Origin of the sequence: Pseudomonas sp. Irchel 3E13, assembly GCF_900187455.1 — a bacterium.
Lineage (GTDB): Bacteria > Pseudomonadota > Gammaproteobacteria > Pseudomonadales > Pseudomonadaceae > Aquipseudomonas.
Genome location: NZ_FYDX01000004.1, coordinates 400410 through 458080 on the forward strand (window position 1 = coordinate 400410; position 57671 = coordinate 458080).

47 protein-coding genes and 4 pseudogenes (2 of these 51 cut by a window edge) are annotated in these 57671 nt (G+C 62.6%); 35 read left to right on the forward strand and 16 right to left on the reverse strand.

Going from position 1 to position 57671, the window contains the following annotated elements:
• The 9 genes from CKW37_RS08655 to CKW37_RS08695 all read left to right on the forward strand — a co-directional run.
• Positions 1–4817, forward strand: partial view of a GH36-type glycosyl hydrolase domain-containing protein gene (locus CKW37_RS08655; RefSeq protein WP_095155357.1) — the 3' portion only. The gene continues 3811 nt to the left of window position 1, outside the view; 4817 of the gene's 8628 nt are visible here — the last part of the coding sequence; the start codon falls outside the window, past its left edge; its stop codon occupies positions 4815–4817.
• 56 nt (positions 4818–4873) lie between these two features.
• Positions 4874–5593: a Crp/Fnr family transcriptional regulator gene (locus CKW37_RS08660; protein WP_095155271.1), complete on the forward strand. Its 720-nt coding sequence runs from the start codon at positions 4874–4876 to the stop codon at positions 5591–5593.
• 148 nt (positions 5594–5741) lie between these two features.
• The gene (locus CKW37_RS08665; RefSeq protein ID WP_095155272.1) at positions 5742–6422 is read left to right on the forward strand and encodes a phytanoyl-CoA dioxygenase family protein; all 681 of its coding nucleotides are present in this window, start codon (positions 5742–5744) and stop codon (positions 6420–6422) included.
• A gap of 152 nt (positions 6423–6574) precedes the next feature.
• Entirely contained in the window at positions 6575–7057 is a 483-nt protein-coding gene (locus tag CKW37_RS08670; protein WP_095155273.1) for a cupin domain-containing protein, read from the forward strand.
• Between the two features lie 7 nt (positions 7058–7064).
• The gene (locus CKW37_RS08675) at positions 7065–7901 is read left to right on the forward strand and encodes an SDR family oxidoreductase (protein WP_095155358.1); all 837 of its coding nucleotides are present in this window, start codon (positions 7065–7067) and stop codon (positions 7899–7901) included.
• A gap of 80 nt (positions 7902–7981) precedes the next feature.
• Positions 7982–8803 (forward strand): hypothetical protein, encoded by an 822-nt coding sequence (locus tag CKW37_RS08680; RefSeq protein WP_095155274.1) that lies wholly within the window; start codon positions 7982–7984, stop codon positions 8801–8803.
• Between the two features lie 113 nt (positions 8804–8916).
• On the forward strand, positions 8917–9420 hold the full coding sequence (locus CKW37_RS08685; RefSeq protein ID WP_095155275.1) for a sigma-70 family RNA polymerase sigma factor: 504 nt from the start codon (positions 8917–8919) through the stop codon (positions 9418–9420).
• Positions 9420–10361: a FecR domain-containing protein gene (locus tag CKW37_RS08690; RefSeq protein ID WP_095155276.1), complete on the forward strand. Its 942-nt coding sequence runs from the start codon at positions 9420–9422 to the stop codon at positions 10359–10361. Before CKW37_RS08685 ends, CKW37_RS08690 begins: the two co-directional genes overlap by 1 nt.
• A 75-nt stretch (positions 10362–10436) precedes the next feature.
• A complete protein-coding gene (locus CKW37_RS08695; RefSeq protein WP_095155277.1) occupies positions 10437–12950 on the forward strand; it encodes a TonB-dependent receptor in 2514 nt (837 codons plus the stop codon).
• A 72-nt stretch (positions 12951–13022) separates the two neighbouring features.
• On the opposite strand, the gene guaD is transcribed toward CKW37_RS08695, so the two are convergent.
• The 3 genes from guaD to CKW37_RS08710 form a co-directional block, all read right to left on the reverse strand.
• On the reverse strand, positions 13023–14369 hold the full coding sequence (guaD, locus tag CKW37_RS08700) for a guanine deaminase (protein WP_095155278.1): 1347 nt from the start codon (positions 14367–14369) through the stop codon (positions 13023–13025).
• Between the two features lie 34 nt (positions 14370–14403).
• Positions 14404–15687, reverse strand: a complete 1284-nt coding sequence (locus tag CKW37_RS08705) for an MFS transporter (protein WP_159985248.1) — start codon at positions 15685–15687, stop codon at positions 14404–14406.
• Positions 15688–16007: 320 nt separating this feature from the next.
• The gene (locus tag CKW37_RS08710; RefSeq protein WP_095155280.1) at positions 16008–16508 is read right to left on the reverse strand and encodes a hypothetical protein; all 501 of its coding nucleotides are present in this window, start codon (positions 16506–16508) and stop codon (positions 16008–16010) included.
• A 149-nt stretch (positions 16509–16657) separates the two neighbouring features.
• Between CKW37_RS08710 and CKW37_RS08715 the strand changes: the two genes are divergently transcribed.
• The 4 genes from CKW37_RS08715 (at position 16658) to CKW37_RS08730 (ending at position 21012) form a co-directional block, all read left to right on the forward strand.
• Complete coding sequence (locus CKW37_RS08715; protein WP_095155281.1) at positions 16658–16819, forward strand: DUF2986 domain-containing protein; 162 nt, start codon at positions 16658–16660, stop codon at positions 16817–16819.
• 179 nt (positions 16820–16998) lie between these two features.
• Positions 16999–17511 (forward strand): RNA polymerase sigma factor, encoded by a 513-nt coding sequence (locus CKW37_RS08720; RefSeq protein WP_095155282.1) that lies wholly within the window; start codon positions 16999–17001, stop codon positions 17509–17511.
• Between the two features lie 3 nt (positions 17512–17514).
• Positions 17515–18468: a FecR family protein gene (locus CKW37_RS08725; RefSeq protein WP_095155283.1), complete on the forward strand. Its 954-nt coding sequence runs from the start codon at positions 17515–17517 to the stop codon at positions 18466–18468.
• Positions 18469–18567: 99 nt separating this feature from the next.
• Positions 18568–21012, forward strand: a complete 2445-nt coding sequence (locus CKW37_RS08730; RefSeq protein ID WP_095155284.1) for a TonB-dependent receptor — start codon at positions 18568–18570, stop codon at positions 21010–21012.
• Between the two features lie 51 nt (positions 21013–21063).
• On the opposite strand, the gene CKW37_RS08735 is transcribed toward CKW37_RS08730, so the two are convergent.
• Entirely contained in the window at positions 21064–22158 is a 1095-nt protein-coding gene (locus CKW37_RS08735; RefSeq protein WP_095155285.1) for an NAD(P)-dependent alcohol dehydrogenase, read from the reverse strand.
• A gap of 197 nt (positions 22159–22355) precedes the next feature.
• On the opposite strand from CKW37_RS08735, the gene CKW37_RS08740 reads away from it, so the two are divergent.
• The 5 genes and pseudogenes from CKW37_RS08740 (at position 22356) to CKW37_RS08760 (ending at position 26930) form a co-directional block, all read left to right on the forward strand.
• Positions 22356–23549 carry a GAF domain-containing sensor histidine kinase gene (locus CKW37_RS08740; RefSeq protein WP_095155286.1) on the forward strand — a complete coding sequence of 398 codons (1194 nt, stop codon included), beginning with the start codon at positions 22356–22358 and terminating at the stop codon, positions 23547–23549.
• A 200-nt stretch (positions 23550–23749) separates the two neighbouring features.
• The gene (locus tag CKW37_RS08745) at positions 23750–24739 is read left to right on the forward strand and encodes an aldo/keto reductase (protein WP_095155287.1); all 990 of its coding nucleotides are present in this window, start codon (positions 23750–23752) and stop codon (positions 24737–24739) included.
• A pseudogene (locus CKW37_RS33170) lies at positions 24740–24898 on the forward strand (carboxymuconolactone decarboxylase); the annotation flags it as partial.
• The gene (locus CKW37_RS08755) at positions 24895–25962 is read left to right on the forward strand and encodes an alpha/beta hydrolase (RefSeq protein ID WP_095155288.1); all 1068 of its coding nucleotides are present in this window, start codon (positions 24895–24897) and stop codon (positions 25960–25962) included. The pseudogene CKW37_RS33170 and the gene CKW37_RS08755, both read left to right, overlap by 4 nt.
• A 74-nt stretch (positions 25963–26036) precedes the next feature.
• The gene (locus CKW37_RS08760; protein ID WP_095155289.1) at positions 26037–26930 is read left to right on the forward strand and encodes a LysR family transcriptional regulator; all 894 of its coding nucleotides are present in this window, start codon (positions 26037–26039) and stop codon (positions 26928–26930) included.
• Here CKW37_RS08760 and CKW37_RS08765 read toward each other — a convergent pair.
• Positions 26918–27898, reverse strand: coding sequence for a D-2-hydroxyacid dehydrogenase family protein (locus CKW37_RS08765; protein ID WP_095155290.1), 981 nt, complete (start codon positions 27896–27898; stop codon positions 26918–26920). The two genes, CKW37_RS08760 and CKW37_RS08765, sit on opposite strands and share 13 nt — an antisense overlap.
• A gap of 206 nt (positions 27899–28104) precedes the next feature.
• Here CKW37_RS08765 and CKW37_RS08770 point away from each other — a divergent pair, with 206 nt between their 5' ends.
• Entirely contained in the window at positions 28105–28413 is a 309-nt protein-coding gene (locus tag CKW37_RS08770; protein ID WP_095155291.1) for a hypothetical protein, read from the forward strand.
• A gap of 1 nt (position 28414) precedes the next feature.
• On the opposite strand, the gene CKW37_RS08775 is transcribed toward CKW37_RS08770, so the two are convergent.
• Positions 28415–29320, reverse strand: coding sequence for a LysR family transcriptional regulator (locus CKW37_RS08775; protein ID WP_095155292.1), 906 nt, complete (start codon positions 29318–29320; stop codon positions 28415–28417).
• Between the two features lie 182 nt (positions 29321–29502).
• Here CKW37_RS08775 and CKW37_RS08780 point away from each other — a divergent pair, with 182 nt between their 5' ends.
• The gene (locus CKW37_RS08780) at positions 29503–29904 is read left to right on the forward strand and encodes a hypothetical protein (protein ID WP_143501946.1); all 402 of its coding nucleotides are present in this window, start codon (positions 29503–29505) and stop codon (positions 29902–29904) included.
• Positions 29905–30269: 365 nt separating this feature from the next.
• Here CKW37_RS08780 and CKW37_RS08785 read toward each other — a convergent pair whose 3' ends face one another.
• From CKW37_RS08785 to CKW37_RS08795, 3 genes are all read right to left on the reverse strand, one after another.
• Positions 30270–33356 (reverse strand): efflux RND transporter permease subunit, encoded by a 3087-nt coding sequence (locus CKW37_RS08785; RefSeq protein ID WP_095155294.1) that lies wholly within the window; start codon positions 33354–33356, stop codon positions 30270–30272.
• A complete protein-coding gene (locus CKW37_RS08790; RefSeq protein ID WP_095155295.1) occupies positions 33353–34471 on the reverse strand; it encodes an efflux RND transporter periplasmic adaptor subunit in 1119 nt (372 codons plus the stop codon). The genes CKW37_RS08785 and CKW37_RS08790 overlap by 4 nt, the downstream gene beginning before the upstream one ends.
• 81 nt (positions 34472–34552) lie before the next feature.
• Positions 34553–35170, reverse strand: coding sequence for a TetR/AcrR family transcriptional regulator (locus CKW37_RS08795; protein WP_095155296.1), 618 nt, complete (start codon positions 35168–35170; stop codon positions 34553–34555).
• Between the two features lie 287 nt (positions 35171–35457).
• On the opposite strand from CKW37_RS08795, the gene CKW37_RS08800 reads away from it, so the two are divergent.
• Together CKW37_RS08800 and CKW37_RS08805 are read left to right on the forward strand one after the other, a co-directional pair.
• Positions 35458–35859 carry a hypothetical protein gene (locus CKW37_RS08800; RefSeq protein ID WP_095155297.1) on the forward strand — a complete coding sequence of 134 codons (402 nt, stop codon included), beginning with the start codon at positions 35458–35460 and terminating at the stop codon, positions 35857–35859.
• A 36-nt stretch (positions 35860–35895) separates the two neighbouring features.
• Positions 35896–36048, forward strand: a pseudogene (locus tag CKW37_RS08805) (glutathione S-transferase); the annotation flags it as partial.
• A 173-nt stretch (positions 36049–36221) separates the two neighbouring features.
• On the opposite strand, the gene CKW37_RS08810 reads toward CKW37_RS08805, so the two are convergent.
• From CKW37_RS08810 to CKW37_RS08820, 3 genes are all read right to left on the reverse strand, one after another.
• Positions 36222–38639: a TonB-dependent siderophore receptor gene (locus CKW37_RS08810; RefSeq protein ID WP_095155298.1), complete on the reverse strand. Its 2418-nt coding sequence runs from the start codon at positions 38637–38639 to the stop codon at positions 36222–36224.
• An 80-nt stretch (positions 38640–38719) separates the two neighbouring features.
• Positions 38720–39667 (reverse strand): FecR domain-containing protein, encoded by a 948-nt coding sequence (locus tag CKW37_RS08815; protein WP_095155299.1) that lies wholly within the window; start codon positions 39665–39667, stop codon positions 38720–38722.
• Complete coding sequence (locus CKW37_RS08820) at positions 39664–40200, reverse strand: sigma-70 family RNA polymerase sigma factor (RefSeq protein WP_095155300.1); 537 nt, start codon at positions 40198–40200, stop codon at positions 39664–39666. The genes CKW37_RS08815 and CKW37_RS08820 overlap by 4 nt, the downstream gene beginning before the upstream one ends.
• A 197-nt stretch (positions 40201–40397) precedes the next feature.
• Between CKW37_RS08820 and CKW37_RS08825 the strand changes: the two genes are divergently transcribed.
• The 8 genes and pseudogenes from CKW37_RS08825 to CKW37_RS08850 all read left to right on the forward strand — a co-directional run bounded on the left by CKW37_RS08825 (position 40398) and on the right by CKW37_RS08850 (position 47702).
• Positions 40398–40913, forward strand: a complete 516-nt coding sequence (locus CKW37_RS08825) for a sigma-70 family RNA polymerase sigma factor (protein ID WP_095155359.1) — start codon at positions 40398–40400, stop codon at positions 40911–40913.
• Complete coding sequence (locus CKW37_RS08830) at positions 40900–41889, forward strand: FecR domain-containing protein (protein ID WP_095155301.1); 990 nt, start codon at positions 40900–40902, stop codon at positions 41887–41889. Before CKW37_RS08825 ends, CKW37_RS08830 begins: the two co-directional genes overlap by 14 nt.
• Positions 41890–42010: 121 nt before the next feature.
• A complete protein-coding gene (locus CKW37_RS08835; protein WP_095155302.1) occupies positions 42011–44422 on the forward strand; it encodes a TonB-dependent siderophore receptor in 2412 nt (803 codons plus the stop codon).
• A 514-nt stretch (positions 44423–44936) separates the two neighbouring features.
• Positions 44937–45150 (forward strand): annotated as a pseudogene (locus CKW37_RS33175) (hypothetical protein).
• Between the two features lie 209 nt (positions 45151–45359).
• Positions 45360–45989 (forward strand): hypothetical protein, encoded by a 630-nt coding sequence (locus tag CKW37_RS32370; protein WP_143501948.1) that lies wholly within the window; start codon positions 45360–45362, stop codon positions 45987–45989.
• A 152-nt stretch (positions 45990–46141) separates the two neighbouring features.
• Entirely contained in the window at positions 46142–46795 is a 654-nt protein-coding gene (locus CKW37_RS08840; protein ID WP_095155303.1) for a hypothetical protein, read from the forward strand.
• 164 nt (positions 46796–46959) lie between these two features.
• A pseudogene (locus CKW37_RS08845) lies at positions 46960–47137 on the forward strand (integrase); the annotation flags it as partial.
• Between the two features lie 193 nt (positions 47138–47330).
• On the forward strand, positions 47331–47702 hold the full coding sequence (locus tag CKW37_RS08850; protein WP_095155360.1) for a hypothetical protein: 372 nt from the start codon (positions 47331–47333) through the stop codon (positions 47700–47702).
• Between the two features lie 83 nt (positions 47703–47785).
• On the opposite strand, the gene CKW37_RS08855 is transcribed toward CKW37_RS08850, so the two are convergent.
• Positions 47786–48154: a hypothetical protein gene (locus CKW37_RS08855; protein ID WP_095155304.1), complete on the reverse strand. Its 369-nt coding sequence runs from the start codon at positions 48152–48154 to the stop codon at positions 47786–47788.
• Between the two features lie 327 nt (positions 48155–48481).
• Here CKW37_RS08855 and CKW37_RS33580 point away from each other — a divergent pair, with 327 nt between their 5' ends.
• Positions 48482–48640, forward strand: a complete 159-nt coding sequence (locus CKW37_RS33580) for a cellular communication/signal transduction (protein WP_371864276.1) — start codon at positions 48482–48484, stop codon at positions 48638–48640.
• A gap of 277 nt (positions 48641–48917) precedes the next feature.
• On the opposite strand, the gene CKW37_RS08865 is transcribed toward CKW37_RS33580, so the two are convergent.
• The gene (locus CKW37_RS08865) at positions 48918–49151 is read right to left on the reverse strand and encodes a hypothetical protein (RefSeq protein WP_143501950.1); all 234 of its coding nucleotides are present in this window, start codon (positions 49149–49151) and stop codon (positions 48918–48920) included.
• A 145-nt stretch (positions 49152–49296) separates the two neighbouring features.
• Between CKW37_RS08865 and glsB the strand changes: the two genes are divergently transcribed.
• Positions 49297–50217 carry a glutaminase B gene (gene glsB, locus CKW37_RS08870; protein WP_095155306.1) on the forward strand — a complete coding sequence of 307 codons (921 nt, stop codon included), beginning with the start codon at positions 49297–49299 and terminating at the stop codon, positions 50215–50217.
• A 59-nt stretch (positions 50218–50276) separates the two neighbouring features.
• Here glsB and CKW37_RS08875 read toward each other — a convergent pair whose 3' ends face one another.
• Together CKW37_RS08875 and CKW37_RS08880 are read right to left on the reverse strand one after the other, a co-directional pair.
• The gene (locus tag CKW37_RS08875; RefSeq protein WP_095155307.1) at positions 50277–53261 is read right to left on the reverse strand and encodes an autotransporter domain-containing protein; all 2985 of its coding nucleotides are present in this window, start codon (positions 53259–53261) and stop codon (positions 50277–50279) included.
• Between the two features lie 93 nt (positions 53262–53354).
• Positions 53355–54266 (reverse strand): LysR substrate-binding domain-containing protein, encoded by a 912-nt coding sequence (locus CKW37_RS08880; RefSeq protein WP_095155308.1) that lies wholly within the window; start codon positions 54264–54266, stop codon positions 53355–53357.
• Between the two features lie 135 nt (positions 54267–54401).
• Between CKW37_RS08880 and CKW37_RS08885 the strand changes: the two genes are divergently transcribed.
• From CKW37_RS08885 to CKW37_RS08895, 3 genes are all read left to right on the forward strand, one after another.
• Entirely contained in the window at positions 54402–55700 is a 1299-nt protein-coding gene (locus CKW37_RS08885; RefSeq protein ID WP_095155361.1) for an FAD-binding oxidoreductase, read from the forward strand.
• A 46-nt stretch (positions 55701–55746) separates the two neighbouring features.
• The gene (locus tag CKW37_RS08890; protein WP_095155309.1) at positions 55747–56835 is read left to right on the forward strand and encodes a polyamine ABC transporter substrate-binding protein; all 1089 of its coding nucleotides are present in this window, start codon (positions 55747–55749) and stop codon (positions 56833–56835) included.
• 152 nt (positions 56836–56987) lie between these two features.
• Positions 56988–57671, forward strand: the 5' portion of a protein-coding gene (locus tag CKW37_RS08895) for a hypothetical protein (protein ID WP_095155310.1). The gene runs 540 nt beyond the window's last position; the window shows 684 of its 1224 coding nt (coding positions 1–684); the start codon lies at positions 56988–56990; its stop codon lies beyond the right edge, outside the window.

The following is a 57671-nucleotide window of genomic DNA, read 5'->3' on the forward strand; positions in this document are numbered from 1 at the left end:
CCGAGCAGCCGGCGGTGGCCCGGGTGCAGGCCATCGCCCGCCAGCGCATCGCCCAGGCCGAGCACCTGGCCGGGCGCATCACCGCCCTCGCCGAGATGGATTTCAGTTTTCTTTACGACAGCCAGCGTGACCTCTTCGCCATCGGCTACAACGCCGATGAGCACCGCCTCGACAGCGCGTTCTACGACCTGCTCGCCTCGGAAATGCGCCTGACCCATTTCGTGGTCATCGCCCAGGGCCAGGTGCCGCAAGCCTGCTGGTTCGCCCTCGGCCGGCTGCTCACCAGCAATGCCGGGGTGCCGGTGTTGTTGTCCTGGTCCGGCTCGATGTTCGAGTACCTGATGCCGCTGCTGGTGATGCCCAGCTACGAAGGCACCCTGCTCGACCAGACCTGCCACGCCGCCGTCACCCGGCAGATCGACCACGGCAACCTGTCGGGCCTGCCCTGGGGGGTGTCGGAGTCGGCGTACAACGCGCTGGACATCCATTTCAACTACCAATACCGCGCCTTTGGCGTACCGGGGCTGGGCCTCAAGCGCGGCCTCGGCGAAGAGCGTGTGGTGGCGCCCTACGCCAGCGCGCTGGCGCTGATGGTCGCGCCGGCGGCGGCCTGCCGCAACCTGCAGCGGCTGCACGCGCAGGGGCTGGGCGGACGCTTCGGGCTGTACGAGGCCGTGGACTTCACCGAGACACGCCTGCCGCCCGGGCAGGACGCAGTGGTGATCCGTTCATTCATGGCCCACCACCAGGGCATGAGTTTCCTCGCCCTGACCTCGCTGTTGCTGGACCAGCCGATGCAGCGGCGCTTCGCGTCCGACCCGCAGTTCCAGGCGAGCATGTTGCTGTTGCAGGAACGCGTGCCGAAAACCGCCGCGCAGTACCTGCACAGCGTTCAGGCGCCGAGCCTGGATGTCACCGGCCACAGCGCCGAAACCCGCCTGCGGGTGTTCAGCGAGCCGAACCGTCGTCACCCGGCGGTGCAGTTGCTCTCCAACGGCCGCTACCACGTCATGCTCAGCAACACCGGCAGCGGCTACAGCCGCTGCAACGAGCTGGCCGTCACCCGCTGGCGCGAAGACGCCACTTGCGACAGCCTGGGCAGCTTCTGCTACCTGCGCGACGTCGACAGCGGCGCGTACTGGTCCACCACCTACCAGCCAACGCGGCACACCAGCGCACACCAGGAGGCGATCTTCAGCGACGGCCGCGCCGAGTTCCGCATCCGCGCGCACGATTTCGACTGCCACACCGAAATCGCCGTGTCCCCCGAGGACAATATCGAACTGCGCCGCCTGCACCTGACCAACCACGCCGAGGCACCGCGCACCCTGGAGCTGACCAGCTACGCCGAAGTGGTGCTGGCGCCGGCCATCAGCGACGCGCTGCACCCGGCCTTCAGCAAGCTGTTCGTGCAGACCGAACTGATCCGTCCGCTGCAAGCCATCGTCTGCAACCGGCGGCCGCGTTCGCAACAGGAAGCGGTGCCGTGGATGTGCCATGTGCTGGCGGTGCACGGCGTCGATATCGATGCCATCTCCTATGAAACCGACCGCGCCCGCTTCATCGGCCGTGGCCGCAACCTGTCGGCCCCGGCGGCACTGGACGCCGAGGTCGACGCGCTGTCCGACAGCGCCGGCGCGGTGCTCGACCCGATTGTCGCGATCCGCTGCCGCATCACCCTGGCGCCCGGCCAGACCGCGACGCTGGATCTGGTCACTGGCGTTGCCAACAGCCGCGACGCCTGCCTGCAACAGATCACCCAGTACCGCGACCGCCACCTCGCCGACCGTGTCTTCGACCTCGCCTGGCCACACAGCCAGGTGCTGCTGCGCCAGCTCAACGGCTCGCTGGCCGATGCCCGGTTGTTCGAGCAGATGGCCGCGTCGGTGATCTACCCCAACGCCAGCCACCGCGCCAGCAGCGCCCTGATCGCCAGCAACCGGCGCAGCCAGTCGGCGTTGTGGGGCCAGGGGCTGTCGGGGGATCTGCCGATCGTGCTGGTGCAGATCGCCGACCCGGCGAATATCCAGTTGGTCAAGCAACTGGTGCTGGCCCATGCCTATTGGCGGCAGAAGGGCCTGATCCTGGACCTGGTGATCTGGAACGAGGACGAGGCCGGCTACCGCCAGCAATTGCAGGACCTGATCATGGGCGTGGTCACCTCCGGCAGCGAGGCGGCGCTGCTCGATCGACCGGGCGGCATCTTCGTGCGCCCGGCGCAGCAACTGGGCGACGAGGACCGGACCCTGACCCTGGCGGTGGCGCGTCTTGTCCTCAACGACAACCTGGGCAGCCTGGCCGAGCAACTGCATCGCCGCCGCTCCGCACCGGCGCCAGCGGCTTTCCAGCCGAATCCGGCGTACGCCAAGCCCGCACCTGTCGCCCATGCGCTGGCGATCGGGCCGGCGCTGCTGCTGGAAAACCCCTATGGCGGCTTCAGTGCCGACGGGCGCGAATACATCATCCCTCTGGTGCCGGGCCGGCCGACGCCGGCGCCGTGGGTCAACGTCCTCGCCAACCCCACTTTCGGCAGCGTGCTATCGGAAGCGGGCAGCGCCTACACCTGGCATGAAAACGCCCACGAATACCGGCTCACGCCCTGGCACAACGACCCGGTCAGCGACCCCGGCGGCGAGGCCATCTACCTGCGTGACGAGGACAGCGGCCACTGCTGGTCGCCAACCCCGCTGCCGTGCCCGGGCCCCGGCCGCTACCGCACGCGCCACGGCTTCGGCTACAGCGTCTTCGAGTACGCCGAGGACGGCTTGCGCAGCGAGCTGTGGGTGCATGTCGCGCTGGAGGCGCCGGTCAAGTTCAGCCGGCTCAAACTGCACAATGATTCGCGCCGGACACGGCGGCTGACGGTGACCTGTTTCGTCGAGTGGGTGCTGGGGGATCTGCGCAGCAAGTCGGCGCTGCATGTGGTCAGCGAAACCGACCCGGTCAGCGGCGCGCTGTTTGCCCGCAACGCCCACGCCATCGAGTTTTCCGGGCATGTCGCCTTTCTCGATTGCGACCTGCCGTTCCACGGCATCACCTGCGACCGCAGCGAATTCCTCGGCCGCAACGGCGACTGCCAGTCACCCGCGGGGCTGCGCCAGGCGCGCTTGTCGGGGCGCACCGGCGGCGGCCTCGACCCGTGCGCGGCGTTGCAGGTCAGCCTGTTGCTTGAAGCGGGCGAAAGCCGCGACGTGGTGTTCCGCCTCGGCGCGGAACGCGACGCCAGGGCCGCCAGTCGCTGCGTGGCGCAGTTCCGCGGCCTGCGCGTGGCCATGGACGAGTTCGACAAGGTGCAGGCGTATTGGCGGCGCACCCTGGAGACGGTGCGGGTCGAAACCCCCGAGCCGGCGCTGGATGTGCTGGTCAACGGCTGGTTGATGTACCAGGTGATCGCGTGCCGCTTCTGGGCGCGCAGCGGTTTTTACCAGTCCGGTGGTGCCATCGGTTTTCGCGACCAGTTGCAGGACAGCATGGCGATGGTCCACGCCGCTCCGGCCGCAGCACGCCAGCACCTGCTGACCTGCGCCGCGCACCAGTACGCCGAAGGCGATGTGCAGCACTGGTGGCATCCGCCGCTGCAACGCGGCGTGCGCACCCGCTGCTCGGACGACTTGCTGTGGCTGCCGCTGGCGACCTGCCGCTATGTGCAGATCAGCGGTGACAGCAGCGTGCTGGACGAGCCGGTCGGCTATATCGAGGGCCGGGCGCTGCATGCCGGCGAAGAGTCCTATTACGACCTGCCCGCCCGTTCACCGCTGGTGGAGAGCCTGTACCAGCATTGCCGGCGCGCCCTCGGCCACGCCTTGCAATGTGGCGTCCATGGCCTGCCGCTGATGGGCAGCGGCGATTGGAACGACGGCATGAACCGCGTCGGCGAGCAGGGGCTGGGCGAAAGTGTCTGGCTGGGCTTCTTCGGCCATGAAGTGCTGCGGGCGTTCGGCCGTCTTGCCCAGCGTAAGGGCGACAGCGAATTCGCCCTGGATTGCGCGCGGCAGGCCACGGCGCTGGTGGAGAATCTGGAAAAACACGCCTGGGACGGCCAGTGGTACCGCCGCGCCTGGTTCGACGACGGCCAGGTGTTGGGCTCGGCGGGCAACCAGGAGTGCCGGATCGACTCGCTGGCGCAAAGCTGGGCGGTGCTCTCCGGCGTCGCCCCGGCCGAGCGCGCCCGTACGGCCATGGCGGCGCTGGACCGCCATCTGGTGCGCCGCGACATCGGCATCGTGCAACTGCTCGATCCGCCGTTCGACCAGGGCAACCTGGATCCCGGCTACATCAAAGGCTACGTCCCCGGCGTGCGCGAGAACGGCGGGCAATACACCCACGCGGCAATCTGGGCGAGCATGGCCTACGCCCGATTGCGCGACAGCGACAAAGCCTGGGAACTGATGCGCCTGATCAACCCGGTGCGCCAGGGCTGCGCGGCCCTGATCGATACCTACAAGGTCGAGCCCTATGTGATGGCCGCCGATGTCTACGCGGTCACGCCCCATGCCGGACGCGGTGGCTGGAGCTGGTACAGCGGCTCGGCGGGCTGGATGTACCGCCTGATCGTGGAAAGCCTGCTGGGCCTGCACCGTTGCGGCGACACCCTGCGCATCCGCCCGCTGCTGCCCGCTGACTGGCCCGGCTACACCCTGCATTACCGCTTTGGCGACACACCGTACCGGATCGAAGTCCGTAACAGCCTTGATGCCGAACTGAGCCTCAGCCTGGACGGCCAGGCCGTTGCCGGGCCGACCCTGCGCCTGGTCGACGACGGCGTCGCGCATCAGGTGATCGCCCGCTGCCAGCCGTGCCCGGCGCCGGTGCCTTGAGCAAGCCACGATGAGCTAGGCTTGTTGACTCGATCCGCTGCCCAAAGGTACCGAACATGCGCCCCGTACCTGAACCCCGGCACAATCACCTGCTGGCCGCGCTGTCCGATCCGACGTTAGAGCGCCTGCAGCCGCACCTGGAGCACGTCAAACTGCCGCTGGGCAAGGCGATCTACGAGTCCGGCGACACCCTGCGGCATGTCTACTTCCCCACCGACTCGATCGTGTCGCTGCTGTATGTCATGGAGAACGGCGCCTCGGCGGAAATCTCGGTGGTGGGCAATGAAGGGCTGGTCGGCATTGCCCTGTTCATGGGCGGCGAAAGCACCCCCAGCCGCGCCATCGTGCAAAGCGCCGGGCACGCCTATCGCCTGCCGGGACAGCGGCTCAAGGATGAATTCAACCGCCATGGCGAACTGCTGATGCTGATGCTGCGCTATACCCAGGCGCTGATCACCCAGATGGCGCAGACGGCGGTGTGCAACCGCCACCACTCGATCGACCAGCAACTGTGCCGCTGGCTGTTGCTGTCGCTGGATCGCCTGCCGGGCAATCAGTTGTGCATGACCCAGGAGTTGATCGCCAACATGCTCGGCGTCCGCCGCGAGGGTGTGACCGACGCGGCCGGCAAGCTGCAGCGCCTGGGCGTCATCGAGTACAGCCGGGGCAATATCACCGTGCTCGACCGGGCCCGCCTGGAACAGCTCAGTTGCGAGTGCTACGCCGTGGTGAAAAAGGAAACCGAGCGCCTGCTGCCCTACTCGCCGCCGCCCTGAAGCGACTTTTCACACGCACCGGCACGCCCCGCGCCGCCGGGAGGCGCCGCAACACTGCGTTCGATCAATGGCTGACGCCTGCCCGATGCTTTAGTCTGGCTGCCGCCGTTCGCCAGGGACGCATTGCCGAAAAGGGAATCGAAAAACCATGACTGACCGCGAGCACCTTCATCGCCAAGGTTTTCTGCTGCTGCGCCAGGCGGTCCCGGCCGACTGGCTGGAGCACCTGCGTGCCGTGTTCGACGCCGGGGTGAAACCCTCGGACCAGTGGCCCGTGCCACGCGGCGCGGACTGGCACCATTCGCAACTGGACGCTGACGCGCAGGTTCAGGCGGTGTGCCGCCTGCCGGCGTTGCTGGCGGTGGTGGGCGAGTTGATCGGCGAGCGGTTCTTCCTCGCCCAGGTCGAAGGCCGCGCCCCGCTCGCCGGTGGTGGTCAGCAGAAGCTGCACCGCGACCTCTCGGCCCAGCGCCCGGGCGACACCGTGGGGGCGATGGTCTATCTCGACGACTACAGCCCCGCCAACGGCGCAACCCGTATCGTCCCCGGCAGCCATCGCCCGGCGCCGGAAGAAGCGCCCTTCGATTTCGCTGACGAATCCGGGGCCGTGCAGCTTTCAGGCAGCGCGGGGGACATTCTGGTGTTCGATGTCGACCTGGTGCATGCCGGCAGCCTGAACGTAAGCGGTGCCAATCGCCGTTCGCTGCTGATCAACTATTTCGCCGAGCCGCTGTACCCGTCGCACCTGGAGACCGCGGCACTGCGCGGTATCACGATGGATGCGAGCGAGCGTTTTGAGCCTGGGGATTTTGGATTTTTTGGGGTGTGAGATCGGGCGCTCAGTTTGAAGAGCCCCACCCCACTCATGAACAACCCTCATCACTCCTATCTGATTCCTCCAGCTAATCACGCCAATTCCCCGCTGATAGATTGACGAAGTGCACACCGCACCCATCAATCCAGATGCCCAGGGGGATCGTCATGAAACGCCTCGCCGCCACGGCGTTATCGCTGTCATTGCTCGCCCTCGACGCCACCGCCGAGGAAAAACCCGTGCTCACCGTCACACCCAACGGCTCGCAGCCGTCGGCCAAGGGGCCCGCCGATTACTTCACCGGCACCGTTCGCGTCGACGCGCCGTTCAAGGGCACAAACAACGCCCGGGTCAGCGGCGCCACCGTGACCTTCGAACCCGGCGCCCGCACCGCCTGGCACACCCATCCGTTGGGCCAGACCTTGATCGTGACCGCAGGCACCGGCCTGGTCCAGCAACTGGGCCAACCCGTACGCGCCATCAGGCCCGGCGACACGGTGTGGATTCCGCCGAACGTCAAGCACTGGCACGGCGCGACCGCGACCACCGCCATGACCCATATCGCCATTGCCGAAGTGCTCGACGGCAAGGTGGTCGAGTGGATGGAACAGGTCAGCGATGACCATTACGGCCAACGCCCGGAGCAGTGAGGTGTCCATGAAAAAGCCCAACACCGTCACAGTCGTTATCGGCGCCGGCTCGATCGGTCTGGCAATTGCCCGCCGCGTCAGCGCCGGCAGGCACGTCGTGCTGGCCGACCTGCGCCAGGAAAACGCCGACGCCGCAGCCAGGGTGTTGCTCAATGGCGGATTCGAGGTGACCACCGCCGTGGTCGATGTGGCCTCGCGGGAGTCGGTGCAGGCGCTGGTTCAACTGGCGTGCGCCCTCGGTGAAATCACCGGCGTGATCCACGCTGCCGGCGTTTCACCGTCGCAAGCACCGGTGGCAACCATCCTGCGCGTCGACCTGTACGGCACCGCGCTGGTGCTGGAACTGTTCGGCGATGTGATCGCCGAGGGCGGCGCGGGAATCGTGATCGCCTCGCAATCCGGCCATCGCCTGCCCGCCCTGACGCCCGAACAGAACACCGCGCTGGCGACCACACCGGTCGAGGAACTGCTGGCACTGCCGATGCTGCAGGCCGACACGGTGACCGACCCGTTGCACGCCTATCAGCTCTCCAAACGCGGCAACTCGCTGCGGGTGATGGCCGAAGCCGTGCGCTGGGGCAAGCGCGGGGCACGGGTCAACACTATCAGCCCCGGTATCATCTTCACCCCGCTGGCCCGGGACGAACTGAACGGCCCGCGCGGCGAAGGCTACCGGCGCATGATCGCCCTCAGCGCCGCCGGGCGCGGCGGCACAGCGGATGAAGTGGCGGCTGTAGCGGCACTGCTGATGGGGCCTGAGGGGACATTCATCACCGGCAGCGATTTCCTCATGGATGGCGGCGTCACCGCGGCTTACTGGTACGGCGATCTGGCGGCGGGTTGATCCGGCTGTTGCCGACGCCTGTTAAAGGCTAGTGCCCCCTGGCCGATATCAAGCCGTCGTCCCTCCAGGAATCACCTGCAATGAAGCAAAAACTGATGCTGCTGAGCGTGCTCGCAGCACTCTCGATGAACGCCGCAGCCGCCAAAGTGACAACGATCGACGCGATCGAACAGGTCGAAGGCATCATGAACTGTCTGGACGAAACATCGGCCAAGGCCCTCGCCCAGGCGTGGGCGCAGGGTGGTTACGAAGGCGCGGACGATTACATCGTCGAGCACCGGGATAACTGCTCGTCGATTCCGCCACGGGAATCCCTCACGTATTCGCTCGACCTGTCCACCGCCCATGACGGCATCGTCAAACTGGATGCCGAGACACTGGAAACCTCTCTGTGGGTGCCGATCAAGGCCATCATGGGCGACCTGTACGCAAAATTCGGCCAGGAACCCGGCGCCGCTACCGACCTGCTGGAAATCGAGCTGTTCACGCCCGTGGACGGCCTGTACCTGAGCCGTGGCGTCGTGGACCGCGAGACCGATGCCGTGCAATTCGTTTACCTGCACGGCGGGCAAGTCCATCTGATGTGGTACAACCCGAAAACCAACAAGATCCTGCTGACCCACGAGGCGGGCAACGCCAGCTATGACGCGGCCACCAGGACGCTGGTCATGGACCAGGCCGGGACGGCGAAGCGCTTGACCTACACCCTGCCCGACGCCCACGAGCCGCTGCGATTCCGCACCAACGACCATCCGGAAATGGGCAAGTACATCCCCACCACCAGCCTCGACCGCTTCAACAACGCGATGCTGCTCCAGACCTTCCCGGCCTCGATCGAGAACCCGATGGCGAGGAACCTGCGGCTGTTCACGTTGATGGCGAACTCGGCGCTGCACCCGTAACTGACGCCCGACGCGGGGCCCGCTGAGGTGCCGCGTCAGGCCTTGCGCCTCGAATTGATCTGATAATCGTTATCATTTATGGTGCGCGCATCGCACCGGAGGGTTTACCCGTGATGAACGATGATCTGAGTCAGGTCTATACCGAGCACAATGGCTGGCTCAAGCAGTGGTTGTACCGTCGATTGGGCTGCTCGGCGCAGGCTGCCGATCTGGCACAGGACACCTTCCTGCGGATTCTCCAGGCGCAACAAAAGGCCGGCGCCAGCCTGAGCCTGCAACGGCCCCGGGCCTACCTGACCACTGTGGGCCGGCGTCTGGTGTATGACCATTTTCGTCGGCAATCGCTGGAACGGGCCTACCTGGAATTGCTCGCGCAACTGCCCGAGGCCTTCGACCTTTCCGAAGAAGAACGTTTTTCGCTGCAGGAAACCCTGCAGCAACTGGATGCCCTGCTCGATACCCTCAAACCGATCGTGCGTTCGGTGTTTCTGCTGGTTCAACTGGAGGGTCTGACCTACGTGCAGGTCGCCCAGCGCCTGGGCATCGGCGAGCGCACGGTCAAGCGCCACATGGCTAGCGCAGTCGAAGCCTGCATCCTCTTCGAAGACGATTTCTGATGCACGCCAACCGGTCACGCATCAGCCCGGAAGTGGCCCGGCAGGCTGCCCGTTGGTACATGTTGATGCTCGACGAGCAGGTCAGCCCCGCAGAACGCGACGCCTGCGCGCGCTGGCGCGCCGCTGCCCCCGAGCACGAACGGGCCTGGCTGAAAGCGCAGCGTGTGCAAGCCCAATTGGGGCTGCTGCCACAACGCCTGGCGATGGGCACGCTCAACCGCGAGCGGCGGCAAACGCTCAAACAACTGCTGGTGTTGGCCATCGTCGCGCCGCTGGGTTATGCGGGCTATCGACAGGTCGTACCAGCCGCTTCCCACACCACCGCCGTCGGCGAGCACCGGCGGGTGGAACTGGCGGACGGCACCGTTCTGAACCTGAACACCAACAGCGCCGTGGACGTGAACTTCGATCCGGAGCAACGACTGATCCGCCTGCTGCGCGGCGAAATCCTCGTCGACAGCGGTGCCGATGCCCACAGTGTTCGCCATCGACCATTACGCGTTGCCAGCAACGAGGGCCTGATGGAGGCCCTGGGTACGCGCTTTCTGGTCCGCCAGCGTGACGGCAGTACGCAATTGACCGTGTTCGAAGGCGCGGTGCGGGTGACGCCGGCCCATGGACAGCAGCAGGTCATCGAGGCGGGCCAGCAGGTCGATTTCAGTCGTCAGGGGTCGGGGGCGGTAGCGGCGGCTCGCGAGCAGGACAGCCTGTGGACCCGTGGCCGGTTGATCGCAGAAGAGATGCCCTTGAGTGAGTTCCTCAATGAGCTGGGGCGTTACCGCCACGGTTGGCTGCGGTGCGCCCCAGAGGTTGCGCGGCTGCCGATCAGCGGGGCATTCCAGCTTGAAAAGACCGACCAGATCCTCGCCGCGCTACCCGCCACGCTCCCGGTGCATGTCGAGTACCGGACGCGCTACTGGGTCACCGTCACCGCCCGTTGAAAATGTTTGGCCCGTTTCCCACCGCTCATCAGTCCTTAGATATGACACTGCCACATACATAGGGACACCTTATCCATGATTCACGCTTCCACCCCGGTCAGCCCGACCGTGCCAGCCCTCGATAAACCCTGCGCGCCCCGCTATCGGCGGATGCTGGCCTTGAGCGCTCTGACACTCGCCTTGCAGGGGCTGGGGGTCTGCGCCTGGGCGGCGCCGATTCAGGCGCCGCAAACCTACAGCATCGGTTCCGGCAGCCTGGCTCAGGTGCTGGCGCGATTCGCGAGTGAAGGCGGGATCACCTTGCAGTACACCCCTGAACTGGCCCGTGGCCTGTCCAGCCCGGGCCTGGAAGGACGCTACGGTATCGAAGAGGGATTCCTGCGGGTGCTTGCCGGCACCGGTTTGCAGGTCATACGCCGTGGGGACGGCGTCTATGGCCTGGAACCTGCGCCGCTGAACACACCGGCCGGGGCCTTGAACCTCGAGCCGTTGAGCATCACCGGTCGGCAAATCGATGCGACCACCGAGAACTCCGGTAGCTATACGTCCAGCGCGGTGACCATCGGCAAGTCGGCGCACCGCCTGAAGGACATCCCGCAGTCGGTCAGCGTGGTGACGCGCAAGGCCATGGACGACCAACGCCTCGACACCCTGGATGAAGTGCTGGAGAAAACCACTGGCGTCACCACGTTCCAGAGCCCGTCTGGCGGCAAGTACATCTACTCGCGCGGCTTCGAGGTGGAGACCATCCAGTACGACGGCGTCCCGCTCGATCGCCGCTACTACGCCATCGGCAGCAGCTTCACCTCCGACACCCTGCTGTACGACCGCGTCGAAGTCCTGCGTGGCGCCAACGGCCTGCTGCAAGGCAGCGGCAACCCCGGCGCAGCCATCAACCTGGTGCGCAAACGCCCGAAAGCCGAAGCCGCGCTCTCCGTGACCGCCAGCGCCGGCTCCTGGGACACCTATCGCCAGACCCTCGACGCCAGCGCCCCGCTCAGCGCCGACGGTGCGTTGCGCGGCCGCTTTGTGGCCGCCCACGAAGACCAGAACTACTTCTACGACACGGCTGAAAGCCGCAAGAACGTTCTCTACGGCATCCTCGAATACGACCTCAGCGACGCCACCACCCTCGCCGCCGGTGTGAGCGTGGAAGACCTGCATGCCGTGCCGTTTTTCAGCGGCCTGCCGCGCAACAAGGACGGCAGTGCCGTGAACGCGGGGCGCTCCACCTTCACCGGCGCCGACTGGAACAAGTGGGACAACAAACAGACCACCTACTTCGCCGATATCACCCATGACTTCAACGAAGACTGGCGGCTGAAAGCCTCCGGCAGCTACATCCGCGAAACCAACTACATCCTCTACAGTTTCGGCCGCGGCTCCGTCGACCCGGCCACCGGCGACGGCATGCGCTCGCGCGCCTACCTCTACGACTTCGAAAACGTCAACAAAGGCGCTGACATCAACCTCACCGGCAAATGGCGCGCCTTCGACCTCGAACACGAAGTGGTGATGGGCGCCAACGCCAGCGACCTGAAGACCGATGACCTGCAGGGCGGCCTGCTCAACCTCGGCGCGATCAACCTCTACGATCCGGTGTCGCCACAAAAACCGACCATGGAGCAATTGCTGGGCACCACGTATGCCGGCACGTCCAGGGGCAAGATCAGCCAGAACGGCGTTTATGGCGTGGTGCGCTACAAGCTGACGGAGCCCTTGACCCTGGTCCTGGGCGGTCGAGCCAGCAACTACAAATACGACTACGAACTGCACCGCTTCAATACCGGCTCACCCACACCGGCCCATGCCAGGGAAAGCGGCGAGTTCACGCCGTATGGCGGCCTGATCTACGCCCTGAACGATCAGTGGTCGACCTATGTGAGCTACGCCGACATCTTCAAACCGCAAACGGAACTGAGCGAAGACAGCGCCGCGCTGAAACCGCTTGAAGGCTCCAACTACGAGATAGGTTTGAAAGGCGAACTGTTCGACGGTCGCGTCAACACCAGCTTCGCGGTGTTCCGCGTCGATCAGAAAAACCGCGCCCAGTACGACTACAACTCCGTGTGCGGGCAGAACGGCGAAGACAACTGCTATGTGTCCGGCGGCAAGGTTCGCGCCGAAGGCTTCGATGCGGAAATCAGCGGTGAAGTGCTGGCCGGCCTGCAACTTTTCGCGGGTTATACCTACACCACCACCGAGTACCTCAACGACCCGGGCGATGGCACCTCCGCGTCGGGTGCGACCTTCAACAGCTACACCCCGCGCCATATGCTGCGGTTCTGGGCTGACTACACGTTGCCGGATGATCTGGACCAGTGGACCGTCGGAGGTGGCGCCAGCATCCAGAGCCGCAACTACCACTCCAACTTCGGCGGGACTGACGGCGTCGGCGACATCGAACAGGCGGGCTACGCCATCTGGAACGCCCGCCTCGCCTACCAGATCAACAAGAACTTCAGCGTCGCCCTGAACGGCAACAACCTGTTCGACAAGAAGTACTACTCCACCATCGGCTGGCTGTACGCGGCCAACCACTACGGTGATCCGCGCAACTACACGGTAACGCTCAAGGCCGACTTCTGAGGCTGGCATTCAGGCGGCAAACCCTCTGACGCGGTGTCAGAGGGTTTGCGAGGGGTTGGGGACTCGGCAACCCTACTCGGCCACCGCATAGCGGAACTGTTCCCCGCTCTCGTCCCGGTCGTACACCTTCTGCCCCGCCACGTAGGTGGCCCGTACGGCGCGGTCGTCGCCCAGGATCAGGAGGAGGAACAACGTTTCGTTGATGTCCTTGCTGAACTGGCTGCGAAACGCCATGAGCGGTGTCGCTTTCTTGTCGAGTATCACCAGGTCGGCTTCAAATCCTATGCCAACGGTGCCTATCTGCTGGTCCAGGTACAGCGCCTCGGCGCTGCCGCGGGTGGCCAGGTAAAAAGCCTGAATGGCGTTGAGGCGAGTCTGGTTGAGTTGCGCAACCTTGTAGGCCTCGTTCAGGGTTTGGAGCTGGCTGAAGCTGGTCCCCGCCCCCACGTCGGTGCCCAGCCCGACGCGAACCGGCCGGGCCGGATTCTTCGCATCGAACAACTTGAACAGGCCGCTGCCCAGGAACAGGTTTGACGTAGGACAATGGGCAAGCGCCGCCCCGGTCTCGTGGCAGGTACAAAAATCCTCTTCGGTCAGGTGTACGCCATGCCCGTACACCGAGCGCTCGCGCACGATGCCCGCGTTCTGGTAGACGTCCAGGTAACTCTTGCGCTCTGGAAACAGCTCCAGCACCCATTTGATCTCATCGAGGTTTTCGCACAGGTGGGTCTGGATGTAGGCATCGGGATGTTCCCTCGCCAGCGTGCCGCATACATCCAGTTGCGCCTGCGTACTGGTGGGTGCGAAACGCGGCGTGATGCAGTAGTGCTGGCGGCCCTTCTTGTGCCAGCGCTTGATCAGTTGCGTGCTTTCATCGTAGCCCTGCTGGGCAGTGTCGAGCAGGGCTGGCGGGGCGTTGCGGTCCATCAGCACCTTGCCGGCGATCATGCGGGTGTTGAAGCGCTGGGATTCACCGAAAAACGCATCCACCGATTGCGGGTGCACCGTGCAGTAGACCACCGCCGTGGTCGTGCCGCAGCGCAGCAGCTCGCGCAGGAACACCCCGGCCACGTGCTCGGCGTGCGCTTGCGCGGCGAAGTTCTGTTCGGCCACGAACGTGTATTTGTTCAACCACTCCAGCAACTGCTCGCCGAAGGCGCCGATCATTTCCGTTTGCGGGTAATGGATGTGCGTGTCGATGAAACCCGCCGAAATGATCGCGTCAGGGTAATGCACCGGGGTTACGCCCTGCGGCAACCGGGCGAGCACCTCGCTGGCCGGCCCCAGGTCAGTGATCTTGCCGGCTTCGATCACGACCACGGCGTCGGGTATGTACACCATGCAGTCTTCAGGCGAGTTCAGAAACGGGTCTGCCTTGAACGTGACAACGTCACCTCGCAATGCTGAAACGGTAGCCATGCGTGTGCCCTCCATGTAGTGGTGCGCCGATGTCTCAGGCCTTGGGATAGGATTCGCGAAGAACGAACGACAGGACCAGGGCGATACCGAGCGCAATGAGGATCGGCTCGCCCGCATACTGGGCCAACGCAGTGGTCTGCGGCAGCAGCCCCGAGGCTTCGCCGGACACCACCCGCGAGCCGGGTGAGGAAATCATGAAACCGCCCGCAATGAAGGCCAGGCCATTGACGAAGGCCGCCGAGGTGCCGATCAGTTGCGGCGGCACCACATCGCTGGCCGAGCTGAAGGTAATCATGTGCGCCGCGTTTGCGACGCCGAAAATGAAGTTCAAGCCCATCGCGATTGGCACGGGGATACCGGGCACGTACAGCAGCGCCAGTGCGCACAGCAGTTGCACCAGGGTGCCGCCAATAATGAGCGGTTTACGCTTTTTCATTTTGTCGGACATGGCCGGCAATATCAGGCAGCCGACAGCCAGGCCCAGCCACAGCAACGATGAACTGAACGCAGCCGTAGCCGGACTGGCGCCCAGGGTCACCATCAGTTTGGGCGCCCACACCACGCCGGCCGCCAGCAAACTGCCAAACAGCGCCGAACAGATAAGCGCGCTGACCCACACGTGAGGGATTCTCGCGACGTCCACCAGTGCCGCTACAACCGAGCCCACGAACTTTCCGGCGCCACCGGAAGCCTCACTGTGCACGGGCTGAGGGTTGCGCAAATAAATGAAGGCCAGCACCGTCAGTACAATGCCCCCCGCCCCGATATAGTTGAATAACGCGCGCCATTGCATGGCACTTAATGCGTACTCCAGAGCATTAACTGAAAACGCCGACGACAGCGACGCGCAGAATTGCACCAGGCCGAACATAAGGCCGAACTTCGCCATGCCGAACCACTGCCCACCAATGTAGCCAGCCCCGACAAAACCCGTGCAGGCACCTAATGCCATGACGAACTGCGACAACAGCAGCATTGAATAGGACGATGCGTTGGCAAAGATGAAAACACCCACGGTCACCAACGCGACCGACACCGGTAAAACCTTGTGCGCGCCCAGACGATCGAGCAACGCCCCGCCGAAAAACTGGCAAATGGCGAACACCCATGTATAGGTCGCGGCAATGGCGGTGATCTGGGTAACGGTAAGTGTCAGACTTTGCTGGATCTCCGGGTTAACGATTGAATAACCCGTTTGTACGCTGAACAAGTAGATAACGAACGCAACGGCGATACACCACACCCACCATGCCCGCGCCCCGCCAAGCGTTGTTGTGCCATGCGTATCAGAGGCTGAGCTTCCTGTTATTTCTGCCATCTCCGTTCCCCTTCTTATGTAGCTCGATATGCCACGCGGTGGACGGGCGCCTGTTTCAGATGCCCCTGTTGCCGAAGAACCTTGAGCATAGTCATATCCAGGCGGGACGCTAGGAATCAGGTAAGGGAAAAAGATGGCCGGCCACGACGTCATTATTTCTGTGTCCGAACGCTATTATCAAAACACTATGGACAAAGAAGTCGAGTGTGCAAACAGCGGGGTCAACTGTGAACCTGGTCACACTACGGAAATGGATTTTTATCTCGCCATACGACAATTCAAGCAACTTCCGCGCACAACAGAGCACGGTACTCCAACGTTCAAAGTGGCTGCATTTTCCAGTTCCAGCCAAACGTTTCCGCGCAAGGGGCCAACCAATGGCGCAGGTGTGGGTTATTCGCCAACGTCGAGGATTCAACACCGCGGGCACCGATATTGGCGTGGCGCAAAAAGCGCACATCCAGGCTCTGTTCCAGCCGTTCGACCCACTGCGGAAAATCCATGATGCTCGCCAGGCGCGGCCACTTTATGAGTTTTCGATAACGCAATTGGGCTGAATCAATGCGCATATCGTCGTTTGAGCGCCACTGGGCCAGATAGAGGTTGTCATTACGCTCAAGTTGCACACGCCAGTGTCCCCAGGAAGGAACGGTCAGCTCAAGCTTCACACTTTCAGGCCGCAAACTGTTGCGCTTGTAGAACCAGTACTCGATAGGCTCGTTGCTCAGCACAACGGAGAACGTGCTGTCGTGCGGAATATTTCCCAACTCGAACAAGGCAAACCATTGGGCGGCCTCTGACTGGCTGAGATCATTCGGCATACCTACTCCTTAATTGCGGAACTGAAAAAACCGTGAATACATCCATCTCTTTTCTCTTTTCGGGCCGCTGTGTGTTTGCCAAAACCACGGCGCAGTCCTTGTCAGGTAGCATGGCGGGCATGCCTTGCCAGGAATGAAGTGGAAAAAACATGAACCGTCGTAAAAAGATCAAACAGCTTTTAAAAGCGCATGCAAAAAAAGCCAGCGCCAAACTGGCGCCCAAGAGCAAACCTCAATACATCAGCAAGGCTGACCGACTGAAACTGGCCGCGCAATCCCCGCAGGACGACACGCCCCCTCCCGAAAGCTGAGCACACCGCCCCGCCAGTCTTCCTGCAATCCAGGATATGACCCTCCCGAACCCCGTATTGCACCAAACGGCGGGGGCGGCAGTTCGCGGCGCAGGTAGATTTGCGAACGATTCTTAATCACTATATTCTTCGCGCTTTCCCGCCGGGCCCTGCCGGCTTCTGAACACGTGAGGTTCGCCTTGGCTGACGATCTGGACCGGTTGTTTCGCCTTTATCACCGCGACTTGCAGAACATCGCCTATCGCCGTCTGGGCGATCGCGAGTTGGCGGCCGACCTCACCCAGGACACCTTCGTGCGCTACGCCGGCCTCGGCCAGCAGCAACAAACCGACGGCATCCTGAACCCGCGCTTCTTCCTGATCCGGGTGCTCGGCAACCTGATCATCGACCTGGCCCGCGGGCGTAAACGCCAGGGCTCGCCCGTTGAACTCTCGGAGGTGCAGGACGAGTTGCTCGACCCGCGTCCCGGCCCCGAACGGCTGTTCGAGTTGCGCCAGCAATTGCAGTGCCTGCACCTGGCCCTGAGCGAACTGCCGGAGAATTGCCGCACCGCGCTGCTGCTCAACCGCATCGAGGGCCTGAGCCACCAGGCGATTGCCGAACGCCTGGAGGTTTCCCCGAGCATGGTCAGCAAATACATCATGCGTGCGTTGCGGCATTGCGTCCGCAGTCTTGAGCTGCTGGAGGACTGAGCGATGGCCGCGATCCGCGCGAAAGACCTCGACTGTCCCCTGCCCGGCCTGACCGATGAAGCGCTGCAATGGCTGGTGGACCTGCACAGCGGCACGGCCGACGACGGCGATTGGGCAAACTACCAGCGCTGGTGCGAACGCTCCGAGCAGCATCAGGCCGCGTCGCTTGCCGCCGAACGGCTGTGGGAACGCCTGGGCAGTGCGCTGCAACGCCCGGCGCCTCGGCGCCGCGCCGGTCCCGTCCTGGGCCTGGTGCTGGCGCTCGGCCTGGCCAGCGGCGCTGCATGGCAGGTGCGCGAAGACGGCTGGCTGGCCGACCAGCGCACCGGCGCGGGCGAGCGCCGCGAGTTGCAGTTGAGCGATGGCTCGCAGCTGCACCTGGCCCCGCAAACCCGTGTCGACATCCAGATCGAAGGCAACCGCCGCACGCTGCGCCTGTACGCCGGCGAGCTGTTCGTGCAGGTTGCGGCCGACGCCTCGCGCCCCTTCGAAGTACAGGCCGCGGACGGCACGCTGCGCGCCCTCGGCACCGGCTTCGACGTACGCCGCGACGGTTCGCGGGTGCGCCTTGTGGTCACCGAACACAGCGTGGGCGTCACCCGCCAGGGCGCCGGCACGCAGACCGTGGTGCAGGCCGGACAGGCCCTCAGTTATGACGCACATGGCGTGTCGAAACCGCTCGACGTCGACGCCGACAGCCTGACCGCCTGGCGTCGCGACCGGCTGATCTTCGACGGCGAGCCGTTGGGCGAGGTGCTCGACGAACTGTCGCGGTATCACAAAGGGCTGCTGTGGATCCGCGATCCGGCGCTGCGCCAGTTGCCGGTCACCGGCCTGTTCGAAACCCGTGACCTCGACGCGCAACTGGCCTTGCTGCAACAGTCGCTGCCGATCCGCATCCGCAAATTGCCGTGGCTGACGGTGGTGGAGGCGGACGAGCAGCGCAAAACGCGATAACCCGAAAAATTTTTCACGCGGCACTGTCAGGTTTGAAATGTTCAGCGTCTTTCCCATTTGAGAGTGATTTTTAATTAGCTGATTTCAGCGGGGAGAGACATGCAACAATCCTTCAAACGTGCCGCGCTCGGCCTGGCGATGAGTACGGCCTGCGGCCTGGCGTTTGCCGTGAGCACCCAGACACTGGCGGCCGATGCCGCACAAAGCGCGACCCGCGCCTTTGCGATTCCGGCCGGCCCTCTCGGCCAGGCACTGACGCGCTTCAGCGATCAGAGCGGCCTGCGCCTGATCGTCAACAGCGAATTGCTGGCCGGGCGCAACAGCCCGGGCCTGAACGGCCATTACAGCGTCGCCCAGGGCGTGCAACGCCTGCTCGCCGGCAGCGGCCTGAGCGCGGCGCTGAGCGGTGACACCCTGCTGATCACCGAAGCCACGCAAGAGGGCTCGGCCATGGAACTGGGCGTGACCCGCATCAACTCCGAGCAACTGGGCGCCACCACCGAAGGCAGTGGTTCCTACACCACCGGCGCGGTCACCCTGGGCAAGAGCGCGCAGAAGTTGAAGGACATCCCGCAGTCGGTCAGCGTGCTGACGCGCAAGCGCATGGACGACCAGAACATCGTCAACCTCAAGCAGGCGCTGGAAAACACCACCGGCGTGAGCGCGATCAAGTCGCCCGGCTCCGGCCTGTTCATTTTCTCCCGCGGCTTCGACATCGAGAGCATCCAGTACGACGGCGTGCCGGTGCCGCGTAACGTCTATTCGCTGGGCAGCTACATCAGCGAGAACATGTCGATCTACGACCGCATGGAAGTCATGCGCGGTGCCGCCAGCCTGCTGCAAGGCGCGAATAACCCGGGCGGCGCGATCAACATGGTGCGCAAGCGCCCGCAGGCCGAGCCGACCGTGACCCTGACCACCAAGGCCGGGAGCTGGGACCGCTACGGCATGCAGGTCGACGCCGGCAGCGCGCTCAACGATGAAGGGACGGTCCGCGGCCGCGCGGTGGTCGACTACCAGAAGGGCAACTCCTTCACCGACTCGCTGTGGAACTGGGAACAGACCGTCTACGCCGCGCTGGACTTCGACCTCAGCAGCGACACCACGCTAGGCGTCGGCGCGAGCAACAAGAAGACCCACTACCAGCCGTACATGATCGGCCTGCCGCGCAACCGCGACGGCAGCCGCCTGGACGTCGGCCGTTCGACCTATGTCGGCGCCAACTGGAACCGCGCCAGCAGCGACCAGACCGCCATCTACCTCGACCTCGAGCACCGCTTCAACGACGCCTGGCGCTTCAAGGCCTCGGCCTTGGGCATGTTCGAGTCCAACGAAGCGGTGTACCAGTTCATCACCGGCGCCGCAGGGCCAGGCCCGAAACCGATCTATGCCGACTACGGCACCGACTTCAGCAACCACAACCTGGGCCTGGACATGTACGTCGATGGCCAGTTCGAAGGGCTGGGCTTCAAGCAGAGCCTGGTGCTGGGTGCCAACTATTCGAAATACACCACCGACGATGGCTACGCCCGCGCCTTCACCCCCGGCGTGGACATCACCAACGTCGACCATGACCGCCCGTACCAGACCTACAACGGCATCGCCGACCGCGCCAACCTGACCACCAGCCAATACGACGTGCGCCAGAAAGGCATCTACGCCAGCTACCGGATCAACCTGCTGGAGCCGCTGACCCTGGTGCTGGGCAGCCGGGCGAGCTGGTATGAAATGAGCTACGACGCGGACAACTACTTCCAGCGCGAAATCGACGGCGATCCGGTGCACTCCACCGCCCAGAGCACCGGCAAGGTCACTCCGTTCGCCGGCCTGGTCTACGCCCTCAACGAGCAGTGGTCGGCCTATGCCAGCTACGCCGACGTGTTCATTCCGCAAAGCGAACGCGGCCTCAACCAGGCGCCGCTGAAACCGATCACCGGCACCAACTATGAAATCGGTATCAAGGGCGAGTTGATGGACGGCCGCCTGAACACCTCGCTGACGGTATTCCGCTACCTGCATGAAAACCGTGCGGTCGCCGACCTGGACAGTGGTTTCGAGTGCGATGGCTGGTACTGCTCGATGGCCAGCGGCAAGGTGCGCAGCCAGGGGATCGAACTGGAAGTGAACGGCGAGGTGCTGCCGGGCCTGCAACTGTCCAGCGGCTACACCTACAACACCACCCGCTTCATGGACGACCCGGAACTCAAGGGCAAGACGTTCAGCACCTTCACCCCCAAGCACATGCTGCGGGTGTGGGCCGACTACCAGTTGCCGGGTGACCTGGAGCGCGTCAGCATCGGCGGCGGCGTCAACAGCCAGAGCCGCACCATCGGCTTCGACCGCGCCTATGAAGCCAGCGGCTTCTCCATCTGGAGCGCGCGGGTGGCCTACAAGGTCAGCGATCAGGTCAGCGTGGCGGCCAACCTGAACAACCTGTTCGACAAGGACTACGTGATTCCGTCGTACGGGACGCTGGCCGGCAACAACTACTTCGGCGACCCGCGCAACGTGATGTTCACCCTGACCTACACGCCGACCTTCTGAGGCGCGGCGTCAACACACGGGACGCCCGCCGCCGGGCGCCCCGCTCCCTTGCTACGGCTTGATCGCGATCTTGAGCACGCCGTCGCGCTGATGGGCGAACAGGTCATAGGCCGCGACGATGTCGCCCAGCGGGTAATGGTGGGTCACCAGTGAGCCGAAATCCGCCCGGTTCGACGCGATCACGCTCATCAGCCGGCGCATGCGCTCCTTGCCGCCAGGACACAGCGCGGTATTGATCCGGTGGTCTCCCAGGCCGGCAGCAAAAGCCGCGAGCGGGATCTTCACATCGCTGGAGTACACGCCCAGGCTGGAAAGCGTGCCGCCCGGCTTGAGCACCTTCATGGCCTGCTCGAACGTCGACGGCAGCCCCAGGCATTCGATGGAAGAATCGGCGCCGCGCCCACGGGTCAGCTTCATCACCTCCTCCACCACATCGCACTGGTTGAAGTTCAGCGTGATGTCGGCGCCCATGGTCCGGGAAATGCCCAGGCGATGGTCGTTGCCATCGACCGCGATGATGGTCGACGCGCCCAGCAGCCGCGCCCCGGCGGTTGCGCACAGGCCGATCGGCCCCTGCGCGAAGATGACCACGGTGTCGCCGATGCGGATATTGGCGTTCTCCGCACCCTTGAAGCCGGTCGACATGATGTCGGGGCACATCAACACCTGTTCATCGGTCAGGCCATCGGGAATCGGCGCCAGATTGCCCTCGGCATCCGGCACCAGCACGTATTCGGCCTGGGTGCCGTCGATCAGGTTGCCGAAGCGCCAGCCGGCCGTGGCCTTGTAGCCGTGGCATTCGCAAGCGCCGCGGTCCAGCAGGTAACTGCCGTCCTGCGAGGCAACCCCGTCCTGAGCGGCGTAGGAATTGAAGTTGGGGCAGATCGCCCCGGCGATCACCCGCTGGCCTTCCTTGTAGCCCTTGACCGCGCTGCCGAGCTTCTCGATCACCCCCACCGGCTCATGGCCAACGGTCAGCCCCCGGGCGATCGGGTACTCGCCCTTGAGAATATGCACATCGGTGCCGCAGATGGTCGTCGTGGTGATGCGAATCAGCGCATCGGTGGGGCCAACGTCCGGGATCGGCTTATCCGCCAGTTCGATTCGCCCGGGCGCTACGAAAACGGCTGCTCTCATCGTGGCCATCTCTCATCCTCCTGACTGCTGAAATGTGCTGAGCCATCAAGCAAAGCCCAGCCAGCGCCGTCTGGCAAACATCAGGGGGAATGTTGTTGGCTATTGATCGCGTTCAGAACAGCCGTTTGAACTTCCGAGCGCCGGTTATTGGCCCGCCTGCCGATTAACGATTACTCTCTCGAAGCACTCACTCGAACGCCCCGAACATGACCAGCCCAGAGTTTTCGCAAGACATCAATGCCGTTCAAGCTATCCAAGCGGTGCCGGTCATCCTGAGCATGGTCAAGCACTACACCGGGATGCGCTTCGCCGCCGTGGCCCGGGTGACCGAAAAGAACTGGGTGACCTGCGCCGTCGATGATTCCATTGAGTTCGGCTTGAAGCCCGGTGACGAACTGGTGCTTGAATCAACCATCTGCCACGAAATCCGCCAGCACCGAAAGCCGGTGATCTTTGGCCATGCCAGCCAGCACCCGGTTTTTTCCCTGCACCACACCCCCAAAACCTACGGACTCGAGAGCTACATCTCGATTCCCATCGTCAAGGCCAATGGCGACTTCTTCGGCACCCTGTGCGCCATCGACTCGGTACCCGCCCACCTTGATGAACCGTCAATAGCCCAGACGCTGACCCTCTTCGCCCAATTGATCGCGATGAGCCTCGACACTCACGACACCCTTCACACCACTCAGGCCGCATTGGCGAGCGCCCATGAACAAGGCCGGCTGCGCGAGCAGTTCGTCGCGGTGCTCGGTCACGACTTGCGCACCCCGCTCAGTGCCGTCCGGATGAGCGCCGACCTGCTGGAAACCAAGACCACCGATAAACGATCACTCAAACTGGTGTCGGCGATCCGCAACAGCGCCCTCCGCATGGGCGTGCTGATCGAAAACGTGCTGGACCTGGCGCGCGGCCGGATGGGCGGCGGGATTCCGATCAAGCGGCAACTGGTCGATGACCTCGGCCACACGCTTGGCCTGACCCTGGCTGAGCATCAAAGCTCACACCCGAACGTCACCTTCCTGCCTGCGCTGGACCTGCCGAGCGGCGTCTATTGCGACCCGGTGCGGATCAGCCAGGTGCTCTCGAACCTGTTGGGCAATGCCGTGACTCACGGCTCGACCACCACGCCGGTCACCGTCCAGGCCCACGCGCTGAACGATGAAATCGTCATCTCCGTGACCAACCAGGGCCCACCCATCCCCGCGCAACTGATGCCGTTGCTGTTTGAACCCTTTACCCGCTCGGAGGCAGGGCAACACGGTGAAGGCCTGGGCTTGGGGCTGTATATCGCCTCGCAGATTGTGACGGCCCACAACGGCACCCTGAACGTTGTCTCCACGCCCGAAGCGGGCACCTGTTTCGTCGCGAGATTCCCCGCGAAGCTGCAATGGGCCTGACCTGAAACAGGGCGGTCAACCACGACCGCCGCCTGTTTGGCGCCGAGCGTTACCCCACTAATGAATCATCTTCATAAGTGCTTGCCGATTTATCCATCTAGTCCCCATCCCCCTCCTCGCTTAGTGTTTTCCCAACGAATGTGCGTCAGGCCAAAAGCTCGCGCGCACGCCTGCCAACGGTTTGAACAGGGAAACGGGACATGCAAAAGCGCCAACTCGGCAACAGCGCTCTGGAAGTATCGGCCCTGGGACTGGGCTGCATGGGCCTCAGCCACGGCTACGGCCCGGCCACCGACACTCGACAGGCCATCGCGCTGATCCGGGCAGCGGTCGAGCGCGGCGTCACCTTCTTCGACACCGCGGAGGTCTACGGCCCTTACCTGAATGAGCAAGTGGTGGGTCAGGCGCTGGCGCCGGTGCGTGACAAGGTAGTGATCGCCACCAAGTTCGGCTTCACCTTCGGCTCGGACAACAAGGAGCAGATTCTCAACAGCCGCCCGGAGCACATCCGCATAGCGGTCGAGGGTTCCTTGCGCAGGTTGAAGACCGATGTCATCGACCTGCTCTACCAGCACCGGGTCGATCCTGACGTTCCCATAGAGGATGTCGCGGGCGCGGTGAAAGAGCTGATCTGGGAAGGCAAGGTCAAACACTTCGGCCTCTCGGAAGCGGGCGCGCAAACCATTCGCCGCGCCCACGCGGTCCAGCCCGTCACCGCCTTGCAGAGCGAGTATTCGCTGTGGTGGCGCGAGCCGGAGCAGGAGATTCTCCCGACCCTCGCCGAGCTGGGTATCGGTTTCGTACCATTCAGCCCGCTGGGCAAGGGCTTTCTCACTGGTGCGGTCGCGGCGGACGCCTCGTTTGGCAGCGACGACTTCCGCAGCATCGTGCCGCGCTTCAGCCCGCAAGCCCTGCAGGCCAATCAGGCGCTGGTGGTCGTGGTCCGCGAACTGGCGGCGCAGAAAGCCGTGACTCCCGCACAGATCGCCCTCGCCTGGCTGCTCGCCCAAGCGCCCTGGATCGTGCCCATTCCCGGAACGACCAAGTTGCACCGCCTGGAAGAAAACCTCGGCGGCGCGGACATCACGCTCACTGAAAGTGACCTGCGGGCCATCGACTCGGCACTGTCGCAGGTACGCATCCTCGGCGACCGCTATCCCGAGGCGCTCAAGGCCCGCGTCGGGCGCTAGTTGCGCTCGCACATGAGCGCGAGCCTTCGGGTCGGGCTGAGTGCGGAACAGTTGCATCACGTCTACCAAGTGTTAGCCGAACGGGGCGATGAACAGTCAGGCAGGCGAGCGAGTACCGCATTGGCACAAGCACTTGCGTTATCAGGAGAAAAATCATGAGAAATACCTTTTTGAAAGCCTCGCTCATGGCCGCAATGGTCGGCCTCTCCACAGGCGAAGCCAGCGCCGCGGACTACAAGGCCAACCCGTTTACCCTGGTCTACGACGGCGCGCTTGCGAAAAATGAGCCCGGCAAGGTCAACCTCCATCCCGTTACCTACAAATTGAATGGCCTGGATATCGCCGCCAACGTCTACACCCCGGCCGACTACGACCCGAAGAAGGCGTACCCGACGGTCGTCGTCGCCCACCCGAATGGCGGGGTGAAAGAGCAAGTCGCCGGCCTCTACGCGCAGCGCCTGGCTGAGCAGGGCTACATCACCATCACCGCAGATGCCGCCTACCAGGGCGGCAGCGCAGGACAGCCGCGCAGTGTCGACAAGCCGGCAAACCGGATCGAGGATATCCACGGCATGGCGGACTTCATCACCCGCTATGCCGGGGTCGATGGTGAGCGCGTGGGGCTGCTGGGTATCTGTGGCGGCGGGGGCTATTCGTTGGCGGCTGCCGAGACCGACAAGCGCTTCAAGTCGGTGGCCACCGTCAGCATGTTCAATTCCGGGCGGGTTCGTCGCAATGGCTACAACGACTCGCAACTGGATACCGTCCAGCAACGCCTGCGCCAGGCTTCCGCGGCCCGCGCCCAGGAAGCGGCCGGCGGCGCGGTGCTCTACTCGGGCGATGCCAACCTGACGGATGAACAGATCGCCAAACTGCCCTTCGACCTGTACCGCGAGGGTTACGCGTACTACTGGAAGACCCACGCCCACCCCAACTCGACCTTTAAGTACACCACCAGCAGCCTGCTCGACCTGATGCGCTTCGATGCCACCGACCAGATCGAACTGATCGACCAGCCCTTGCTGATGATTGCCGGCAGCAAGGCGGACAGCCTGTACATGACCAGGGACGCATTCGCCAAAGCGACCGGCACCCAGGACAAGGAACTGTTCATGATCGACGGCGCGACCCATATCGAAACCTACTGGGTGCCGCGCTATGTGGACGCGGCGATGGGCAAGTTGACGGCGTTCTACGCTAAAACCCTGTCTGATCCGCGTTGAGCGCACTTCAGCTTCGCCATGCGGGACCGGGCTGCATCGGATAATCTCGGGCGTCTCATAAGAGGTTTTCACCCATGTACCGTCCCAACCTCAACGACCTGCAAGCCTTCGTGGTGATTACCCGCGAGGGCAGCTTCACCCGCGCGGCGGCGCAGCTCGGGGTTTCGCAGTCGGCCCTGAGCCACACCCTTCGCGCCCTCGAAGCGCGGCTCGGGGTGCGGCTGCTGACCCGCACCACCCGCAGCGTCTCGACCACCGAAGCCGGCCAGCGCCTGTACCTGTCCATGGCGCCGTTGTTCGCGGAGATCGATCAGGAACTGGCGGTCGTCAGCGAGTACCGCGACACCCCGGCCGGCACCGTGCGCATTTCAGCGTCCGAACATGCGGCGAACAACATCCTCTGGCCCGCGCTGCTCAAGGTGCTTCCCGACTACCCGGACATCCATGTCGAAATCACCGTCGACTATGCCCTCACCGACATCGTCGCGCAGCGCTATGACGCCGGGGTCCGGCTGGGCGAACAGGTCGCCAGGGACATGATTGCCGTGCCGATCGGCCCGTCGCTGCGCATGGCGGTGGTGGGCTCGCCGAAGTACTTCGAAAACCGCCCGGTACCGTTGGTGCCGGGCGATCTTGCCGGCCACAACTGCATCAATCTGCGCCTGCCCACTCACGGCAGCCTGTTGCAATGGGACTTCGAGCAAGACGGCCGCGAGCTGAAAGTCCGCGTCGAAGGCCAATGGACGTTCAACAGCAGCCTGCCGATCCTGCGCGGCGCGATAGCCGGGTGCGGGCTGGGTTTCCTGCCGGAGGACATGGTGACGAAGGAAGTGGCCGATGGATCGCTGATACGGGTGCTCGAGGACTGGTGCCAGCCGTTCGCCGGCTACCACCTCTATTACCCGAACCGCCGCGAGCATTCCTCGGCGTTCCGGGTGGTGGTGGATGCACTGCGTTACAGCTGCTGAATCGCCAGGGCCTGCGGGTTCGCGACGTTCTTCGGCTGACCCTCGAAGAACGCCCGCACATTGTCGAAGGCGTCACCGAAGTACAGCGCGTAACCATTTTTCTCCACGTAACCCAGGTGCGGCGTGCACAGCGCACGCGGGTGGCGCAGCAGTGGATGGCTCGGGTCGAGCACCGGTTCTTCCTCATACACATCCACGGCGGCAAAGCCCGGCCGCCCGGCATCGAGCGCCTGCAGCAAGGCGCCGGGGGCGATCAGTTCGGCGCGGCTGATGTTCACCAGCAAGGCGTCGGCCTTCATCTTCGACAGGTCGTCGAGGGTCACAATATGGCGCGTACGCTCGGACAGGCGCAGGTTGAGGCTGATGATGTCCGACTCGGCGAAGAACGCCTCGCGCGACGCCGCAGCACGATGTCCATCGGCTTCGGCAGCGGCGCGGCTGCTCTCACTGCCCCACACCAGCACCGGCAGGTCGAACGCCTGGGCATAGCGCGCCAGCCGCTGGCCGATCTTGCCGTAACCCCAGATGCCGAGAACCTGCCCCGCCACCGCCTGGCCCAGATTGACCTGCCATTGACCGCGCCTGAACCCCTCGATGGCCGGCACAAGCTGACGCCGCGCATTGAGGATCAGCGCCCACGCCAGCTCCGCCGGCGCCACCGGCGAGCCGCGCCCTTCGGTCACGACGATGCCACGCGCGGTGCAGGCGTCCAGTTCGAGATGACCGGCAACCTTGCCGGTCTGGCTGATCAAGCGCAGTTTCGGCAACCGGTCCAGCAACGCGGCATCGATACGGGTGCGCTCGCGGGTGAGCACCAGCGCGTCCGCCTCGGCGAAGCGTGCGGCCAGTTCGTCCAGCGAGGCCGGTTGTCGCTCATGAAAGACCGTGACCTCATGCCCGGCCAGCAGGCTGTAGCAGTCGAGCGTGCGGATCACGTTCTGGTAGTCGTCGGGGATGACAATGCGCATGGTGATGGGAGCCTGCCGGTTGTGTGGGGTTAGACGATAGCTGAATGCAGGAAGTTAACGAGAGGTGATGGCTAGACTCAATGGCACAATCCTTGGTACTGATTTAGCCAACACCGTCGACGGTGAAGTAAAGGAGATCGCGACATGACCCAACGGCTGCTGAAACTGCGTCTGACGCCGGGGCCTGTGCTGGCGGAGAAACGCTCATGAGCTTCGCGGATGTGCTGTATCGCGGGCCGGTTGACCTCACGCTGACCTACGGCGAGCCCGGCGGCCTTGGCCGGGAAGCCCAGCGCCTGGGTGCCGATCTGGTGCTGAGCCGCCGCACCAAGGATCGCCCGCTCGCCGTGCTGTTGCCCAAAGCGCTGTACCTCGATGTGCTCAAGGGCCCCAGCCGCGCTCGCCTGACCCTGCCGGACGGACGAGTGTTCGCCGGGCGTGTGACCGAGCGCACCGGCAATGGCGAGTATTTCGAGCTGGTCGAGGACGGTGAGTGCGTGCAGAGCACTGATTGAATCAAGCGCTGGCCTCGCACAGCGCGCGAATCTTGCGCCGCAGCCACTGGTGCGCGGGGTCGTTCTGAAAGCGCGGGTGCCACGCCTGGGTGAACAACACGGTTTCCAGCGGCATCGGCAGGTCAAACAGGCGGATACGCAAGCCAGCCGCCAGCGCGCTGCGGGCCAGATGGTCGGACAATGGCAGCAGCAAGTCGGAATCCTGCAAGGCGAAAAAGGCGGTAAACGGCGTGGACACCACCAGCGCCACATGCCGCCGCAACCCTTGAGCCTCCAGCGCAGTATCGATCGGGCCAACCGTCTTGCCGCGCCGGGAGACGCCGATATGATCCCAGCGCGTGAGCCGTTCAGCCGTGATGTCGTCATCGAAAATCGGATGGTTCTCGCGGGCGATGCCGACGAAGGTCGTGGTGAACAACGACTGCACGCGGATTTCCGGGCCGAGCTTGCGCGACCCACTGATAAACAGATCGATGCGGCCACTGCGCAGTGCCTCGTCGTCCACGTCATCTTCCTCGGGTGAGAAGCGCAGCATGGCGCGCGGCATCTCGGCCGCTATCGCCTCCAGCAGCCGGCCCGAATGAAGGCCGACGAAGACATCATTGGCACGCACATTGAAACGCCGCTCCAGCGTTTTCAGGTCGACATCGGCGGTGGGCTTGAACACCTGCGTCGCCTGTTCGACCGCCGCGCGCACCTGCTCGCGCAACGCCAGCGCCCGCGGCGTCGGCACCAGCTTGCGCCCCGCCTGCACGAACACCGGATCGCCCAGGGTCTCGCGGATACGACCGAGGGTGCGGCTCATCGCCGGCGGGCTCAGGTTCATGCGCCGGGCCGCGCCGACCACGCTGCCCTCCTCCAGCAGGATGTCCAGCGCGAGCAGCAGGTTCAGGTCAGGGTGCTCCATCGCGGGCCTCATCTCAGTTGCGTTAAACGGAATGTCAGGCCAATACCAATGCACCAAACGGCATGCAAATACCAGTGCGGCGTGCGCACGGATGAAGTGCATGGGAGAGCATTTACGGCTCATGGGCGTGAGATGAGGATGCCCCTTCACCCATGCCGCCCCCTTCCGTTCTGGAGTTGATCGTGTCCGACCTCACCTTGTCAGTGCATGCCACCGACACCTATCCCGTCATTCGCTTCCTTGCGCAAGCAGCCGTGCCCGGCTACGCAGCCCAATGGCTGGAGGACATGGGCAAACTGCTTGCCGCCGGCGCGCCATTCGCCGTGATCTACCCGGAAGGCTCACACCAGGAAAGCCATGAGGACCGCAAGGTCAGGGGGCTGTGGCTCAAGCAAAACCGCAATGAATTGGCGGCGCTGTGCAGGGTGCTGGTCAGCGTTGAGCCGGATGCGCAGAAGCGTGAAGACGCCCAGGCGCAATTGGCTGGGCTTAGCAAGGCTTTTGGTGTGCTGCAGGTGGTTGCTGCAACGGAGGTGGAGGCGTTGGAGTTGGCTCGGTCTTATGTGGCGGGTGAAAAGGATTGATACGACCTGGCTGTGCCTAACAAACCCACAAGAAAGTCGTGGCGCAAAATCGAGCGCTGACCACAACTGCTTCGGCCTAACGACAACAGCTCACTCATACGCCAGGCACATCAGCGCTACCGCCGCCGTGATACGCGTCTCGTCGATATGAGCCGCGGTACCGGGGTCCACACTTCCCACCGCCAGTACCAGAAACTGTCTTGCCACTCTCACCGGGTCCTCACAGCGAGCGCATTGCCAGAGTGCTTTTTCGACGTACACCTGGTACTGGCAATAGCGCTGCCGCCAGCGTTTCGGGGGTATCTTTGAACTCCACTTACTGCAATCACACTCAACATTGCGGTTTCTCTCGATGGACTGCGCATTCAAGCGGGCTGTGCGCTCAAGGCTCGGGGGCTATCGGGTTTGATCCTGAACCAGATGGCGTACATGGCTGGCAGAAACACCAGCGTCAACACGGTGCCTGCGAGGGTGCCGCCAATCAGGGTGTACGCGAGCGTTCCCCAGAACACCGAATGAGTCAGCGGAATAAACGCCAGGACCGCCGCGAGCGCAGTCAGGATCACCGGGCGCGCTCGCTGAACAGTGGCTTCGACCACCGCCTGGAACGGCGCCAAACCTGCCTGCTGGTTATGGTGGATTTGTCCGATCAAGATCAGCGTGTTGCGCATCAAGATGCCCGACAACGCGATCAGCCCGACCAGTGCGTTAATGCCAAACGGCTGCTGGAACAACAGCAACGTGGGCACCACACCAATCAAGCCGAGTGGGCTGGTGAGAAAAACCATGACCATCGACGAGATTGAGCGCACCTGCAGAATCAGGATCACCAGGGTGAGCGCGAGCATGATCGGAAACAGCGGCAGCATCGCCACCATCGCTTTGCCGGACTCTTCAATGGCGCCCGCCTCCTGAATGCGATAGCCACTCGGTAGCTGTTTTACGAGGGGTTGCAGTTGCTGAGTGATGGCCCCGGATACATCCGGCGGCTGCAGACCTTCGGCGATGTCACCGCGAACGGTGATGGTTGGCACGCGGTCGCGCCTGCGTAACACCGGCTCCTCCATGCGCACTTCTACCTCGCCCACCTGCGACAGCGGAATACGCTCGCCGTTGGCGCCCGCCAGGGTGAAATCCATAATCCTGGCAGGATCAAAGCGGATAGCTCCGGCGGCGCGGGCCATGACCTGCACCGTACGAATGTCCTCGCGCACGGCCGTGATGGGGACGCCACTCAAGAGGAACTGCAGTTGTTGTGCGACGGCACTGGAGCTCAAGCCCACAGCCTGCAACCGATCCTGCTGCAAGGTGAAATGCAGTGTTGGCGTACGCGAGCCCCAGTCGGTGTTGACCGTGCGCATCAGTGGGCTGGTATCCAGCACTTGCTGCACCTGGCCAGCAATGCGGCGCAGGGTGTCCGGGTCTGGACCGCTCACGCGATAGGCCACCGGAAAGGGCGAGTATGGGCCGAACACCAATTGGGTCACCCGCACACGCGCCTCACCCGCCAACCCCTCGGATATGGCCTGACGGAGCCGGTGCTTGAGTGTCTCTCTCTCAGTCTCGTTGCCGGTGCGAACCACTATCTTGGCGAACGAGGGGTCCGGCAACTCCGGGCTCATTGCCATGTAAAAACGCGGGGCCCCTTGGCCAATGTAAGTGGTAACAATCCTGGCCTCGTCCTGTTTTGCCAGCCACGCTTCCACCTGTTCTGCCGCGGCACTGGTTTGTGCAATCGAGGTTCCATACGGCATCTGCACTTCCACCAATACCTCAGGGCGATCCGAGATGGGGAAGAACTGTTTCTTCACCAACCCCATCCCCACGATGGCCGCTACAAACAGGCCAATCACGGCGCCGGCCACCAGCCATTTGTGCGCGATGACACGCGTCAGTAACTGGCGGAAACGGTTGTAGCGCGGGGTGTCGTAAAGCGTGTCGTGGCCACCTTGCACTTGCTTGATGTCGGGCAGCAACTTGACGCCGAAATACGGCGTAAACACTACGGCAACCAACCAGGAAGCGATCAGGGCAATGCCAACAATCCAGAACATATTGCTGGTGTATTCGCCGGCCGTGGAGCGGGCAAAACCATTGGGCATAAAACCGACCGCCGTGACCAGCGTACCCGACAGCATCGGCGCGGCCGTATGGCTCCAGGCGTAGGCCGACGCGGCGATACGGCTGTAGCCCTCTTCCATTTTCACCACCATCATCTCGATGGCGATAATCGCGTCATCCACCAACAGGCCCAGTGCCAGGATCAGCGAACCCAAGGTGATACGGTCGAAGTTTTTCCCGCTCGCGGCCATCACCACAAACACAATCGCCAAGGTCAGCGGCACCGCGGCTGCAACCACCACGCCGACTCGCCAACCCATGCTGAGAAAACTCACCAGCATGACCACCAGTAGTGCGACGAAGAACTTGACCATGAACTCGTCTACCGCCGAACTGATGTTGACCGCCTGATCGGTCACTTTGGTCAGGCTCATGCCCAGGGGCAGTTCGGCATTGATTGCACCGACCTCGCCGTCCAAGGCCCTCCCCAGGTCCAGCCCGTTCCAGCCATCGCGCATAACGATGCCCAGCAACAGCGCCGGTTCGCCACCGTTGCGGATCAAGAAAGTCGCCGGGTCTTCATAGCCACGGCTGACCGTGGCGACATCCGACAGTTTTAGCGTGTGCCCCTGCGCCACGATGGGGGTTTCTCGGATCTTTTCTAACTGGTCGAACGCGCCATCCAGGCGAAGAAACACCTGTGAACCTCTGGTCTCCACCGAGCCTGCCGGCGTCAGCGCGTTTTGCCCGTTGAGCGCAGCGAACACCTCTTGCGGGCCGATGCCCAGGGTAGCCAGGCGTTCATGGGAAAACTCCACATAAATGCGCTCGGGTTGTTCGCCTACGATGTTGACCTTTTTTACCCCGGGCACATGCAGCAGGCGTTGTCGTAAGGTCTCTGCATCGCGCACCAGTGCGCGCTGCGGCTCACCTTTGGCTTTGAGCGCGAACAAGGCAAAGGTGACATCCGAATACTCGTCGTTGACCATCGGCCCGATCACACCGGCCGGCAGTTCCTTCGCTTCATCGGCCACTTTTTTGCGCGCCTGGTAAAACTCCTCCAGCACTTGCGAAGGCGGCGTGGTGTCGAGCAGCGATAACGTCGTGAAGGCCAGACCAGGCCGCGTGTAGGTTTCGCTGCGGTCGTACCAGCGCAACTCTTGTAGGCGCTTCTCGATTTTCTCCGCGACCTGGTCCTGCATTTCTTGAGGGGTTGCACCAGGCCAGGCGGTGACAATGGTCATCACCTTGACGGTGAACGCCGGGTCTTCGGCACGCCCCAATTTGAAGAAGGCAATTAGCCCGGCCAGCGAAATCAGCAAGACCATAAACAGCGTGACCGAATGTTCGCGAACCGCCAGCGCCGACAGGTTGAAACGGCCGTCGCTCATGGGCGAGCTCCCGCAACGGCTGCAACATCACGTTGAGCGGGGACACGAACCTCCTGGCCCTCACGCAGCAGGTGCGCACCCAGCGCGACGACAACCTCGCCCGCTTTCAGCGGGCCACTCACGCTCGCACCGCTTTCATCCAGGTGCTGCACCACCACCGCTTGCCACCGCACACGGGCGGGTTCGCCGCTTACCACCCAAACCCCCGGCCCGTTGCCCGCGTCGTACAGGGCACCTATGGGGACGTACTGACTGCCCTCTGGCACCCGCGAAAGCGGGTCCGCGATCCGCAAGGTGATGGTGCTGCCCAGAGGCGCCTTCGCCAGCTCCCCTTCCAGCACATAGCGCGCTTCGAACGTGCGGGTTTGCCGGTCGGCCACATCCGAGAGCTGCCGCAACTGAGTGGCCGCGCCAGCGCCCTGTGTACCAAACAGCGTGGCCTGGGCCGCAGACCCGAGTGCCGGCCGCAGGTTTTCTGGCAGTTGGATAACCGCTTCACGCGGCCCGGCATGCGCCACTCGCACCACCACTTGCCCGGCGTTAACCACTTGACCCGGCTCCACTAGCGTGTCCATCACCACGCCATCGGCATCCGCCAGCAACTCGGCATAAGTGGTGGCATTTATCGCGACTTCCGCTTGCGCCTGAGCGGCGCTGAGCTGGGCCTTGGCTGAGTCGGCGTCGGCCTTGTACTGGTCGTAGGTCGATGCAGATACCGCCCCGGTTCCCCGCAGCCGGCGATAGCGCGCTTCATCGTCTGCCGTTTGCAGCGCCCGCGCTCGCACCGCCGCCACCGCTTGGCGTTGTGCATTGGCGGCCAGTTTTAGATCGACAGGATCGAGGCGCATCAGGGGTTGCCCGCGCTTGACGGTTTGACCGGTGTCCACCAAGCGCTCAAGCACCTTGCCCGCTACGCGAAACCCCAAGTCACTTTCGACGCGCGCCGCCACCGTTCCTGTAAACGCACGCCCCACCACCAGCCCCGGCTGAACGGTGACAACCCGTACCAGCGGCGCAGCGGTGCGGGGATCGGCTGGCGTGGGTTCGCCGCAGGCAACCAGCGCAAAGGGAGTTACGCAGATAACGGCAGGTAAAACGAAGCGGCGCAGGAGCATAAGAAGCCCATCACAAAAGGATCAGGGCTCACACCTTGAGTCTAGTGACCAATTTAGTCAATGGTCACAAAAGTGATTTTGTTAAGGCGAAAGGCTGCGCAACACCAACCCGCTGAGGTGCGTCGGCGCGTCATCGATATAGTCGAAGCCGTGCTGCAAGAGCAGCGGATTGAGGAACGGGCGCATAACCAGGTAGATCGCCATCACGGTTTCATCCAGCGGTGTCTTGCGCTCGAAGTCACCGTTTTGTCGCCCGGCTTGCAGGATGGTTTTGATCAACTCACGGATACGCTCTTCATACGCCAGCGTCGCCTGCCAGCGCTCGGTGGCTGCTGAAGAGGCAATTTCGTAAAGCTTGCGATCATCGGAGAACAAGCGAAGGCTGGCGATAACAATGGCCTTGAACAGACGACGCAGCTGCTCTGGCGGTTGATCGACCGCAGCAACAGCCGCCCTGACCTCAGCCTCGATTTGGCTCAGGCAGTTGGCGCAGATCATTTCGCCGATAGCCTGCTTGGACTCAAAGAATTTATAGATATAGGCCTTGGAAAAACCAATGGCCTTGGCCAAGTCCGAGACGGTGGTTTTCTCGTAGCCGTACAGGCTGAAATGCTCGGTAGCGGCGGCCACGATCTGGTCACGCACTTCATGACCGGCAGGGCCGCGAGCGGGAGTAGCGGGGGTCGGTGATTTATTCATGTTGGCAGCTTACTGCCAGTCGGCATTAGGGACAACGTGTGACCAAAATCATTTCAAGTCACGAGAATGCTCGCTAATGGCTGCTAGCTACCCTTCGCCAGGGGCAGCTTTGGGTCGATAGCGGTCAACCGCGAACGACCGCTCTCGACCCAAGAATAGAAATCCGAGCACTGTTTTAACACCCCAAGCCGAACAATCAGCCCACCAACAAAATCAATCCCAAATACCCCCGCCGCCTCCACGCTCTCCGATACCATCCCCAACCCACCTGCCCCACAGACAACCCCATGCCAAAACGCTCCCTCGCCATCAGATCACTGTTCGCCCTCTGCCTTCTCGTAGCAACAGCCAACCACCTGCATGCCGTCATCGAACACGGCTGGCTCTGGGACTACGGCTACGGAGCAACCACCGGTTTGCCAAGCCGCCTGTTCTGGGGCGGGCTCACACTTCTCGATCCGATAGCAGTGGCGCTGCTGTTCATCAGACCAAACACAGGCATTGCACTAACCGCAGCGATCATCGTGGTCGATGTCATTCACAACTCGTTCTACGTAGCCTCGCAACACCAGTGGCTGGAGCCTTTCTATATGTCCCAGGTCGGCTTCCTTGTCGCGGTGTTGTTGCTGGCACCTTTGGCCTGGAATCGGACGGCCGCAAACAGAGTTTTTCGTTCAACGGGTACATGAACCACACACCGTCCTTGACCGCCTCAATCCCGCCACTTTTCCCTGGCGGACATTGCCATCGGACTCTCGGTCAATCGCTGGCTTGAAACGCCCTTCGATCATCCGCACTTGCCGGCGGTGAGCGACTATTACGAGCGGCTGAGCGAACGCGCCGGGTTCCGCCTGTATGGACGGAACGGAACGCCTTAGGTAATGCCAGTCAGTTCCCTTCGCGAGCGAGCTCGCTCCTACAAAAGCGGCGCGCCTGTAGGAGCGAGCTTGCTCGCGAAGAGCCGCAAAGCGGCCCCAATTGATTTAACTGAGTGATCCTTGGACTCAGCGCCCACCACAGAGTGAGCGCCCATTGCTCTCTCGCCCTCCCCTTACCAGTCGTGACTCAACGTCGCGATCACATTACGGCGGTTTCCGTACAACACCGAATCCTCGTAGAAGCCGGGCTCGAAATAGCGCTTGTCGAACAGGTTGGTGCCGGTGATCGAAATCTTGCTGCCGGTGAGCCCGACCTTGCCCAGGTCGTAGCGCAGCGTGGCGTCGGTCAGGGTGTAATGCGCGACTTTCAGGGTGTTCTGGATATTCTGCGAAGACCCCATATACCGCTGGCCAATCCCCGCCCCCACACCGTCGAACATCCCCGCATCAATCGTGTAATCAAGCCAGACGCCAGCCGCGTGGCGAGGAATGGCCCGCGGGGTGTTGCCTTTGTAGCTGGTGTCTTCAGTGATCCGGGCATCGGTGTAAGCGTATGACGCGAGCACATTCAGGTTGTTTGTCAGGCTGGCCTTGCCTTCGACTTCAATGCCGCGAGAACGCACTTCCCCACTCTGCACCGAATAGCCCGAATTGAGCGGATCTGCGGTGGTGACGTTTTTCTGGGTCAGGTCGAACGCCGATACCGTGACCGAGCTGTTGTAGCCAGGCGGCTGGTATTTGATCCCGACTTCGTATTGCTTGCCTTCGGTGGGTTTGAACAGCGTGCCGGAAATATCGGTATTCGGGTTGGGCTGGAACGAGGTGCTGTAACTGGCATAGGGGGTGATGCCGTTATCGAACAGATAGGCCAGCCCGACACGCCCGGTGAATTTATGGTCGCGCTGCCGGACGTCGGTCTTTTCGGTGCCGAAGTACAGGCCCTGTTCATGGCCCTCGGCCCAGTCTTCGCGACCGCCAATGGTCAATGCCCATTTGTCCAGCTTGATCTGGTCCTGCAGGTACAGGCCGGCCTGCTGCATCGTGCTGCGCTCATCCCGCTGCAAAGGGTCGTACCAGATCGCCCCGCCGCCATAAACCGGGCGGTACAGGTCGAGCATTTCGAAGTCGGGATCCGGGTCACCGTTGCGGCGGGTTTCTGCGGCTTTGTAATGGGAATAGTCGAGACCGGCGATCAGCGTGTGTTGTAGCGGTCCGGTGTTGAAGGTGCCCTGGATGTTGTTGTCGACCATGAACGTGTCGCTGTTTTTCGGGCGGTACTGCAGCCCCACATCCTGAGTGCGTCCGTCGTCGTTGAGCACCACATCCGGCCCGCTGGAAAGGTACCCAACCCGGGAGTGCATGTAGCGCAGGTTTTGCTGGAACTTCCAGTCATTGTCGAACAGGTGCTCGTAGATCGAGCCGATCGAGGTGGTCTCGACGTGGTAATAGCTGCCCTTCCAGCCCAGATTGGTATCTGGATCGATGTGCCCGTAGGGGCTCTTGAGCACCGTACCGATTGCCGGAAAACTCTGTTCCGAACCGCCAGTTTTGGTCTTGTTGTAACTGGTGAGCAGGGTCAGGGTGTTGGCGTCGTCGGGTTTCCAGGTCAGCGACGGAGCAATGTAGGTGCGATCGTCAGGTGAATGATCGACCTGGGTGCCACTGTCGCGCTGAAGCATCACGACACGCCCGAACAGTGTGCCGGCACTGTCCAGTTGGTCACCGATATCCAGCCCGAACTGGCGACGCTCGAAGCTGCCCCCTTGCACTTCCACATGGCGGATCGGCGTTTCCTGTGGCCGCTTGCTGGTCATGTTGACCACCCCGCCTGGCGCCATTTGCCCGAACAGCACCGAGGCCGGGCCTTTGATCACGTCGAGGCGCTCAAGGCCGAAGGTCTCGAAATTGGTGTCGTACTGGTTGAAACCTGAACGCAGCCCGTCCTGATAAATACCGAACAGGTTGAACGCGCGAAAGCCGCGCATGAAGATGTCCGGCGCGCCCTGCCCGCCCGCGTAGTCGAGCACCCGGATGCCCGGCGTGTAAGCCACAGCGGAGTTGAAATCCTGCACGCCGCGCTGGTCCATTTCGTCGCGGGTGATCACCGAAATGCTCTGCGGAATTTCATTGATCGGGGTATCGGTCTTGGTGCCGACCGTCGTGCGTTTGGCCACGTAACCGGCCACCGGCCCCGTGCCGTTTTCCTGGGCCTGGCGGCTTGCGTCGATCTCGACCGGCTCGATCTCGATCGAGGCGTCGCTGCGCGGCAAGGGCTCCAGCACATACACGCCATCGCCACGGGACACCGCGTGCAGTCCGCTGCCCGACAACAACCGGGCGAAGCCGGTGGCAAGCGCAACGTCGCCTTCCAGCCCCTGGCTCTGCCGCCCCTGCACAAGTGCAGGATCAATGGCGAGGTTGATGCCCGCCGTCGCCGCGAAGCTCGAAAGTGCTTGCCCAAGCGGGCCCGCCGGGATGGAGAAATGCTGAGAAGACGCCGCCATCAACGCCGGGCTCGCGAGTACGCTCAGCGCCAGCGTGGCGCCGCGCACAGCGCAGGCGAGAGAAGAATAACCAGATGAAAAACGCATGAATGCTCCGTATCGATGAGACCTGTTTGCTGAGAGGACACGCCAGCAATGAAAAACAGGACAGGCGACAGGAATTTTTTTCAGACTGACCGGGGCTGCAGCGTGACCCAGTAGCGCGTCCGGTACACCACACTGACCGGCAGGGCCTGAGCCACGGCGCTGAGGATCAGGTCCGTATCAGCCAATTGAAAGGCGCCGCTGATGAGCAGATCGGCAATGTGCGGATCACACCGCAGCCAGCCGGGCCGGTAACGGTTCAGCTCCCTGGCGAACGTCGAAAGCGGCATGCGCTCGACACGCAGCACGCCCGTGCTCCAGCCATCACTGCCGGGCACGAGCGGCTGCGCGGCCATCACGTATTGGCGGTCGAAACGGGCCTGGTTGCCGGCGCTCACGCGGGTGGCCTCGGTGCGGTCTTTCGGACAAATATCCACCGCGCCGCCGTACACACAGACCAGACTGTCGTCCTCTTCAAGGCGCACGCTGAAACGCGTCCCGACGGGATACACGTCGCCCTGCCCGGTCTGTACCCGCAGCGGCCGGGTGAGCGAATCCCGCCCCGTGGAAACCAGCACTTCTCCCGAGCGCAGGCGGATCAGCCGCTGCTGGGCATCGAAGACGATATCGACGGCGCTGCCGGTGTTCAGGTTCAGACGGGTGCCATCGGGAAGGTCGATCTGTCGCTGCTCGCCGACCAGGGTTCGCTCGTCCGCCGACCAGTCGGCATGACGCCAGACCATCAGCGCGGCAGGCCCCGCAGTCATCAGCAGTATCAGGGCCTTGAGTCCGGCGCGGCGACTCAGTCGGTCGGCGCGATCAAGCGTGCGCACTCCGACACCTTCCGGAATCCCCTTCCACTGCTGGCTGACCCGCTGGGCAAGCTGCCAGGCACGTTCATGATCGGGGTGCTGGCTGCGCCACTGCTCGAAGCGCTTTCGTTGCGCGGCATCAGGCCCGGCCTCGTGCAGGCGGATGAACCAGCGCGCCGCCTCGCGAACCACGCTTTGCTCCAGCGGTGCCTCGCTCATGACGCGTCCGTCATCGCCAGCACCATGCACTGCTCCATCGCCTGGGTCAGATACCGCTGCACGGTCCGCACCGTGACATCCAGCATCTGGGCGATTTCGGCGTAGGTATGGCCATCGAGTTGCGACAACAGGAACGCGCGACGCACCGCCGGCGGCAGACCGTGCAGCAGTGTGTCAACGGCCTGCAGCGCTTCACGGATCAGCCATTGTTCCTCGACTGACAGCCCGGTTTGCTCGGTGTATTCAGCCAGCGTCTGCAACCAGGCCTCTTCGACAGAACGCCGCCGGTGCAGATTGAGCATGAGCCGCCTGGCCACCGTCGCCAGATAGGCTCGCGGCTGCCGCAGGTCCGGCGCCAGAGGCGTGGCTGACGTGCGAAACAGACGCAGAAAGGTGTCCTGCGCCAGATCGGCGGCATCGCTGCGGCAGCGGATACGCCGATACAACCAGGTCTGCAACCAGGAATGGTGATCGACATAGAGAACCGTGAAATCGCGATGCAATTCCGACTCGCGCGACGATGCGCCATCCATTGGAAGACTTCCTGATATTTAGATGCAAGTGCAGACGGTAATGAGTCGCAATGTTAGCAACGTGCCCAAGCACTGACAACGGCCGGTGAGCAGGTCGAGCTAACCTCCGCAAACGCTGGGCACCGCGCATTTGCGTGACGCCCATTGGCGTGAGTAGAATGCGACTAATTATCAATCATGTACTTTTCGGGATGCCGATGCGCAGCGACGACACAGTAGGTACTGCAGAGCTGGGGCTGCTGTATCGCACCCACCACTCGTGGTTACACGGCTGGCTAAGCCGACGCACTGGCTGTCGCGAAAACGCGGCGGACCTGGCGCAAGACACCTTCGTGCGTCTGCTCAAATCCCGTCAATCAAGCCCGTTGCGCGAACCCCGTGCCTATTTGAGCAGCATCGCCCGCGGGCTGATGATCGATCAGTATCGTCGTCGCGAACTCGAACGCGCCTACCTGGAAAGCGTCGCGTTGCTGCCTCAACAAGAGGTGCCCTCGGCAGAAAGCCGGCTGCTGATTCTCGATGCGCTCGAGCGCGTCGACCGCATGCTCGATCAGCTCAAGCCGAGAGTTCGCCAGGCATTTCTGTTGGCCCAGCTCGACGGTTTGAGCTGCACACAAATAGCCGCAAAGCTCGGTGTATCCCGCGCGACGGTGGAACGCGACCTGACCAAGGCCCTGCAACACTGCTACCGCTTGCGCTATGTCGAAGAGTGACCCGCAGGCGCTGGATCCGGCCATTGTCGACCAGGCGATACACTGGCTGGTGAGCCTTCGCTTCAACCAGGCAGATGAGCACACCCGGCGCACGTTCGAGCAGTGGCTGCTCCAGCGCCCGGAGCATCTGTTGGCGTGGCAGCGGGTGGAAACCCTTGGCGATGAATTCGCCGGCATTCCAGCCCAACTGGCCCGACAAACCCTCAATGGCACCCACCGTGGAATGCGTCGACGGCAAAGCCTGAAGCTGCTGGGCCTGCTAGCCACTGTCAGCGGCGCGGCCTGGCTCGGCCGGGATTACACGCCACTGCCGGCCATGCTTGCGCAACAGCACAGCAGCACCGGCGAACAACGGCATGTCCATCTCGATGATGGCAGCCTTATCCAGCTCAATAGCGACAGCGCTGTCGACAGCGATTTCGACGCACAGCGACGCCTGGTCATTCTGCGACGGGGTGAAATCATCGTGAATGTCGGCGCGGATGAGCACTCGCCGCAAACGCGCCCCTTCTGGGTACAAACACGCGACGGGGTCATGCGCGCCCAGAGCACCCGCTTCCTGGCGCGCGAGCGTGACGACGGCACCCTGCTCGCTGTTCAGGGCGGGGCGGTCACGGTGTTTCCTGGCTCCAGCCACACCCTTGCCGGCAGCGGCAGCAGCAGCGTCCAGGCCGGACATCAACTGCTGTTCACCGCCAATGGCGCCCGTGAGTTCAGGGATAACGGCCTCGATGTATGGAGCTGGAGCGACGGGGTGATCAGCGCGCGCGATATGCGCCTCGGTGATTTTATCGGGGAGTTGTCGCGTTATCGCCCAGGCGTTTTGCGCTGCGCCGACGCGGTGGCTGATCGTCGGGTCTCCGGCACCTTTCAGCTCGCCGACAACGATCAGGTCCTGGCATTGGTCGCACAGTCACTGCGTCTGCGCGTTGATTATCGGACCCGTTATTGGGTGACATTGAGCGCTGCCGGCTGAGTCCAACTGCTCCTTTCTCTTGGCTGAAAAAATAAATGAGGGAATTTCTCATTCTCGCTCGACCTGTAAGGAAGGCCGAAACACAGGCCAGTCTGCCAATACCCTTCCATGGAGCGAGATAATGAGTTCGTCCCCGGTTCCACAGCGCCATCCGTTAAATATTGCCTTACGCAGTGCGATCTTGGGTTTGGTCGTCAGCAGCTACGCCCTGCCGTCGCTGGCGCAGTCTTCAACCGCTGAGCCACGCAATCAGGTCCAGCACTGGAACATCGCGGCCGGCCCATTGGCGCCGGCGCTTGACCGCTTTGCCCGCGAGGCTGGCATCAGCCTTTCCTTCGATGCGGCGAGCGTAGCCAACCGCACCACTACGGGCGTGAACGGTACTCTCGACACCGCGGCAGCCCTGTCGTCGCTGTTGCAAGGGAGCGAGTTGCAGATCGAGCAGCAAGGCCCGAATGCCTACCTGCTGACCCCTCAACCAAAGGCCGCCGGCCCGCTCGAACTCGGCGCCACCGACGTCGAGGACTTCCGCCTCGCGCCCCTGATCGTCAATGCCAAGGTCAAGGTCAATGCCGACGACGACACCAACTCGGTGGTCGCCAAGGAACTCTGGGTCGGCGGCAAAGTGGCGACCAGCATTCTCAACACGCCCGCATCCGTGTCGGTGGTGACCCGCAAGGAAATGGAGCAACGCAGCGTCAGCACCACGGAAGAAGCGTTGCTCTACACGCCCGGCGTGGTCAGCGACTTTTATGGCTCGGACGACCGCAACGACTACTTCCAGATCCGCGGCTTCCAGGCCACCACCTACCGCGACGGCTTGACCCTGAGTTCGATGCGCGGTGTACGCGAAGACCCTTTCGCCTATGAGCGCATCGAAATTCTGCGCGGCGCCAACTCCACGCTGTTCGGCCCGGCGGACCCGGGTGGCTCGGTGAACTTCGTGAGCAAACAGCCGCGCTTCGAGCAGTTTGGCCAGGGCTATGTGACCTACGGCTCCTTTGACCATATCGAGACAGGCGTCGATGTGGGCGATGCCCTGAATGACGATAAAACCGTGGCCGGCCGCTTCACCGCCAAAGTGCAAAACAGCGACCGCGAGTACGACCACTCGCAGGACGACAACAGGCTGGTGATGGGTGGCCTGACCTGGGCGCCCACCGATTACACCTCGGCCACCCTGGTCCTGGACTACCTGAAAACCGAAAGCTCGCCCAACAGCGGCGGCTATCCGCTGGACAAGGAATACGACCGCAGCGACTTCTATGGCGAGCCCAGCTACAACTTTCACGATGTCGAGCGCACCAGCCTCAGTGGCAACGTCACCCATGACTTCGACAACGGCTTCGTGCTGCGCAGCAACCTGCGTTACAGCGAGCTGACCGACGACTATGGCTACGTTTACCTGAGCGATAACGCCTCGCGTGTCGGCACGACGATTCCCCGCTACCTGCTGGGAACGGACAGCGACGCCAACCAGTTCAACGGCAACCTGATGCTGCAATACGATGCCCGCTTCGAGCACATCGACAGCAGCACCCTGGTGGGCGTGGAATATCTCGACTCGTCAACCAAGGAGCGCTCCGTCTACGACCTGGCGTCCTCGATCGACATCGCCAACCCGGTGTTCACTGGCGTTTCAAGCGCACTCACGCCGTATACCGCGAAAAAGAGCGAGGCGACCACCAAGGCGGTATTCCTCCAGCAGAACCTGTCGTTCTACGAGCGTTTCATCGTCACCGCCGGTGTGCGCAACGACTCGATGAAACTGTCCAGCAAGGGCTACAACCAGTTCTCCAGCCCTGTGCAATTTGATGATAAGGACAACTTCTCCGAGACCTCCTACCGCGGCGCGTTGACCTATATCGTCAACGATGAGGTTTCCACCTACGTGAGCATGGTGGAATCCGTCTCGCCGCCTCAGGTTGGCGTGACACCGCAAACGGGCAGACAGTACGAAGTGGGCGTGAAGTATTCGCCCATGGGGATGGACGCGCTGTTCTCCGCAGCCATTTACGACCTGACCCAGGAAAACGTCACCATCGCCGTGGTGCTGCCAAGCGGCATCATCGAGCAGCAAACGGTGGGCGAGTCGCGGGTCCGCGGCCTCGACCTGGAAGCCAAGGCGCAGGTCACGCAGAACGTCAGCCTGATCGGCGGCTACTCCTACATGGAGTCCGAAGTCCTGCGCGGCTCGTTGTACGACGGCAGTTCCCTCAAGGGCAATGAGTTCACCACCGCGCCGAAGCATTCCGCCTCGCTGTGGAGCTACTACAGCGTGCCCGGCACTGACGTCAGCGTTGGCCTCGGCGCGCGCTACGTCGGCGCCTATTACCTGAATGCGGCCAACACCAACAAAAGCGATGGCACCACGTTGTTCGACGCTGCCCTCAACTACCGGATTGCCAAAGGCACCGATCTGGCGGTGAATGTCAGCAACCTGCTGGATGAGCAACACGTGGTGGGTGCCGGTACGGCGAACTTCTATAACCCGGGTCGGGAGGTTACGGCCAAGGTGAGTTACAACTGGTAGGGTGTTTTCCCGGAAGGAAGTGGTGCCCGCTGAGTAGCGGGCACTGTCGGGTTGGCCGCCAAACAGCGGAATAAATGTGTTTTTTCCAGCGGGTTGTTGCGCGCCGATAGCGCGAAAAAGCATGAGCTTGGTTTCGAGCGTTTGCTTCCGCAAGGTAGGTAGTGAAGTTAAGCCGGCCACTGGGTCGCTGCGACCGCAGCCCCTCTCCCAAGACCGCAGAAGTCTGCAACGTGCAGGACTAACGGCACCTCACGCCCAGGTACTAGCGACTGACAGATAGCGGAGATAACGTCGAATATAACCGTCCGCCATCGGCCAGAAGCGGTCCTTCGAAATCGTCTACGCAAATAGGGCCTATGCAGGATTGAGCTTATTCGGCAGGCTTAGCCCCAACCAGTCTGGTTCCTCCCTCCAGAACACATTTCTTTGTTGCATTTTCTAGGCATGCAGCGACTATTGCCCATAAGAAGCACCACCGCTACTACTCTTTCCATTTTCGAAAGAAGTCCATGCCATGTCAGGCGAATATTCGTATTGGATGTGCTGGAACGGATGTACGAGAACCAGCTCGGGTTTGAGGCAGCCTTGATGGAGCTTACGCTCATGCAGAGACACAAGGTGTGACTGATGCTGGAAACAATGTTCGGAGGGCCTTGTGGGCGATTGGTGTGAATGCGGGATACATCAAGCAAGGCTTGGCCAAGCTGAAAGGAAAAAGCTCGGGCTAGATTCGATTCGGTACAGCCGAGACCGGATCGGTCTAGGATCTGCCGTCGGCTTTCGGCCAATTGCGATTGTTCAGATATGTTCTGAAATGTCGTAGCAAGTCAGGTCAAGATCGGGGATAAATATCGGGCGAAAGCCAACTGCACGTACGATCATAGTGAAAATAGAATCACGCTCCGTGATAGGGCATCAACTGTGGAGAAAAAGGCTGATGGATCTTGCTAGCTGGATCTCAATATTTATGGCTGTGATTGCTGTGGCTACAGCGATTGTCACATACGCTGTTTTCCGCTCCGCAACAGATCCGACGGTGATTGTATATGCGCAGCCGGATCTTCAAAGGCAATCTATAGTAAACCTCATTATTGAAAATATCGGCAGAGGTGCAGCCCACGGAGTTTTTTTCAAACCCAGCCGCCCCTTGCCACAAAATGCTTTCTCCATATCTGTACCAGAAAAAATGCCCGACCAAATGCAATCCGGGCCAATCGCTAATGGGATACCTTTTTTGGCGCCCGGCCAGCGACTTTCAATCTCATGGGGGCAGTATGGCGGTTTATATAAATACCTAGGGGATGAGCCAATTCGCATTGATACTTTTTGCTACAGAACACGTTCTAATGGACTATTTTCAAAGAGGCTTCAATCAAGCTCAACCCTTGATATAAGAATGTTCCAGACTTCTGAGTCGACTGAACACGGCTATGGTCCAAATCTCGTAAAAGAATTGAAAGCTTTAAATGTCACGTTAAAATCAATTGAGAGACAGCTTAAAAAACCATTGATCGACTTGGCTGCCCAGCCAAATCTGGACGTCTCTCAAAACATTAGCATTAGCTGATAATTATTAAGCGAATTGATAAAGTTGAATGATGTTGATTGGGGGTGAGTACCAGGTTTAAGCACGAACGCCGTGATTTGATAGGGTGTCTCGGCACAGGCGAAAGTCGGCCCCTTTACCAAAATTTAGCCACTCTAATCGAGACTTCGCAGATGACCGAAGAGAGCACTCTGGGAAAACTAATTGCTAGTCTTCAGAAGAAGATTTCTGAGGGTAGCTTGGACAAGTCCGCAATTGAGGAAGCAACGAAAGAACTAGCTAAGCTTGGGTATCAATACGACGAAGATCGTTTCCCCCCGCTCGTAGGAACGGAAGATTTCTCGAACAATAGTTCAGAATCTCCACAAGACCTTGCAGAGGCTCTTTTGTGGAAGCTAGGGAAATGGAAAGCATACAAAAAGTTCTGTGAGAACTATGCCGCAGAGCAGTCAGTGCCAACCAAGACCGACGTGGTGTTCTATGCCTTTGCAATGCATCTGAAAGATAAAAATAATCCGATTTATGACCAGCACGCAATCAGGTCGCTTTGGGCTATCTTCAGAAAATTAACCACCGACGAGAGGCAGAAGTGCAAGTCGCTACTTTTCGATACGAAAAACAAGTGGAAGCAATCTGGCACAGGGAAGAGTGCAATTGATTGCTACTCAATTTTCGTCAAACACGTTAATGACCTAGTTTCGGCTAGCGGGGGAGCAAGCAGGTCTGAACTTGACCGCTTGCTCATGCCTCTAGGTCAGGCAATCAAGGAGTCTACGAAAACGTATATTGAATTTGACGCCCTTTGTGGTTGGCCTGGCAGTGGTTAACAATTCGCTACAGGCGCGACGGCCCTGAAGGGCCGCGGCCTTTGTGCAGACGTTAGTGTGCGCTCCCGGCCGAAAGCTGACGGCCACGATTGACCGCTTTTGGCCGGTTAGCGACCACTGCTTTGGCTAGCCATCCTTGTCCTTCCACACGTGGAGGACTTGCCATGAACATCATCGCTACCTACAGCCGTCAGCCCTGGAACAAAGGAAAAATTGGTCGGGCAGAAAACCCCGCTCCGACTGAGAGATATCTGGGCCATCCGAGTGAGACTTCAAATTGCAGAAAGAACCCGGGATTTGGCCCTCTTCGATCTGGCCATCGACAGCAAGCTTCGAGCCTGCACGGAATAGGGGACCAGGAATAGGGGACAGATTTATTTATTGGGCAACAGTCCGCTTCTGGCCGTTTTCCGCCTGTCGTGACGGGCCGAAATCGACCCAATTGCTGGCTGTCGTAACAGTTGCCTGCCTAGCGTGGATATCTTTGCCAGCGCTATTGTGCGCACCATGTACCCACAAAAAATGGAGCCCAATGATGAGGGCAGAACGCTATCGAGTTCGCTTAATGTTCGAATGGGGCGGCGGTTGCCTTTGGTGTGGAAACAATATTGCCCGGGATAAATTTTCTGTAGGGCCTATTGAAGAGAGGCTACCACTCAGTAACGAAGTCCAGGCAATGCTTAACGAGCTTTCACAGTGGCATGACACCTCGCTGAACTGGGACTACCCACCTGATCCCGGCCCTTGGAGTGCAGATGATTACGCAAGATTTGACGAGGCCGCCGCTAAATTACTGAAATCCATCCAACAGGAATTGGGTGAAGAATTCGAGGTGGTGTACGAAAAACTTTGGCTTATCGGTGTGAGCCTTCGACCTGATTCTGATAACGAAAGGATGCAGCTATAGATCGGTAGCCCACCTTTGCAACAGGCCGCCACAACCCAAAGCAGACATTTCAGCTTCTTGATCAGTAGTAGCCCCCGCCAGTCCTAAAATCGAGACGGCGGTTCATTTCCAGCTTTGATCTGTGAAAAGACATGGTCTGGATCTGCCTGGCACCAATATCTGAACAGAAGGCGAGGTTCGGTATCCCCAAAATACTGACTCAGGAAGCTCTCGGCGGGGATTAGCAATTTAGTTTCTGGCCATTGCTGAGCTAAAACACCTATGTGCTTGCCAGACGAACAAATAATCCACGTCGCCTTGCCTCCACTGATGCCAGGCAGGTAACCCATACCTTGGATCGCTTCGAACAAAGCGCGCAGTGTTACTGCTGGATCAAGCCTGATTGATGTCCTATGACTTTCCAGATCATCCCCTGCATGCACGCTATCCCGATCAATTTGAATGACCAACATGAATGTTCCTTTTTAGCGTTGTGTAGTCACTAGAATGCCAGCGTAGGAATGCCAGCAGCTATCTGTCTACAGTCCGCTTCTGGCCGGTAGCAGCCCTTAAAGAAGGTCTACTTTGGGTCGAAAGCAGCAATCCACAACCGGCTGCTAACAACCCTTAGCGGACTGGCCTTCTGTTCATTTGCAGCCGTATGTCAGTGGCGTAGCCCTACTGCGGAGAACCTGTGGCGCCGCCGCCCTGGTTTTGATGCCCGCTCGGCAGGCACAAGCCCGAACGCACGTAAAACCGTCGGCCCCGCTGACATTTACTGGGCCGAAGTCATATTCGTCATGAAACGTAAACACCTGCAGCGGCTGAAGGCAGGGTATTCACGCTTGCTTGAACACAAACGGCTTCATGTCTTGGATATTCCCGACGATTACCGCTACATGGACCCCGAACTGATCACCATCCTGGAAGACACCTTGACGCCCTGCCTCAAGGGCTAGCCTTCGCGTCTATCTGGTGTCACGCGCATCAGATTGGTGGCTCAGCACCAAAACTGCCACTCACCGATTTAGTGCTTGATCCTGGCGAAGCAGTCGCCATCGGCCTCGAAAAAACTTGGTACATCGAAGCGGTGTTGAAGGCTGTGCACCAGAGGTTGTGCTTGAGCCGACGCCAGGGCGCTGCCATAGAAAATGCCGTAACCCACGCTCAACCAATACGGCCGACGCCATGCCCCAACCCACAAGGCGGTTACTTAACCCCGAGCGCCCTGCCGGCTCAGGCCTCAGATATGCCTGCTTCACCGGGCCGTTGCTGGCAGTGAACGGTGGCCCCGCTGCTCACCAACCGCCACAGCGAAGTCGCTTCATCCCGCTCAATAAACCCCTGCGCTTCAAGCCGCTCAAGCGTGTCCACCGCCCGCTGATAACCAAACAACGCGATCCGCTGAACCATCGAGATGCCAAAAGTCTCGTGCGCTTTCAGGCGCGCCAGAAGTTCCAGGTCGTTCATGGTTTCTGTCCTTTCATGAAGGGTGTAATCGTGCAATTGTCCGAAGCCCTTCAGGGGGTCGATTTGCGTCAGCACCACCAACAATGTGCTCCACCCCCGCCCACCATCGTCTGAACCCACACCTCCGCACCCCAGGCATTTCCCGATGCAAGCACTGCTGCAAGACATCCTCGACCAGGTCCGCCCGCTGCTCAGCCAGGGCCAGGTGGCGCAATACATCCCTGCCCTCGCCCAGGTCGAACCCGACCAGTTGGGCATCGCCGTGCACGGCCTGGACGGTCAGGTGCATTGCGCGGGCGATGCGCACACGCCCTTCTCGATCCAGAGCATTTCCAAGGTGTTCAGCCTGGTCCAGGCGATCGGCCACAGCGGCGAGGCGATCTGGTCGCGGTTGGGCTACGAGCCTTCCGGGCAGGCGTTCAATTCGCTGGTGCAACTGGAAGTGGAAAAAGGTAAACCGCGCAATCCCTTCATCAACGCCGGGGCGCTGGTGATCTGCGATATCAACCAGTCGCGCTATGCCACACCAACGCTGTCGATGCGCGACTTCGTCCGCCGTCTGGCGGGCAATCCGCGCATTGTCAGCGATGCGCTGGTGGCCGAGTCCGAATACCAGCACCGCGCGCGCAACGCGGCCATGGCCTACCTGATGCAGGCGTTCGGCAACTTTCATAACGAGGTCGAGGCGGTGCTGCGCAGCTACTTCCACCACTGCGCGCTGTCCATGAACTGCGTGGATGTGGCCCGCGCTTTTGCCTTTCTGGCCAACAGCGGTTACTGCCCGCACAGCGGCGAACAGGTGCTCAGCCCGCGCCAGGCGCAACAGGTCAACGCGATCATGGCCACCAGCGGGCTGTACGACGAGGCCGGCAATTTCGCCTACCGCGTCGGCTTGCCGGGCAAGAGCGGCGTGGGAGGCGGCATCGTCGCGGTGGTGCCGGGCCGCTACAGCATCTGTGTGTGGTCGCCCGCGCTCAACGCCTCGGGCAACTCGCTGGCGGGATTGCGCGCGCTGGAACTGCTGAGCGAACGCATGACCGGATCGGTGTTTTCGGCGGTGCCTTGAGCGGCCGTGACATCAAGCGATAGTGCCGCGAGGCGGGCCCCCGCGGCACGTTCGCCTGCTTAGAACTTCAGTTCCCACTGCCCCATCAGCGCATGATTGCGGCTGTTGCTGCCCAGTTCGCCGCTGTAGCCCAGGCCGACGGACTGCCGCGCGCTCACGCCCAACGTCAGGCCGGCTTCGACCACTAGGCTGTCGCGGTCCAGCGCGCTGCCTTCGACGCTGAACGCGTCGCCGCCGGCGAGGAAGGCCTGGCGGGTGCGGGTGTCGAGGCTGCCGTAGGTGTGGCGCCAGCCGAGGCTGGCCCGCGGGGTCAGGCTCATGCCGTTGTCGAGTTGGCCGAGGTGGGCGATGCGCACGCCGAAGGTGCTGGTGAGGTTGTCCTGGGTGTCGGCATCCACTGCCAGCGCGGCGTTGCCGCCCTTTTCGCGGTAGCCGTCGCGGTGGTAGCGCTGGTAGCCGAGGTTGGCGAACGGCTCGGCGTTGAAGCGTCCGCTGCCCAGGGCATAACCCAGTTCGGCGAAGGCTTGCTGGCTGTCGGCGTCGTAGTCGCCCTTGATCCGTTCGTTGAAACCGCTGAAGTCCAGGCTGCGCTTGCTGTCGCCGTCGTGGGCGCTGTAGGCGGCACCCAGGCGCAGGGCCAGCGGTCCGCTCTGACGCAAGGCGTAGACGCCGGCGTGCCAGCTATTGACCTTGCCGTCCAGGCCGGTGGCATCCAGGCGGGTGCGCGAGTAACCGCCCAGCACGCCGAGGCGCCAGTCACTGCCGACCGCCCAATCGAGGCCGAGCACCAGGCCGCCGGTGCGTTGTTCCAGGGCGCTGCCGCCGTGGCTGCCATCGACCTTGCCGTAGCTGCCGAGGGCTTGGGTCCACAGCCGGCCGCGGGCGCTCGGGTCATTGAGATCACGCACGCCCTGCGGCAGGCCGGTGGCCGCCAGCACCGGGGTGTCTTGCTCATCGAGGCCGACCAACAGGCCCGCCGTGCTGCCCATCGATTGCATCGCACCGAGCATGCTGCCGCCGACCTGCGCGCTGCCGGCCAGGGTCGCGCCGGCAAGGTTGGCGGTGCTGCTGGCGCTCAGTTGCTCGATGGCGTTGCCCGCGGTGGCGGTGGAGGTATTGAGCAGCGCGTTGTACAGCGCGCTGTCGCTGCCGAGGCTACCCAGTGCGCGGGCGGCGGCGCCGCTGTTGGCGTTCTGGGTGTACTGGGCGAACGACACGTCGTTGCGGGTGTAATCCAGGCCCACCGAGGTGCCGCTGTAGCTGAGGCTCGGGGTGAGGAAGGCGTAGTCGCTCTCGACCTTGCCGAAAGTGCCTTGCACCGCGCCGGCGTTGAGCACGGTGTAATGGCTCTTCCACGGGTAATCGCCCGCCGACGGCTGCACATGCAGGGTCGCGCCGTTGAGGCGGGCGGTGCCGCCAACGCTGATCGGCGCGCTGCTGCCATCGGCATTGACGCCATACACCAGGCTCGCGCCGCTGCCGAAGTTGAGGTCGCCCTTGACCGTGGCCACGCCCAGCCCCTTGTTGGTCTGCAGGCTGCCGTTGACCGTCAGGCCGCCGACCGAGCCGCCACCGGCATAGACGCCACCGGCATCCACCACCAGCGCGCCGAGGATGCTGCCCTGGTTGACCAGGGTCGCGCCCGCGGTGACGCTGCCGCCCTGGCTGAAATCGTTCTGGCTGCTGAGGGTCCAGCGACCGCCGCTGACCACCAGCTTCTCGAAGTTGGCGCTGTTGCCGAAGCTGCCACTACCGTCGAGGGTCAGGGTGTCGATCCCCGCCCCGCCGTCCACCAGGCCGTTGAAGACACCGCCGGTGGTGACGATCAGGTGGTCGTTGCCGCCGCCCATGCTCAGCGCCAAGCCGTTGCCGCCGCTGATGATGCCGCCGTTGGTCACGCTGTCGTCGTAGTCGCCGATCAGCTTGATGGCGAAGCCTCGCTCGCCTTCGATCCTGCCGTAGTTGCTGATCGTGGTCGCGGCGACGCCGGCGCCTTCCGCGCCGTCATCCACGAGGATGCCGTTGTCGACGCTGCGGATCACGCCCGTGGCGGTGTTGACGATACTGCCGCCGCCCATGGCGATGCCTTCGCTGCCGTTGGGCCGGCCGCCGCTGTCGACGCCCTTGGCGCCCAGGCCCTGGATCGTGCCTTCGTTGTAGATGTGGCCGATCAGGTCGATGTCGACGCCGTCACCGTCGCCGTTGATCTTGCCGTCGGCAATGGCGCCGGTGATGACCCCGCCGGCGTAGTTGAACACGGTGCCGGAACCGTCGGAGCCGAAGCCCGAGCCGTTGCGCCCGGTGACAGCGCCATAGTTGTACAGGGTGGCGTCGGTCTTCAGGTCGATGCCGTGGCGGTCGGCGCTGACGGTGCCGTAGTTGTAGACGGTGACGCCGGTGGATTCGCCGATCTTGATGCCGTCGTATTTCTGGTCCTTGCCATCCTTGTCCTGCGGCGCGGTGTCGGTGCGGATCAGGCCGTAGTTGGTAATCACCGCGTTGGAGCCGGTCTTGATCGCGTCGTTGCCCACCGAGTGGATCACGCCCGTGGCCTCGTTGGTCAGGGTGGTGGTGAACTTCGGGTTGTTCAGGGTTTCCAGGTCGATCGCCTGGCCATCCACGGTCGACTCGATGGTGCCGGCGTTGACGATCTTCAGGCTGCCGCCGGCAACCGGGTTGGTCTGGATCCGCAGGCCGTCGTTGGTACCCTGGATCAGCGCGCCGGCGCGGTTGTTGATGACGAAGTGGCTTTCGTCCTCGCCATCGCTCTTGGTGTCGATGCCGCGGGCGACGGTGGAGCGAATGATGCCGGCGTTGTCCACGCTGACCGTGGTGCCGCTGGTTTGCTTGGGCAGGATCACGCCGTCATCGCTGCCGGCGACGATGCTGCCCTGGGCGGTGACCTTGAGGGTATCGCCCTTCTTCAGTTCCAGCGTGTCGCGGGTGGCGCTGCTGATCAGGTAGTCCTTGGCAAAACCGGACGGGGCGAAAGAGGCACTGGCGAGTGCGACGCAGAGGGCAAGGCGATGCGGCGTGAAGAGCATGGTGAGCGACCGTTATCCTTATTGAAAGGCGCTCAATATGGCGGCGGGATATGACGGTTTGATTGATAGGCTCTATCGAACCGCGCCGGTCAGTTAACCGTCCCGCGAGCCGGTCTGCTCCAGTTGCTCCTCGAACCAGCGCAGCACCGCCTGGCACCCCGGGTGCGCCGCGCCGCTGTCGCGCAACCACAGCGCGTAGACGCCTTCGGTCTTGAGCGGCTCGCCGAACGGCAGGATCAGGTCGCCGCGGGCCAGTGCGTCGTGGGCGAGCATGCGGTCGGTCATCGCCACGCCGAGGCCACGGGCCGCCGCGTCGAGGGCCAGGTCATCGAGGTTGAATTGCAGGTGCTTGTAACTGCGCGGCTGATGATCCGCCTGCGCCTGCAACCACTGGGTCCATTCATGGCGCGCGGTCGAGCCGTGGATCAGCGCATGGCCGGCCAGCTCGTCGAGGGAGCGCGGCGGCAACTGACCGTCGCCCAGCACCGGCGCGCAGACCGGAATCAGGTATTCGTCGAACAACGGCGTCAGCGGCCGGCCATCGAGGCCTTCGCGCAGGTACAGCACGTAGGCGTCACAGTCGCCGCTGGTGTCCACCACTTCGCCGCTGACCGTCTCGATGGACAGGCACAGTTCCGGGTTGGCCGCGTAGAACGAACTCAGCCGCGGCAACAGCCAGCGCACCGCCAGCGAAACGAAGATGCGGATGCGGAACGGCCGCTCCGCCGACGGCGGCGCGAGCCGTTCGCCGAGGGCGCGCAGGTCCTTGAGGATCGCGCAGGACAACGCATACACCTCGCGCCCCGCTTCGGTCAGCGCGACCTTGCGGCTGGTGCGGTCGAACAGCGCCACCCGGTAATGCTCTTCCAGTTGCTGGATCTGCCGGCTGACCGCGCTCTGGGTCAGGTGCAACTGGCGGGCGGCCTCGGTAAAGCTGCTGCTGTCGGCGACGTGGACCAGCGCCTGCAGGGCCTGGAGCGACGGTGTACGAAAGAAGTTATCCATGCGTTTTGAGAATGCCTGAATGAATTTTTAACGTTAGAAGACCGCCGCCAACGCTCGTAAATTAAGGCTTGTCCAGCGCCTCGCGACATCACTTCCGATAAGCCAGGCGCATTGATTGTGGAGAGCCCGATGTCAATTGACAACCGCTGTGGATGGATCGCCCTGGCCGGCGAATCACCGCCCCGGCCGCGCCTCGAGCGCAACCTGCAGGCCGACTGGCTGATTATCGGCGGCGGGATCACCGGCTTGTCGGCGGCGCACAGCCTGGCGGCGCAATTCCCCGACCAGCGCATCGTTTTGCTGGACCGCCAGCGCGTGGCGCAAGGTGCTTCGGCGCGCAACTCGGGCTTTGCCGTCAGCCATGAATTGCCGGCAGCGAGCGAACTGCTCGGCACGCCCGGCTTCGCCGGTTATCAGGTCGCCTCGCGAATTGGCGTGGCGGCCGGCCAGGAACTGCGCCGGCGCATTCACGACCTGGGCATCGACTGCGAATTCGATGAAGGAGGCTATCACTTTGCGGTGCACCGGCCGGAGCACCTGCGCCACGCCGAAGCGGCCATCGAAACCCTCACCGCCGTCGGCGCCGACGCCCGCTACCTGGAAGGCGACACCTTGGGCACCCGCCTGGGAAGCGCGTTTTACGCCCGCGCCATTCATTGCGCCGGCGGCAATGCGCTGCTGCAGCCGGCCCGCTATGTGCGCGGCCTGGCCGACAGCCTGCCGCCAAACGTGGAAGTGTTCGAGAACAGCGCGGTGCTCGACCTCCAGCGCAATGGCGGCCACTGGCATGCACGCCTCGAGGCCGGCGAGGTCCGGGCGACCCGGGTGCTCGGCTGTGTCGGCGCGTTCCTGAACCGGGTCGGCGTGCACCGCAGCGGCACCTTCCCGCTCGAACTGAGCGCCAGCATCACCCGGCCGTTGACCGAGGCGCGCTGGCAGAGCCTGTTTGCCGAACGCACCTGGGGCGTGCTGTCGACCTTGCCGGGCGGCGCCACGGTGCGCCTGCTGCCGGGTCGGCGCCTGCTGATCCGCAACACGGTGGAATACCGTCAGGCCGACCTCGACCGCGCCGGCTTGCAACGCCGCCAGCACGAACACGTGCGGGGTTTGCAAAAACGCTTCCCCGGCCTCGACGCCAGGGACATCGAATACACCTGGACCGGCCACCTGAGCGGCACGCGCTCCGGCGAGCCGTACTTCGCCCGGGTCGACCAGGACTTTTACGCCGTGTCCGGCTGCAACGGCTCGGGCGTGGCCCGCGGAACGCTGTGGGGCCGCTTGCTCGCGGACCTGGCCATGGGCGCCAGTTCGCCGCTGCTCAGCGATGTCCTCGCTCAGGCCCATCCCGGCTACCTGCCGCCACGCCCTTTCTTCGACGTCGGCGCGATTGCGCGGATGGCCTGGGAAGTGCGCCGTGCCCGGCTGGAACGTTGACGAACCCGGCGCTCGCGCCCCTTGCAACAACAAAAGAGAGAGCAAGATGATCAAACGTACCTGCCTGCTCGCCGCCTCGGCGGCGCTGCTCAGCGTCGCGGCCCATGCCGCCGACAGCGTCAACATCGCCAACTGGAGCGGCTATGTCGCCGAGGACACCCTCACCGAGTTCACCCGGCGCACCGGCATCCAGACCACCTACGACCTGATCGACAGCAACGAAACCACCGAAGCCAAATTGATGACCGGCGGCAGCGGCTACGACCTGGTCAGCCCGTCCAACCACTTCCTGCCCCGGCTGATCAAGGCCGGCGCCATCCAGGAACTGGACCGCAGCAAGCTGCCCAACTGGAACAACCTCGATCCCAAGCTGATGAAGCTTTTGGAGAGCAGCGATCCGGGCAACCGCTATGCGATCCCGTACATGTGGGTCACCGTTGGCATCGGTTACAACGAGGACAAGATCAAAGCGATCTTCGGCAACACCGACGTCACCCAGTCCTGGCAACTGCTGTTCGACCCGGAAAACATCCGCAAGCTCAGTCAGTGCGGCGTGGCGTTCCTCGACAACCCGACGCAGATCCTGCCGATCACCCTGCGCACGCTGGGGCTCGACCCGCACAGCGAAAGCCCCGCCGACCTGAAAAAAGCCGAGGCTGCGCTGCTCGCGGTGCGTCCTTCGATCAGCTATTTCCATCAGTCCAAGTACGTCAGCGACCTGGCCAACGGCAATATCTGCGTGGCCATCGGCTTCAGCGGCGACGTGCTGCAGGCGATGAGCAGCGCGCAACATGCCAACAACGGCGTGCACCTGAACTACAGCATCCCCCGCGAAGGCTCGACCATCGCCGTGGACATGGTCGCCATCCCGAAAGCCGCGCCGCACCTGGACGCTGCCTACGCCTACCTGAACTACCTGCTCGACCCCAAGGTGATGGCCAGCATCAGCAACGCGGTGCAATACCCCAACGGCAACGCGGCCTCGCTGCCGTACCTCGACCCGGCGCTGCGCGACAACCCGGCCGCCTACCCGCCACAAGCGGTGCTCGACACCCTGTTCCCGATCCAGACCCTGACGCCCTCGGGCATGCGCCTGAGCACACGGTTGTGGACGCGGGTCACCAGCGGCAAGTGAGTCAGCCGGCGCGTTCAGCCGCCTGCGTGACGGCTGAACGCGCTCTTTATTACCCGCAACTGTAGGACCCTTCACATAATCGGCAATGAAACTTTACCGGCACCCGCCCTCTAAGCATGATCGACCGCCCGCACCCATGGAGGATCCTGCGCATGCTTGGCGCCCTGCTCGACAAAGTCTTCAACCGCCCCCTCACCCAGGACGGGTTCGCCCAAAAATTCATCAAGGCCGCGCGCGACGCCGGCTTCAGTGGCCCACTCACTTATGCGCCGGACGACTTCCGGATCGAACACAGCGAGGGCGCCTACTTCAATCTGCACAACGCCTTCCGTGATTATCAGAACGCTGAGCGCCCGCAGCGGGCTGCTGCGCTTAACGGCTACATAGCGACCTTACTCAGAGCCCGCGACACCGGGCCGCGTTCGTTCGAGGAGGTCAGGTCGTTGTTGCGCCCGGTCGTTCGCAACCTCGGCATGCTTGAAGAGGTCCGCCTGCACACCGTCCGTACCGAAGGACTGGATGCGCCGTACAGCGTGGCCCAATTGCCGGTGGGCAAGGACTGCGTGGCGCTGCTGGCGGTCGACTCTCCCGAAGCCACCTCCACCCTGACCAAAGGCCCCGAGGAACACTGGGGCGTGAACATGGAACAGGCCATGGCGATTGCCATGGACAACCTGCGCGCAACCACTGCGGATGCCTTCGACGAGGTCGTGCCGGGGCTGTATGTCGGGCGCTGGGGTGACGGCTACGACACCAGCCGGGTGCTGCTGCCGGACGTGTTGCAGCGGGCGCCCGTCAAGGGCCGGCCGGTGTTCATGATCCCCACCACGGATGTC

Excerpts from the sequence above, each read along its gene's own strand:
- CKW37_RS08725 (WP_095155283.1), top strand. The coding sequence starts at position 17,515 with ATGGCCGCGATCCGCGCGAAAGACCTCGACTGTCCCCTGCCCGGCCTG.
- CKW37_RS08665 (WP_095155272.1), top strand. The coding sequence starts at position 5,742 with ATGACTGACCGCGAGCACCTTCATCGCCAAGGTTTTCTGCTGCTGCGC.
- CKW37_RS08660 (WP_095155271.1), top strand. The coding sequence starts at position 4,874 with ATGCGCCCCGTACCTGAACCCCGGCACAATCACCTGCTGGCCGCGCTG.
- CKW37_RS08740 (WP_095155286.1), top strand. The coding sequence starts at position 22,356 with ATGACCAGCCCAGAGTTTTCGCAAGACATCAATGCCGTTCAAGCTATC.
- CKW37_RS08765 (WP_095155290.1), bottom strand. The coding sequence starts at position 27,898 with ATGCGCATTGTCATCCCCGACGACTACCAGAACGTGATCCGCACGCTC.
- CKW37_RS08770 (WP_095155291.1), top strand. The coding sequence starts at position 28,105 with ATGAGCTTCGCGGATGTGCTGTATCGCGGGCCGGTTGACCTCACGCTG.
- CKW37_RS08670 (WP_095155273.1), top strand. The coding sequence starts at position 6,575 with ATGAAACGCCTCGCCGCCACGGCGTTATCGCTGTCATTGCTCGCCCTC.
- CKW37_RS08815 (WP_095155299.1), bottom strand. The coding sequence starts at position 39,667 with ATGAGCGAGGCACCGCTGGAGCAAAGCGTGGTTCGCGAGGCGGCGCGC.
- CKW37_RS08745 (WP_095155287.1), top strand. The coding sequence starts at position 23,750 with ATGCAAAAGCGCCAACTCGGCAACAGCGCTCTGGAAGTATCGGCCCTG.
- glsB (WP_095155306.1), top strand. The coding sequence starts at position 49,297 with ATGCAAGCACTGCTGCAAGACATCCTCGACCAGGTCCGCCCGCTGCTC.
- CKW37_RS08830 (WP_095155301.1), top strand. The coding sequence starts at position 40,900 with ATGTCGAAGAGTGACCCGCAGGCGCTGGATCCGGCCATTGTCGACCAG.
- CKW37_RS08835 (WP_095155302.1), top strand. The coding sequence starts at position 42,011 with ATGAGTTCGTCCCCGGTTCCACAGCGCCATCCGTTAAATATTGCCTTA.
- CKW37_RS08695 (WP_095155277.1), top strand. The coding sequence starts at position 10,437 with ATGATTCACGCTTCCACCCCGGTCAGCCCGACCGTGCCAGCCCTCGAT.
- CKW37_RS08710 (WP_095155280.1), bottom strand. The coding sequence starts at position 16,508 with ATGCCGAATGATCTCAGCCAGTCAGAGGCCGCCCAATGGTTTGCCTTG.
- CKW37_RS08735 (WP_095155285.1), bottom strand. The coding sequence starts at position 22,158 with ATGGCCACGATGAGAGCAGCCGTTTTCGTAGCGCCCGGGCGAATCGAA.
- CKW37_RS08890 (WP_095155309.1), top strand. The coding sequence starts at position 55,747 with ATGATCAAACGTACCTGCCTGCTCGCCGCCTCGGCGGCGCTGCTCAGC.
- CKW37_RS08875 (WP_095155307.1), bottom strand. The coding sequence starts at position 53,261 with ATGCTCTTCACGCCGCATCGCCTTGCCCTCTGCGTCGCACTCGCCAGT.
- CKW37_RS08880 (WP_095155308.1), bottom strand. The coding sequence starts at position 54,266 with ATGGATAACTTCTTTCGTACACCGTCGCTCCAGGCCCTGCAGGCGCTG.
- CKW37_RS08785 (WP_095155294.1), bottom strand. The coding sequence starts at position 33,356 with ATGAGCGACGGCCGTTTCAACCTGTCGGCGCTGGCGGTTCGCGAACAT.
- CKW37_RS08825 (WP_095155359.1), top strand. The coding sequence starts at position 40,398 with ATGCGCAGCGACGACACAGTAGGTACTGCAGAGCTGGGGCTGCTGTAT.
- CKW37_RS08715 (WP_095155281.1), top strand. The coding sequence starts at position 16,658 with ATGAACCGTCGTAAAAAGATCAAACAGCTTTTAAAAGCGCATGCAAAA.
- CKW37_RS32370 (WP_143501948.1), top strand. The coding sequence starts at position 45,360 with ATGGATCTTGCTAGCTGGATCTCAATATTTATGGCTGTGATTGCTGTG.
- CKW37_RS08865 (WP_143501950.1), bottom strand. The coding sequence starts at position 49,151 with ATGAACGACCTGGAACTTCTGGCGCGCCTGAAAGCGCACGAGACTTTT.
- guaD (WP_095155278.1), bottom strand. The coding sequence starts at position 14,369 with ATGGCTACCGTTTCAGCATTGCGAGGTGACGTTGTCACGTTCAAGGCA.
- CKW37_RS08790 (WP_095155295.1), bottom strand. The coding sequence starts at position 34,471 with ATGCTCCTGCGCCGCTTCGTTTTACCTGCCGTTATCTGCGTAACTCCC.
- CKW37_RS33580 (WP_371864276.1), top strand. The coding sequence starts at position 48,482 with ATGAAACGTAAACACCTGCAGCGGCTGAAGGCAGGGTATTCACGCTTG.
- CKW37_RS08810 (WP_095155298.1), bottom strand. The coding sequence starts at position 38,639 with ATGCGTTTTTCATCTGGTTATTCTTCTCTCGCCTGCGCTGTGCGCGGC.
- CKW37_RS08705 (WP_159985248.1), bottom strand. The coding sequence starts at position 15,687 with ATGGCAGAAATAACAGGAAGCTCAGCCTCTGATACGCATGGCACAACA.
- CKW37_RS08840 (WP_095155303.1), top strand. The coding sequence starts at position 46,142 with ATGACCGAAGAGAGCACTCTGGGAAAACTAATTGCTAGTCTTCAGAAG.
- CKW37_RS08850 (WP_095155360.1), top strand. The coding sequence starts at position 47,331 with ATGAGGGCAGAACGCTATCGAGTTCGCTTAATGTTCGAATGGGGCGGC.
- CKW37_RS08675 (WP_095155358.1), top strand. The coding sequence starts at position 7,065 with ATGAAAAAGCCCAACACCGTCACAGTCGTTATCGGCGCCGGCTCGATC.
- CKW37_RS08685 (WP_095155275.1), top strand. The coding sequence starts at position 8,917 with ATGAACGATGATCTGAGTCAGGTCTATACCGAGCACAATGGCTGGCTC.
- CKW37_RS08820 (WP_095155300.1), bottom strand. The coding sequence starts at position 40,200 with ATGGATGGCGCATCGTCGCGCGAGTCGGAATTGCATCGCGATTTCACG.
- CKW37_RS08690 (WP_095155276.1), top strand. The coding sequence starts at position 9,420 with ATGCACGCCAACCGGTCACGCATCAGCCCGGAAGTGGCCCGGCAGGCT.
- CKW37_RS08730 (WP_095155284.1), top strand. The coding sequence starts at position 18,568 with ATGCAACAATCCTTCAAACGTGCCGCGCTCGGCCTGGCGATGAGTACG.
- CKW37_RS08795 (WP_095155296.1), bottom strand. The coding sequence starts at position 35,170 with ATGAATAAATCACCGACCCCCGCTACTCCCGCTCGCGGCCCTGCCGGT.
- CKW37_RS08755 (WP_095155288.1), top strand. The coding sequence starts at position 24,895 with ATGAGAAATACCTTTTTGAAAGCCTCGCTCATGGCCGCAATGGTCGGC.
- CKW37_RS08680 (WP_095155274.1), top strand. The coding sequence starts at position 7,982 with ATGAAGCAAAAACTGATGCTGCTGAGCGTGCTCGCAGCACTCTCGATG.
- CKW37_RS08775 (WP_095155292.1), bottom strand. The coding sequence starts at position 29,320 with ATGGAGCACCCTGACCTGAACCTGCTGCTCGCGCTGGACATCCTGCTG.
- CKW37_RS08800 (WP_095155297.1), top strand. The coding sequence starts at position 35,458 with ATGCCAAAACGCTCCCTCGCCATCAGATCACTGTTCGCCCTCTGCCTT.
- CKW37_RS08760 (WP_095155289.1), top strand. The coding sequence starts at position 26,037 with ATGTACCGTCCCAACCTCAACGACCTGCAAGCCTTCGTGGTGATTACC.
- CKW37_RS08855 (WP_095155304.1), bottom strand. The coding sequence starts at position 48,154 with ATGTTGGTCATTCAAATTGATCGGGATAGCGTGCATGCAGGGGATGAT.